Here is a 56,288-nt window from a genome sequence, read left to right as displayed (position 1 = left end):
GCGTCCATGCCGGTGGTCAGGATCGAGTCATCGTCGGGCGGCGAGATGCCGGCGTTGTTGAACACGACGTCCAGGCCGCCGAAGGTCTGCACGGCAGTGTCGAACATCCGGCGCACGTCGGACTCCGAGGTCACGTCGACGGGCACGAACAGGCCGCCCACCTCGTCGGCTGCCGCTTGACCCGACGTCGGGTCGACGTCTGCGCAGACGACCTTCGCGCCCTCGGTCGAGAAGCGTCGAACGGTGGCCAAGCCGATTCCGCTGCCCGCGCCGGTCACAACGGCGACCTTGCCGGCCAGCCGGCCGGACCCTTCTGGCATGTCCACGCTCCTTAACGCGTCAGGTGGTCGAGATGAAGACGTTCTTGGTCTCGGTGAAGGCCAACGGCGCGTCCGGGCCCAGCTCGCGACCGAGGCCGGAGGACTTGTAGCCGCCGAACGGCGTCCAGTAGCGCACCGACGAGTGCGAGTTGACCGACAGGTTGCCCGACTCGATACCGCGACTCACGCGGATCGCCTTGCCGACGTCGTTGGTCCAGATCGAGCCCGACAGCCCGAACTCGCTGTCGTTGGCGATCCGGATCGCGTCCGCCTCGTCGTCGAACGGTACGACGGCAACCACCGGCCCGAAGATCTCCTCGCGCATCACCCGGTCCCGCGGGTCGGTCGGCGTGAGCACTGTCGGCGGGTACCAGAAACCGGGACCCTCGGGCGCCGACCCGCGGAACGCGACCAGCGACTCGTCCGGAACGAACGACGCGACCGTCTCCCGATGCGCCGCTGTGATCAGCGGACCCATCTCGGCCTTCTCGTCGCTCGGGTCGGTCACGACGACTCCGCGCACCGCGACCTCGAAGTTCGCCATGAACGCGTCGTACGCGCTGCGCTCGACCAGGATCCGTGACCGCGCACAGCAGTCCTGACCGGCGTTGTCGAAGACGGCGTACGGCGCGGTCGCGGCCGCCCGCTCGAGGTCGGCGTCCGCAAAAACCACGTTCGCGCTCTTGCCGCCCAGCTCGAGGGTAACCGGCTTCACGTGCGCCGCGCATCCGACCATGACGGCCCGACCGACTTCGGTCGATCCGGTGAAGACCAGCTTCGCGACGTCCGGCGAGTCGATGAAGCGCTGACCGACGACACTGCCCTTGCCGGGCAGGACCTGGAAGACGCCCTCCGGGATCCCGGCCTCGAGCGCGAGCTCACCGAGCCGGATCGCGGTCAGCGGCGTGACCTCGGCCGGCTTCAGCACCACCGTGTTGCCGGCCGCGAGCGCGGGCGCGAATCCCCACGACGCGATCGGCATCGGGAAGTTCCACGGGACGATCACGCCGACGACACCGAGCGGCTCGTAGAAGGTGATGTCGATGCCGTCGGGCACCGGAATCTGCTGGCCGATCAGGCGCTCCGGTGTCGCCGAGTAGTACGCGATCACATCGCGCACGTTGCCCGCTTCCCACCGCGCGTTGCCGATCGTGTGGCCGGAGTTCGCAACCTCGAGCTCGGCCAGGTGCTCGCGGTCGGCGTCGACCGCTTCGGCGAACCGGCGCAGCAGCCTCGCGCGGTCCCCTGGGCTCATCCCCCGCCAGCGGTCGAACGCCTTGCGGCCCCTCGCGATCGCGGCATCGGTCGTCGCAGCGTCGGTCAGCTCGACCGTCGTGACGACTGCCTCGGTCGCGGGATTGATGACGTCGTACGTCGTGGTCACTGTTCGGCTCGTCCTTACATGCGCTCGAAGCTGCGGATCCGCTCCCAGTCGGTCACCGCCGCGTTGAACGCAGCGATCTCGACGTTGGCGGCGTTGGTGTAGTGGTCGACGACCACATCTCCCATCGCCTCACGGGCGATGTAGCTGGCCTCCAACAGCTTGGCCGCTTCCGCGAGCGAGGTCGGCACCCGGGGCGCGTCGGCGACGTAGGCGTTGCCGGCGAAGGCGGGCTCGAGCGCGAGCTCGTTCTCGACCCCGTGCAGGCCGGCGGCGATCATTGCCGCCACCGCGAGGTACGGGTTGACGTCGCCTCCGGGCACGCGGTTCTCGTACCGGAGGCTGGAGCCGTGGCCGACCAGGCGGATCGAGCAGGTTCGGTTGTCGAAACCCCACATGACCGCCGTCGGCGCGAACGTGCCGGCCTGGTAGCGCTTGTAGGAGTTGATGTTCGGCGCGAGGAAGTAGGCCATCTCGCGCAGCCCGGCAAGCTGGCCGGCGAGAAAGTGCTGGAACACCTCGGACACGCCGTGCTCTCGGTCGCCGGCGAAGACCGGCTCGCCGTCCACCGTCCGCAGCGACAGGTGGATGTGGCACGAGTTGCCTTCGCGCTCGTTGTACTTGGCCATGAAGGTGAGCGACGACCCCTGCTGCGAGGCGATCTCCTTCGCACCGGTCTTGTAGATCGAGTGGTTGTCGCACGTCTTGAGCGCATCCGCATAGCGGAATGCGATCTCGTGCTGGCCGGGGTTGCACTCGCCCTTCGCCGACTCGACCTCCATCCCCGCACCACGCATGCCCAGCCGGATCGCTCGCAGCAGCGGCTCGATCCGGCTCGTGCCGAGGATCGAGTAATCGACGTTGTACTGGTTCGACGGGATGAGGTCGACGTAGCGCTTGTCCCACGCCTGCTCGTAGCTGTCCTCGAACACGATGAACTCGAGCTCTGTCCCGACCATCGCCACCCAGCCGCGCTCGGCCAGCCGGTCGAGCTGGCGTTTGAGCACCTGCCGGGGTGACTCGAGCACCGGCTGGCCGTCCAGCCACTCGACGTCGGCGAGCACCATCGCCGTACCCGGCATCCACGGCACCCGGCGCAGCGTTGCGAAGTCTGGCGCCATGACAAGGTCGCCGTAGCCGCGCTCCCAGGACGACATCGCGTAGCCGTCGACGGTGTTCATCTCGACGTCGACGGCGAGCAGGTAGTTGCAACCTTCGGTGCCGTGTCCGGCCACTGCGTCGAGGAAGAACTCGGCGTCGCAGCGCTTGCCCTGCAACCGGCCTTGCATGTCGATGATGGCGACGATGACGGTGTCGATCGCCCCGCCCGCCACGTCCGCCCGCAACTCGTCCAGCGTCAGCGGTGCTACCGGCATCGCCGTCTCCCCTCCTGAAGGTCTGCTGACCGTACCTCTCCGCGACCGGAGTCGGTACGCCGCGATCCGATCGGGCTCAGCTCAGCAGGCCGCGCAGCAGCGCGGCGGTGCCGTCGACGTGCTCCTCCATCTCGGTCCGCGCCAGCTCCGGCTGACCGGCCAGGATGGCCGCCACGATCGCGGCGTGCTGCCGGTCGGAGTGCTGGATGTTTGCCGGAATGACCGGAATCGCGCGCAGCAGCTCGGTGAGGCGCATCTGAACGTCGGCCACCACGGCCGCGACCGAAGCGCTCTCGCCCGCCGCCGCGATCGCCATGTGCAGCCGGCTGTCCGCGAGCCGCCGCGCTTCCGGGCTGCACTCGGTCGACTCCCGAAGGCAACGGGCGAGGGTCGCGCGGTCCGCAGCGGACAAGGCCCGGCCGGCCGCCAGCGCGGCGGCTCCGGGCTCGACGATTCGGCGCAGCTCCAGGGTGTCGTTCAGCGCAGGCATGACCGAGGGATCGATCTGGTTGGTGCGCGCGGGCGACGCGGCGCGCGGGGCCACGACGAAGGTGCCGCCGCCACGCCCGCGCCGGGACTCGACCAGGTCCGCGGCCCGCAGCGCCTTGATCGCCTCCCGCAGGGTCACCCGGGACACCCCGAAGGTCTCTGCGAGCTCGCGCTCCGGTGGCAGCTGCTCCCCGCCGGCGAGCACACCGAGCCGGATCGACCGAGCCAGCCGCTCGACCGTCACCTCGAAGGCGTTGCGGACCGGCACCGGTGAGAAAACCGACCTGGCCCATAACCGCTCCACACTGCCGGACGTCACTCAGCCACCTCCGCATCCCGCCAGGCGGCGCTCGCTGCGACGAAGGCAGCAAACAGCGACTGCCCGTTGTAGACCTCCGGGTGCCACTGGACGCCGACCGCCCAGGTCGAGTCGCAGACGTCGAAGGCCTCGACCGTGCCGTCCTCTGCCCAGCCGCTCGCCACCACGCCGTCGGGCAACCGGTCCACCGCTTGATGGTGATAGGTAGCGACCTCGGCCACGGGTCCGACGATGCCGGCCAGCCGGCTTTCGGGGGCCAGCCGGACCTCGTGCCGCCCGTGGACGCCTGGCGTGTGCGCATGGTCCTCGTGACCGACCCGGTCGGGCAGGTGCTGCTCGAGCGTGCCGCCGAGGGCGACCGCGAGCACCTGCATACCGCGGCACACGCCGAGCAGCGGAAGATCGCGCCGGAGGGCAGCACCGACCAGCGCGATCTCCCAGGCGTCCCTGTCGTGGCGCGGCGGCCCGGTGCGCTCGTGCCGCTTTGCGGCGTACCGCTCGGGGTCGACGTCGGCACCGCCGGAGAGCACCAGGCCGTGTACGCCGTCGAGGACCGCCTCCGCGGCTGCGTCGACCTCGTCGTCGCAGATCGCCGGCGGCAAGAGGATCGGCAAGCCACCCGCGACCTCGATCGCGTCCGCATAGATCGCCGGCAACATGTCGGCGGTCTCGTCCCAGACCCCGAACACCGCGCGTTCGCGATACGTCGTCAGCCCGATTCGCGGGCGCGCCGTCATGACATCCCCCCGGTGGCCGAACCGGCGGTCGCCGGCGCCGCCGCAGCGAGAACCGGCTCTTTCACGACTGCGCCGGGGGCCCACCGGCCGAACAGGTCGACGGTCACCGTGGTGCCCGGGACGGCGTGCTCGACGCCGAGGTAGGCGTAGGCGATCGATCGGCGCACCGTGTATCCGTAACCTCCCGAGGTGACCCGCCCGGCGACCCGGCCGTCGATGGCGACCGGCTCGCTGCCCAGCACGACGTCGGCCGGGTCGTCCAGGACGATTGCACACAGCTTCCGCTCGAGACCGCGCGCCTTCGCCGCCACGAGCGCATCCCTGCCTTCGAAGCCGCCCTCCTTGTCGAGCTTCACGCAGAACCCGAGACCGGCTTCGTACGGCGTGGTCTCGGGCGTGATGTCCGTGCTCCACACCCGGTAGCCCTTCTCCAGCCGCATGCTCTCGATCGCGCGATAGCCGGCCGCCACCAGCCCGAAGTCTTGCCCCGCTTCCCAGACCTGCGACCAGAGCCGGGCGCCGTACTCGGAAGGCGCGTAGAGCTCCCAACCGTGCTCGCCGACGAAGGTCACCTGCAGGGCACGCACGGGTACGTCGGCGATGGTCAGCTCCTGCGAGGTCATGAAGCCGAACGCCTCGCGGCTGAGGTCGGCAGAGGTCAGCGCGCCGAGGATGCCTCGGGCGCTCGGCCCCCAGAGCGCGAAGCAGCTGTAGAGACCGGTGACGTCGGCGATGCGCACCGCGGCCAAACGGCGCCGCGCCTGCTTGCGCAGCCAGGCCAGATCGTGCGTGCCGTAGGCAGTTCCGGTGACGATGAGGAACACGTCCTGGGCGGTGCGGGTCACGGTGAAGTCCGCCTCTATCCCGCCGCGATGGTTCAGCGCCTGCGTATAGGTGACGGCACCGACCTCCCGGGCAACCCGGTTGTCGCACACCCAGTCGAGAAACGTCGCGGCCTCCGGCCCGCTCACTTCGAGCTTCGCGAAAGACGTTTCGTCGAACCAGCCGGCGCTCGCCCGGGTCGCGCGATGCTCGGCACCGATCGCGGAGGACCAGTAGCGACCCGCCCAACCGGGCGGCCGCTCGGTCTCGTCATCCGTCTCGTTCGACCGGTAGTAGTCGACCCGCTCCCAGCCGGACTTCTCGCCGAACTCGGCGTCATGTGCGCGGTGCCACTCGTACGCCGGGCTCGTGCGCAACGGCCGTCCGGCTTGACGCTGCAGGCCGGGGTACGGGATGTCGTAGTAGCGCTGGTAGCTCTCGACGGTTCGGGACAGGGTGTATCCGGGAGACCGCCACTGGCGGCCGAAGCGGTTGATGTCCATGTGCCAGACGTCGAGGCTCGGTTCCCCCTCGACGATCCACTCGGCCATGATCTTGCCGATGCCGCCGGCGCCGGCGATGCCATGGGCGCAGAAGCCGGCGGCGACGAAGAAACCGGCGACCTCGGTCTCGCCGAGGCAGAACTCGTTGTCCGGTGTGAACGCCTCCGGCCCGTTGATGATCCGGCGCACGCCGACCTCGGCCATGGCAGGGACGCGGCGCTGCGAGTTGGTCGCGATCTCCTCGAACCGCGGCCAGTCCTCCTTGAGCAGCTGTCCGTTGAAGTCGCCGGGGACCGCGTCGTACGCGATTGACGTTGCGGTGTAGGCCGCAGGGTCACGCTCGTACCCGCCCATGACCAGCCCGTCGACCTCCTGGCGGAAGTAGACCAGCAGGTCGGGGTCGCGCAGAGTCGGCAGCGGGCGCTCGCGACGCGGCAGGAACGCGTCGGTCACGAGGTACTGGTGGGACATCGGGACGAGCGGGATGCGGACCCCGGCGAGCCGGCCGATCTCGGCCGCGAAGATGCCGCCGCAGTTCACGACGACCTCGCACTCGACGTCACCGCGATCGGTCCGCACGCGCCGCACGCGGCCGTTGTCCACCTCGACGGCCGTTACCCGGGTGTGCGTGAAGGTCCGCACCCCGCCCGACCGCGCGCCGGCGGCAAGGGCGTAGGTCAGCTGCGACGGGTCGAGGTACCCGTCCGAGTCCAGGTACGCCGCACCCACGACCCCATCCGGGTCGATCAGTGGGAACAGCTCAGCCGCCTCGGCCACCGAGATCTCGTGCAGCGGCAGGTCGTAAGTGCGCGCCCAGCTGATCTGCCGGCGGATCTCGGCCAGCCGCTCCTGGCTGGAGGCCAGCTTGATCCCGCCCGACTCCGTCCACCCGGGGCTGTGCTCGCCGGCGGCGAGCTTGCGGTAGAGCTCGACCGAGTACATGTTCATGCGGGTGAGCGTCGGGTCGGCGCGCAGCTGGCCGACCAGGCCGGCGGAGTGGAAGGTCGATCCGCTCGTGAGCTCGGCGCGGTCGACCAGCACCACGTCATGCTCGCCGAGCTCGGCGAGGTGGTAGGCGACGCTCGTTCCACCGACGCCGCCGCCGATGATCACGACTCGCGCGGCTTGGGGCAGGTCACGCGGCGCGGTCACGCCGACATCATGTCCTCTCGGCTGCGCGAGGAAAAGGTCCGGGGTATAGACCTTCCGGCCGGTAGGCCCTAGCATCCCTCCAACCTCTGCCAAGCGCGCGCGACGGATGGGATCGGCGCCTTGTGCGAGCACGCGGACTAGGGAGGGTCGTGACCGCTGCGACGCGCTCCCTCATGACGACTGCCAGCCCGCCCGACTCGGAGCTCGACGACGCCGCGCGGCTGTCGGTCGCGGTGTCCCTGATCCCCGGTGTCGGCATGGAGCCGTTCACGGCCGACCTGCTCCCGGGCGGCCTCACCAATCGCAACTACAAGGTGACCACCGCCGGCGGCCGCCCGCTCGTCGTACGCCTGTCGTCATCGCAGTCCGCCGCGCTGACCATCGATCGCGACGCCGAGCACCACAACGCCGTCGCCGCGGCCTCGACCGGCGTCGCGCCGGCCGTGCTCGCCTACGCCCCCGAGGTCAGCGCGCTGGCCATCGAATGGATCGACGGGCACACCTTCGACGCCGCAGACCTGGACGACAGCGCGACGCTCGTCCGGGTCGCCGAGACCTGCCGGCGACTGCACGCCGGCCCGCGGTTCGCCACCGACTTCGACATGTTCGAGGTTCAGCGTCGCTATCTCGACGTGGTCCGCAGCCGCGGCTACCGGCTGCCTGATGACTACCTCGAGTTCATGCCGATCGTGTCGGTGATCCGAACCGCCCTCAGTGTGCGCGCCGAGCCGACCGTGCCGTGCCACAACGACCTGCTCGCGGCCAACCTCATGTCCAAGGGCAAGCGGCTGTGGTTCATCGACTACGAGTACTCCGGCAACGGCGACCCGTGCTTCGAGCTCGGCAACCTGTGCAGCGAGTCACACCTTTCGACCGATCGACTGGTCGAGCTGATCGCCGCCTACTACGGGACGGCGACACCGGGAAAGATCGCGCGGGCCCAGCTGCTCGGCCTGATGTCGAACTACGGCTGGACGCTCTGGGCATCGATCCAGGCCGCGACCAGCGATCTCGACTTCGACTTCTGGGCGTGGGGGATGGACAAGTACGAGCGCGCGCTCATGTTCTTCAAAGATCCTGACCTGCAAGACCTGATAACTGATGTCCAAGAACCGTGAGCTAGAGGGGAAGAGCGTCCGTGACGGATATCGCACAGCTCAGCGAGGACGAACGACGGCTCGCTGAGCTCGGCTACAAACAGGAGCTGAGCCGCACCTGGTCAGGCTTCTCGAACTTCGCGATCTCGTTCTCGATCATCTCGATCCTGGCGGGTTGCTTCACCACCTTCGGCGTGGGCTGGAACAACGGCGGCCCGGCCGCGATCTTCTGGAGCTGGCCGATCATCGGCGGCTTCATCCTGATCATCGGCTTCTGCATGTCCGAGCTGGTGTCCGCCTTCCCGACCTCGGGTGGCATCTACTGGTGGGCCTCGAAGCTCGGCGGCGCGAAGGCCGGCTACTACACCGGCTGGCTGAACCTGATCGGGCTGCTCGCGATCGTCGCGTCCGTTGCCTACGGCTGCGCGACCTTCTTCGACCTCACGATGTCGACGTTCAGCAGTTCGTGGGCGAGCCACTACTCGCTGAACCGCGTGTTCGTCGAGTTCATGGTGGTCCTCATCCTTGCCTCGCTCATCAACATCTTCTCCAGCCACCTACTCGCCATCCTGAACAATGTCTCTGTCTGGTGGCACGTGTTCGGCGCACTCACCGTCGTCGCGATCCTGATCTTTGTGCCGGGCCATCACGCGAGCCTGCACACGGTGGCAACCACCAGGGTGAATAACACCGGATTCTTCAGCGGGCGGGTCGGCGGAGCCGGATTCATCTTCTACGTCCTCCCGCTGGCCGCGATTCTCACCCAGTACACGATCACCGGCTACGACGCATCCGCCCACCTGTCCGAGGAAACCAAGAGCGCGGCCAACAGCGCTGCGAAAGGCCTCTGGCGCTCGATCTTCTACTCGGCGATCGGCGGCTGGATCCTGCTGCTGTCCTTCCTGTTCGCGGTTCAGGACGTCAGCAAGGTCACCGCAGCGGGTGGCGCGGTCAACGAGATCTTCACGGAGGCGCTCGGCACGAACTGGCACGGCACCGTGCTGCTCATCTCCACCGCCGGGCAGTTCTTCTGCACGGTTGCGTGCATGACCAGCACCACCCGGATGATGTTCGCGTTCAGTCGGGACGGCGCCGTGCCGGGTGGCAGGTACTGGCGAACGCTCAACGCCAACAAGGTCCCGGTTTACGCCGTGCTCGCTTCCGCGGTCATCAGCGTCATCCTGACCCTTCCTGCCCTTGCCAAGGTCGACATCGGGGGCGCGCCTGTCCCGGTCGCGTTCTTCGCAGTCGTCTCGATCGGCGTCATCGGGCTCTATGTCGCGTTTGCCATTCCGATCTACTACCGCTGGAAGGCAGGCGACAGCTTCCAGGGCGGCGACTGGACGCTCGGCTCGAAGTACAAGTGGATGTGCATCGTGGCGCTCGTCGAGATCACACTCACGTCGATCATCGCGCTGCTACCCACATCACTTGGCGGCGTACCAGGCGAAACCGGCTTCGCCATGAAGTACGTGAACTACACGATCCTTGTGGTGCCGGGTGCGCTGTTGATCCTGTGGGCGTGGTGGCACCTGTCGGTGAAGAACTGGTTCACCGGCCCGAAACACACGATCGACCTACCGGAGCAGCCGGCACCCGCCGACTGACCACCGACATCGTCGACCGCGACGGCGGCGTCCGGATCTCCCCTCGATTCGGCACCGCGGTCGCGGTCGACGCGCGTTCCGGGCATAACCCGCGCTCCACGGGGAACAAAACAAGTGTCGGCCATCGGATCGGCCGGCGTGAGGAGCAGACGGATGTCCACGCGAGTAACGCATGCTGCCACCACTCCCAGTCGGCTCGCGATGCCACGCAGCCGAGGCGGCTTCATCGGGTTCCTGCTGATCCTGCTGGGCGCCTGGGGCGCTTTGATCCCCTTCTTCGGCCACTCGTTCGGCTATGGCTTCACTCCGGACAACACCTGGACGTGGACCGCCGCTCGCGGTTGGCTCGAGGTACTCCCGGGCGGCGCTACCTTCCTCGGCGGGTTGATGCTTCTGGGCACCGCGCACCGCGGCATGGCGATGCTCGGCAGCTGGCTGGCCGCTGCCGCGGGCGCCTGGTTCGTGCTCGGCACGGTGATCGCGCCGTTGTGGAGCGCCGGGAACATCGGTACGCCGATCGGGTCGACCGATCACGCCGTGCTCGAGCGGATCGGAATGTTCACTGGTCTGGGCCTGGTGATCATCTTCCTGGCCGCGGCTGCGAGCGGGCGAGCGAGTGTCTCCGGAGTCGTGACAGCCGCGCCCGTCGCCGACCCGGACGTCGAGGTGGTCCAGCTGCCGGCGTACCCGGAGGGCACCACGGAGCCGCAGCCGGCAACCACCGGCGCCACCACGACCGGGCGGCGAGCGTCGTCGAGCTGGCGCAAGCCGACGGCGACGACGGAGACGATTCCGTCGGACCCCGCCTACAGCGCCAACACCACGACCAATACCACGACCCAGCCGTAGCGCCGGCCTGGGCCGGGTTGGGCTCGGCGGCTACCCGGCCCGGGCCGGCCACCGCAACCGGCAGGTCAGCCGGCCACGGTGATCGACAGCTTCCGCGTCGCGTCCGGAGCCTGCGCACTCTCACCGTCGTGGGCCATTCCTTAGCACCGCCTCGACACCGGCGACGGTCACCGTGAACGCATCGAACCCGGTTAGCAGCCAGGTCGCGCCCGCGTCCGCCCACGGGCGGGGATCGGCGCCGGGTCCGGCTCCGACGACCACGTCGAACCCCGCCGTACCCTCCGGCCGCTCGGCGCCGATGGTTGCAAGGACGGCCGGCAGGTGCTCGACGCCGAGGTCGATCACGTTGACTCCGTCGAACCGGGCCGCCCGTCGCATCGGTGCGCGGTTCGGCCACCGGGCGGCGATCCAGATCGGAATGCGGTCGCGGTACGGCGGCGGACGGAACTGCACATTGCTCGCGGCATAGTGCCGGCCCTCATGGTTCACCGGCTCGCCGGTGAGAAGGGCGCCGAGGACGGTCAGGGCCTCATCGAACATCTCTGCGCGGAGCCGGACATTGGTGGGTTCGCCGAACCGGCTGAACTCCTCACCGCTGGCGTCGAGGCCGAGACCGGCCCCGAAGATCACGCGGCCGCGGGCGAGCTGGTCGAGCGCGACCAGCTGGCGGGCCACGACCTGCGGTCTTCGACGGGCGAGCGGTGTGACCATCGGCCCGAGCAATACCCGCTCGGTGCGGGCCGCCATCGCCGCTAGAGCGATCCAGGGATCGGTGGCCGAGGTGATCGGAGGCCGGTACTGCAGGTGGTCCCAGACGAACACTCCGTCCCAGCCGGCCTGCTCAGCGACAGCGGCAAGCTCGGCGAGGACGACCGGGTCGGCGAGCCGGTCGAAGATCGGCAGCGAGACGCCGAAGCGCATCGCCACAACCTAACGGCCGTGCGGTGGCGACACAGGTGGGCGGACCAGGGCCAAGCCCATGGTCCGCCCATCTCGTGCGGGCCGGTCGGTGTGAAGGCGCGCCGGCCCGCGGTTGCGCTACGGCTGGAACCGCACGTGTCCCGCAACGTCGTCGTCGCCGTCGGTCGCGCCCGGAGGCTCCCGGTGGTGACCCGCGACGTCGTCGTCCTCGGTCGCGCCCGGGGGCTCCCGGTGGTGACCCGCAACATCGTCGTCCTCGGTGGCACCCGGGGGCTCCCGGTGGTGACCGGCGACGTCGTCGTTGTCGGTGGCGCTCGGAGCGAGGAACCGATGGCCGCTGGTCTCGTCCTCGCTGGTGTTGATGTCCTCAGTCATGTCGACTCCTCTGCCTCCCGGTTCCGATGACCGGACGCTTCACAGCGTGCCGGTCACACCCCCCGTTGTCCGTCGCGCCGATGACGCCCGCCCTGTCAAGTTGCCGACACCTCTTCGCCGGCAAAATTGGCGAGCGCGACCGGGTCCCGAAGCACGACCAAGCGACCGCGCAGGTAAATCCAACCGCGGCGTTCGAATCCGCGCAATGCCTGGTTGACGCTCTGCCGAGTCCCGGCTACCTGCTGCGACAGCTCGCTCTGGCTCAGCCCGAGATCCACGACGCCGTCGGCGTCGCGTGGCTGGTCCAACAGCTGCTTGGCCACCCGGCGCGGCAGGTCGAGGAACACCAGGTCCGCAACCGCGTCGGTCAGCCGCCGGAAGCCGGCCGCCACCGACCTGAGCATCGCCGCCGTCACCGCGGGATACCGCTGTTGGAGATCCGCGACGACGGCTGCAGGGACGAGCAGAACCTCGACCGCCTCGAGGACCTCTGCGTCCGCCGACCGACTGCCACCGTCGATCATGCTGAGCTCGCCGATCAAGCCTCCGGCGCCGACCACCGAGAGCGTGAGCACCCCTCCGTCGGCCGACCTGAGTAACACCTTGATCCGCCCCGACAACACGATGACGAGGGTGTCGCTGGGGTCGCCTGCGCTGAACATCACCTGGCCACGGGGGTAGCTGCGATGCCGCGACGCCGCGACCACCTGCTCGAGCACGTCACGCGGCAGCTCGGAGAGCATCGAGACCTCGGCCAGCTGATCGACCGGCACCTGCTCAGCCATCGGTCATCGGCTCGCTGTTCGACGCAATCGCGCGCAGGACGGTCTTCACGTCGTACGGCGTCAACTGCGGGTGCTTGCTGAGGATCCTGGCCACCAGACCCGTGATGTGCGGTGCAGCGAAGGAGTTGCCGGTGCTCACGATCGTGCGACCGCCGAGCCACGGCACCTCGAGATCGATGCCGGGTGCGCCGAAGTCGACCGGCGGGGAAGGATTTGCATCGAGCGAGAACGGATCCGTGCCGTCGTGCGCCGCGACCGAGACGACCGAGGAGAACTGGCTGGGATAGGTCGGAGCGGGGACGTTGTTGGTGGCACACACCAGCACGACGCCGGCGAACGCAGCGGCATCGGCGATCTCGTGGAACAATCCGAAGTAGTCCTCGCGCCCGGTGCTCAACGACAGGTTGACGACGCGAGCGCCATGGTCGATGGCCCAGCGCAGGCCGGCGGCAAAGACCAACCCCTTGCCGGTCAGTCGCTCGCCGAGTACTCGAACCGAGACCAGCCGAGCCTGCGGAGCGACCCGCCGGATGATCCCCGCACAGGCGGTGCCGTGGCCGTAGAGGTCGTCGTGCGGCCCGGGCGCGTACTGCACCTCCTCCTCGTCGCGGTCCCAGGTCAGGGCGACCGCGTCCTCGACCGAACCGACGGCCGGATGCGCAGCGTCGATCCCGCTGTCGACGACGGCAACGCTCACCCCGGCTCCGGTGGCATCACCCCACGCCCAGTCCTTCGTGATCGGCTGGTCGATCCGCAGCACCGGCCGCAGGACCTCCGGCGCGAACGCCTCGGACCAGGCCGGTCTCAGCGGGTCCGTGGGGACCGTCGCTCGGCGTAGGTCGCGATGCTGTGCATCACGTCGTGGGCGAGCCGGCGCTCCGCGGCTCCCCGCCGGGACAGGGTCGCGAAGGCGGCCGCGAGTCCAGCCAGGTCGGCATCGGCGCCGGTGAGCTCTGCGGCGCTCCTGTCGGCGGCACCGGCCAGATCGGTGCCGTCGCCCGCGGCCACCGCAACGCTCTGCAGCAGCACGCGGCCGAGGTCGCCGAACGCCAGCACGCTTTCCAGCGCGATCGCCGCCTGATCGGCGAACAGGCTCAGCAGCGTCATGTCGTGCTCGGCGCCCGGGCGGCGCGCATCCCGGTCCAGCAGGGTCAGCACGCCCAACGTGCGACGCGGCGAGTTGACGGGTACGGCGAGGATGGCCTGCGGCACGTATCCCGTTCGTTGGGCAGTCTGCAGCGAGAAACGCGGGTCGTTCGCGAGGTCGCCGATCGCGATCGGCTGGCCCGACTGCACAACCCAGCCCGCCACGCCTTCGCTCACCGGCATCCGCATCCCGGTGATGTCATCGGCGCCCTCCCCGGCGGCGGTCGTGTAGACCAACTCCGACTCGTCGTCGCTGAGCAGGGCGAGCGAGCACGCGGCAGCACCGAAGAGCTGACGGGCAGTGTCGGTCAAAGCACGCAGCAGGTCTTCGCTGCCGACCGGTCGCACGGCCGGCGCGAGATCGGTGGCAACCCGCCCCAACTCGGCGAGCAGGTCCTCGGGTGTCGTCATAGCGGGCTCATTATGTGCGTGCCGCACGCCGCTCGCCACCGATCCGTCTGCTCCGCCGATCTTGCGCACGCGGCGGGATCGGCCGCTAGAGTTCGAGAACCATTCCTCGCGAGGAGCAGACATGGCACCGGATCCCGCGGTCGTCGAGGCGCTCAGTTCGACCGACCTGTTCGGACAACTCAACCGCCGCGCGCTGAACCGAGTGGCCGAAGCCACGCGCACCGTTCATCACGACGCCGGCAAGCAGCTGACCACGGAGGGACAGGAGGGCGTGGCCTTCCATCTGATCCTCGAGGGCACAGCCACCGTGGACATCCGCGGCCAAGCCCGGGACAAGCTCGGCCCCGGTGACTACTTCGGCGAGATCTCGATGATCGACGGCCAGCCCCGGTCGGCGACGGTGACGGTCGACACCCCGATGACGACCGTTGCGCTCACGTCCTGGGACTTCCGGCCGCTGCTCGACGAGGAGCCTTCCATCGCTAAAGCGTTGCTGCTCGGTATGTGCGCGCGGTTCCGCCGCTCCGAGGCGGCAGCAAGCTCCTAGCTAGGGCGCGCCGCCCGGCGGCGTGGGAACGCGGCTACTGATTGAGGCACTCGCCTTGCCCTGCGGTCGCTCTGCTTGCGTCGGCGGCACACCTGACGGCGGCCGTGCCTATGACCGTGCTCGTTGTCAGCCCTGGGGTCGGGATGATCGACGCCAGGTAGCCCGCGTTCAGCGAGGCGTTTGGGGAGAAGGCAATGCCGTCGGTGCCACCGCCCGTTTTGATTGTCTTCTTCTTTCGGTTCTTCGACATGTCGATGACGGTCATGGTCTCTGACCCGTCTGCGGCGACGATGGCGAGATTGTGATGCCTTTCAATGGCTAGCGCCATCGGCTCTTTGCCGACCTTGAGGGTCTTGCGGACCCGGTTCGAGGCGGTGCTGACGATCGAAACGGTGTTCGACTGATAGTTCGCGACCAGCAGCTCCTTCCCATTCGGGGTGACCGCCAACTGAACGGGTTCCTTCCCCACGGAGATCGGTGACCCCGCCTTGTCTGTAACGGTGTTGATCGGTGTGACAGTGCCCGAGTCGAAGTTCGCGGCGTACACCTTCTTCCCGTTGGGGGTGGCCACGATTGCATCGGGATGACTGCCCACAGGGATTGGGGCGGCGGCCGTGTCATGGGCGAGGTCGAGGGGAGTGACGGTGTCGGCGATGAAGTTCGCGACATAGCCGGTCCGCCCGCCAGGTAGCACGGTGATGGCATCGGCTCCGGATCCGGTGGGAATCTCCGTCAACGGCCGGTGGGAGGACAAGCTGATCGGGGTCACACCGCCGGAGCCGCTGTCGACCACGTAGGCGCGTCTGGTCGCCTGCGAGATCGTGATCGCGGACGGCCCGGTGCCGACCGGGATCGGCTTACCCGCCTTATCGGTACCCGTGGCGATCGGGGTCACTGACGCTGACCCGGCGTTGGCGACCAGCGCCGTCTTGCCGTTGGCTGTGATCACGATTGCGTCCGGATCGCTTCCCACCGAAATCGCATGGCTCGCCTTGAACGAGCGCATGCTGATCGGAGTCACGGTGTCCGAAGCCTCGTTGACGACGTAAAGGTGCTTGCTGTTCGGCGTGAACGCCAGCGCCTGCGGGTCCTTGCCGACCTTGATCGTCACGACCGTGCGCGGATGCCTATGTCGGCCCGTCGCCGCAAATGAGGACGGAGCGATGGCGGCGACCGTGACCACAGCACAGCCGGCTGCCAACGCCACAACGCGAGGCCGACTGTCGATCATGCCCGAACGGTACGCCACGCCAACCAGCAGCGCAGGGGCATCCGGCGGAGAGCAGAGGCCTCGTGTAGATACCAGCCGTGACCGGCAGGAAGGTGGCCGACGCGAGACCGGTGGGCGCGTGCGGTCTCGACACGCGTCGGAGTTAGTTGTGGAGGCGCGCTCGGTCGAGGGCTTTGTCGACCTCACGCCGTGGACCGATCACCGCGATGCCCACAAGGTCGAGAGCTGTGGTGGCAACTGTCGCGACGGCGGCCCGGTTGCTCGGGTCGTCGCCGGTCTCGAACATCTCCTTGCTGAACACGGCGACCTGCAGATCCCGTGCCGTCGCTCGATCGAACGCGCGGCGCAATCCTGCAGCATCGGCTGCGAAGACTCGAAGTGGCATGACGAGCATTGGGGTGTATTCGCGACCGGATGCGTCTCGGTAGGGCGGTCCGATCAGCTCTGGACGCACGGTTCCGAGACCACTGGTGAGGAATCCGCAGACGTTGAGCTTCTGCCAGGTTTCGAGGTCGTCACGCACCACCACGGCAGCCTTTTCAGCGATCCAGATCGGCGCGTCGACCAGGTCGTTCATGGCTGAAGTGTGATTCGGCCGGGGGTCGCGGTCTTGTACGTTCGTGATCGTGGGTAGCTCACTTGAGCGAGTTGAAGCATGGCGTCCATCCCTCGCCGGCGTGACCGAGGTCTTCCACGCACACTTCGTCGACTACGCCTACCCGCCTCACACCCACGACGCGTGGACCGTGATTGTTCTGGACGAGGGTTCGATCAGGTACGACCTTGAGCACCGCCGTAGAAGTGGCTCCACCCGCACGGTTTCTGTGCTCCCGCCGCATACTGTGCACGACGGACGCGCGGCGACTGCGGCCGGCTTCACCAAGCGGGTGCTGTATCTCGACGAGACCGTCTTGTCCGCCGAGTTGACCGGACCCGCGGTCGACTGCTCGGAGATCTCCGACGTCGCACTCAAACAGGAGCTTGTTGCCTTGCACGACGCGATCCGCGGTCGCGACGAAGCGTTGGATGGCGAGGAGCGCCTCGATCGAGTCGCTCGAGGACTGCGTCGACACCTCGCTGCTGCTCCGAACGGACCTCGAAGCTCCTTCTCCACGAGCAAGGGAGACGCCGAGCGCCTCAGGGAGTTCTTGGACTCAAACGCGACGAGGGCAGTGACCCTCAACGAGGCAAGCAGTGCGCTCGGCCGGTCGATTGGCTACCTCTCACGCAGCTTCCGGGTTGCCTACGGTCTCTCGCCTCACGCCTATGTCATCGGCCGACGGGTCGATCACGCGAGAAGGCTGTTACTGGACGGGTGGACCACAGCGGCGGCCGCAACCGCCTCCGGCTTCTTCGACCAAGCCCATCTCCATCGCCACTTCGCCAAGTTCACCGGCACGACCCCCGGCCTGTTCGGCAGCCGGTCGTACTAGCCAAACGGCTCTCCTGAACCGCCCCGGCGATTCACCTAGGCGGACACTGGGTCGCGAGACAGGTGGCAACGATGTCTCGCGACACCACAATTGCGCGCTTGTGGACCTCCGGTTGATGCCTGACGTTCGTCAGTCGGTTGATCCTTGACACTCCGAATCTGAACTTATGTCGTCTTGCTGGCCTGGGCTCGTTTCTTGCGGACATCGCCGGTGCTGGTCCGAGCGACGGTCTTCAGGAGTTGGTTGTCGACCCAGAATTGCAGCACCCGGTCGGTGACCAGGACATCGCAGCGGGAGCCGGCCCAATGCTTGCCGACCGAGACCTGCTGCCAGGACACGCAGACCAGCCCGTTCGGTGCGACCTTGCGTGAGACCCACTGCTCACCGCCGCGGTCGGGGCGGTGCTCGACCGGGACCCGGGTCCCGCCCGGTGTCGCGCCGCCGGGGTGATGGAACCGGCTGGCTGGGGTGAGGTCACCGATCGAGGAATGACCACGTTCGGTGTTGTAGTAGTCCACCCACTCATCCAGTGCCTGCTGCGCGACCTTGAGCGTCGTGAACACCTGGGTGGTGTCGAACTCGACCCGCAGCGTGCGGTGGAACCGCTCCACCTTCCCGGTCGTGGTCGGTGATCTGGGTGCAGTCAGAAGATGCTCGACCCCGTTCTCCCGGCAGATCCGGTCGAAGAGCACCTCCACCGGCGGCGAGGCGAACCGGCCGGTAAACACCCTCCCGTTATCGGTCAGGATCTGCTCCGGCACCCCGTAGCTGCGCATCGCCGCCGCCAGCCCGTCACAGACCGCCTGCGTCCGCTCCTTGGGCATCAGCCGCGCCGACACGCAGAACCGTGAATGATCATCAATCCCGGTCAACGCCTTCGCGGTCGACCCATCAGCGAGCGCGAACCCACCCACGACATCCATCTGCCACAACTCGTTCGCCACGCCGCGCTCCCACCGCCGCCAATGCTCGCAGCGTTGATGACGGCGCACCGGTTCGATCACCCCCGCCCGCACCAACGCCCGATAGACCGCGGACTCCGACGGCACCGGATCCGCGAGCTTGCGCCGGGCAAGCTCGAGAGTGATCCGTCGCGCTCCCCAATACGGACGCGACCGGCGCAGCTCCAACACCGCCGCCTCCACCACCGCCGGCATCTGATGCGGACACGACACCGGCCGATGCGACCGGTCCGGCAACCCCTCCAACCCGGCCTGCTCATACCGCGCCAGCCAGCTGTGAACCGTCTGCCGGCTCACCCGCCACTGCGCCGCGACTTCCTTAATCGTGCGGCCCTCCGCGATCACCGCGAGAACCGCCTGATAGCGCTGCTCAGCCACGCTCATCTCCCTCATGCCGAGGGAGTGTCAAGAATCAACCGAAGTAGCTGTCAAGCATCAGCCGAAGACATGTAAAGCATCAGCCGAAGCCCAAACGTCAAGCGTCAGCCGAACCTTCACACCACAATTGCGCGCTCGGAGGGATTCGAACCCCCAACCTCTTGATCCGTAGTCAAGTGCTCTATCCGTTGAGCTACGAGCGCTGGGTTCCGGCGGACCCGCCACCGGCATCGAGCCAGCCTACCGGACCTGCTCGTCCTCGCGTCGAACGCAGATCGACGGCTAGTCTCTGCGAGCGCAAAGCCTTTGCGGCAAAAGAAAACATTGACCTTGCCGCGGTACACAACCAAACTGCCTCTACTGTCGTCTGACTAAGCGTCCACGTCCTTCCCCGTCCCGACGAACGAAAGTCGACATGCCGCGCAACGAGTTCGGTCGCTATCCGGCTGCCCGCAAGAACCGCCTCGATCTGACCCGTCGTGGTCTGCTCGGCGCCGCCGCGGTGATCACGGGCGCGGGCGTCGCCGACCTCCTGCACCGAGGTGGGTCAAAGGGGACACCGCGAGCCTCCGCAGCGTCAAAGACCGGGCTGAACACGCACGTGAGCGACGGTTCCGAACCACCTGTGAGCTCCGGCAGCCACCGCCCGTCGACCCACTCGAGCGTGCCGGCGCACCACGGATCCGGCGACGCGCCCCCGCCACATGCTCACACCGACAGCACAAAGCCTCGACATCACGTTGAGGTCCATGGTCATGAGTCCGGCGACGCGGCGCACGCGCACGTCGTCGACCAGGTCGTGCTCCCGCCGGCCAAGGTGCGGGTCCGCACCCGCCCCGTCTACTACGTCGACCAACTCGTCCACGACGCTCCGCCGCATGCGATCGCCCTCACCGTCGACGACGGGCCGGATCCGCTCTACACGCCGAAGGTGCTCCGGCTGCTCGACAAGTACCGGATGCAGGCGTCGTTCTGCATCGTCGGAGCCCATGCTGAGGCCTACCCGAAACTGATCCGGGACATCCACCGAGCCGGGCACGTCATCGTCAACCACACCTTCACGCACGTCCAGCCGTTCAACCGGCAGACCCAGCGCCGGATCGTGAACGAGATCACCCGCACCCAGCGCGCGATCGAACAGGCGACGAAGGTCACCCCGCGGTTGTTCCGTGCGCCGGGCGGGGCATGGTCACCGTTCATCTTCCGCGCGATCGCGTCGTACGAGCTCATCCCGCTCGACTGGGACATCGACCCGATGGACTGGGCCATGCCCGGCACCCGCCGGATCGAGCACCGGATGCTGCAGGGTCGCCCGAACGACATCGTGCTGTGCCACGACGGCGGGGGTAACCGGAGCGAAACGGTCCGGGCGCTGCGCAAAGTGCTGCCCGAGTGGAAGCACCGCGGCTACGTGACCATCCCGCTGGTCGTCCCTGCCGAGGCGCTGGTGCCGCCGGCTCGATCGATGCCGCCGCCGTCGGACTTGCCCTCCCCGTCGTCGGGGCCGTCCGAATCACCGACCTCGAGCGCAACTCCCTAGCCCCGCGGCCAGCCAGGCCGTCTCGGCCGTCCGGTGCGCGCGCAAAGGCTCGCACCAATGGCCCATGCGTGGGGCGATAACACTACCGATGGGCCACAGGTGTGGCCGAGCACCACCGATGGGCCACAGATGTGCATCCGGGCTAGCGCGCGGGCACGTCTGCGACAGCGGCCAGCAGCAGCGCCAGGTCGGGATCGGCGAGCAAGCCCGCTTGGTGCAACCGCTGGAGCAGGAAGACCGGACTATCCGATCGCGAGGCCGCACCGCTTCGGTGGGCGCTATAGGGCAGGGCGGTCTCAGAAACGCTGCGAACCAGGCTGCGAAGCTCGAGGGCGACCGCGATGTAGAGCGCGCCGGTGATGATCGCCCAGAAACCAAGCACTGTAATCGCCAGCCCCAGGCTGAAGGCCGGACGGCGCATCGCCCACATCCCGAGCAGTACCTCGATGATCCCGATCGCGAGGACCAGTCCCCAGTGCCGAATCTCGCGCCGCGCAACGACCGCGCCGACCGCGTTGAATACCCCGGACACCGTCAGCCACGCGCCGATGAAGATCGCCAACACCAGCAACGAGGGCCCCGGCCAGGCAAGCAGCCAGAAGCCGGCAATCACACCCGCGACGCCGGCGAGGACGCCGAGCCAGGTCGGCGCTCGACCCTCGGCTGCGTTAAGGCCGATCGCCACGCCCCGAAATATGAAAATGAACGCCGCGAACACGGCCAGTTGCGCCACCGTCCACGGCGTCGACAACACGATCAGCCCCGCGGCCACCGACACGATTCCGGCGATCAGCGGCACCAGCCAGCTGCGACGCATCGACCGCCTTGTCCAGCCAGTCCTATCGACCTGCTTCGAGCGCGTCACCTCACAGTCACCGCCTAATCCCGTACGTCGCGACTGCCTGACGGCGCGGTTGCGCCGAGCGTCATCCTGCTTCCGCCGGCGCCGTCGCGCATCCCTCGTATGGATGGTTTGGCAGCCCACCGTCGAGGACGAGATCCAGATCAGGCTAGGGCGTGCGCTGGTCCGTCACGTCGATCGTGAGCCCCCTGATGCTGACTGGGCTCTCAGCGCTGTCGAACTCCGTGACGCGACCGCTGCTGTACAGAACTCGGACACGACCGTCCACCCGGTTCACTCGGAACGTGCCGGCGAAATACCCCGCCTCGGCCATCGCGGCCGGCCACTCGACTATGAGCGTGAGCCGGTCGTCGGGGTGGATCCGCTCAAGGATTCGCTCGTCGTCGAGCGGCTCACCTGCCGGAAGGTCGAACATCGCGTGGAGCTCGTCGGACCACTTGAGTGTCCTGGTCGGTATGTGGCGGAGCCAGGTACCGATCGCGAGGGGTGCGTCAGCGATCAGCGGCTTCAGGTCTGAGATGTCGATGCCTAGGCCGTACAGCAAGTTCGCGTCCTCGTCGGCGACTGTGCTCCAGCGTGTCCACTTGAACGTGCCGTTACGGCAGAGGACGCGGACGTCATAGCCGAAGCGCGTGCCACCCGTGCTCATCAAGCGGTCGCCGTCCTCGACCATCGCATGTTGATCCTCGGGGTGCAGCAACTCCCAGTAAGGCACCGCCCGGAGCTCGTCCTCGGTCCAGCCCAGCGCGTCGGTGTAGGCCGCGTTTGTGGCGATGAGGAACCCATCGTAGGAGCCGACACCCATCATCGCGAGCGGCGTGGCCCAGAATCGGAGCCCGTGCGCCGCTCCCGACAGAATGTCTGAACTCACGATGACCTCCCGGGTGGCTCCAGACGACCTGATCTCCGGATCGGAATCCTCCAGGCTTACCCGCGCCGACGAGAAGGCGAACATTCGAGCTGCTACTCGAACTGGGGAAGTGACCGCCCCGTGCCGGACTCGTTCACTGACAACGAGGCGAGTAGCCCGGAGGCGAACGTAGTGGACGACGACCAAGTGAACGCGCGCCGACGATCGCGACCAGCGCGACGCATCGAGCGTTCGAGACCGGAGTCGACGGGGGGATCGGGACGATGCGTGTGGCTCTGATCGCACCGCCATGGGTGGCTGTCCCGCCGCCCGCATACGGGGGAACGGAGGCGGTCATCGACCGTCTCGTCCGTGGTCTCCTGGGCAGTGGCCATGAGGTGGTGCTCGCCGCTGCCAACAACAGCTCCTGCCCGGTCCCACGGGTGCCGGGCACCGAGCATGCTCCTGACCGGGCAAGTCTCTGCACCGACGTCGCGACCAAACTTCGCCACGTCCTCACCAGCTATGCGGCCCTCGACCACGAAGACGACATCGTGCACGGCACGACCACACACTCGCCAGGCCGTTGCTCGGGCGCCGGCCGGTGGGCGCCTCCGACGCGAGTGCCCATCGGCGAATTCCCTCTCAGGCGGAGTGAGCACGCGCCGAAGAACAATCACCGTCGGCCCGCCTCCGTGCGGGCAGTTGCCTCAATGGCAGCACGCAGTACCGGGTATTCGAACGCACCGTTATGGCGTACGCCGTTAATGAAAAAGGTCGGGGTGCCATTGACCCCGCTGCGGACACCGGTCAGGAAGTCGGCTCGGACTCGTGGCGCGTGCACCCTTTCCACCAAGTCCCGGGCAAACCTTCGCTCATCCAGCCCGAGAGCGCGCGCGGACGCGAGCAGGTCCTCGTCCTCGAGGGCGGGGCTGTTCGAGAACAGCAGGTCGTGCATCGGCCAGAACCGACCTTGCGCGTTTGCCGCCTCTGCCGCTTCTGCCGCGGGCTCGGCGCGCGGATGTACCGTCGTGAGCGGGAAGTGCCGGAAGACGTACCGGATCGGCGGCCGGTCTGCCTGCAGCAACGCTGCGACCATCGGGTGCGCCTGCACGCAGAACGGACACTGGTAGTCGCCGTACTCGACCAGCGTCACCGGGGCGTTGGCCGCGCCGGTGATGTGGTCGCGGGAAGGGTCGACCGGGTCGGTGAGGCCGCCCGTCACCTCCTCGTAGTCCGCCCACTGCGTCGTCATGCCATCACCTTCGCTCGCTGGGACAGCGACTCGAGCGCGCGCAGAACCCCGTCGGCGCCGGGGTTCACGCCGACCGGCGCGACGTAACTCCAGTCGACAACACCGTTACGGTCGAGTACGAACAGTGCGCGCGCGCTCGTCCCCTCGCTCTCCCGATATGCGCCGTACGCGCGCGACACCTCACCTTTCGGCTCGAAGTCCGCCAACAGCGGATAGGTCAGCTTCCGGTCCTTCGCAAACGCGAAATGGCACCACGCTCCATCGACCGAGATGCCGAGCAACTCGGCGTTGAACCGGCGGATCTCAGGAAGCACCTCCTGGAACAGGACCATCTCGTCGCCGCAGACCGGGCTCCAGTCGGCCGGATAGAACGCAAGCACAACCGGCTGACCACGGAAGTCGGAAAGGGTGACCTTCTGGTCAGGCGTGCTCGGCAGCGAGAAGTCGGGCGCCTGCGCGCCATTCGGCAGCACGCTGGTGGCCGAGGACAGTGCAACGCTGACCGCTTCCGCGCACACCACACGTATTGGTTGTTGCTGTATCCGGACCTACCAACCCGGGGGATGCGGACACGGGTCGATGTCCGCAGGGTGGGCGGTATGGCCAAAGCAGCAGGCATCGACCTCGGAACCACCAACTCGGTGATCGCCGCCGTCGAGAACGGCGAGGCAAGGGTGCTCCCGAACGCGGAGGGTTCACGGACAACGCCCTCCGTCGTCGCGTTCACCGAACGGGGTGACCGCCTCGTCGGACAACTCGCCCGCCGGCAAGCGATCCTCAACCCGAAGGGCACGATCTACTCGGCCAAACGCTTCATCGGGCGCAGGTACGACGAGGTCACGAGCGAGATGAACGCCGTGACTTTCGAGGTCGCGCAGGGGCCGGACGGGGCCGCGAGGTTCAAGATCCGCGACAAGCTGTATGCCCCCGAAGAGATCTCCGCCATGGTGCTGCGCAAGCTCGCGGACGACGCGTCGAAGCAGTTGGGTGAGAAGGTCACCGAGGTGGTCATTACGGTTCCGGCCTACTTCAACGACGCGCAACGGCAGGCCACGAAGGATGCCGGCCGGATCGCCGGGCTCGAGGTTCTCCGCATCATCAACGAACCGACCGCGGCAGCGCTGGCATACGGGCTGGACAAGCGTGAGCACGAGACCGTGCTCGTGTTCGACCTGGGTGGCGGAACGTTCGACGTGAGCATCCTCGACGTTGGTGACGGGGTTGTGGAGGTCCGGTCGACCTCAGGCGATACCCACCTCGGCGGGGACGACTTCGATCGGCGCATCGTCGACTACCTCGCCGATGAGTTCCAGAAGAGCAACGGCATCGACCTGCGCAAGGACCCACAGGGCTTGCAGCGGCTGTTCGAGGCGGCGGAGAAGGCGAAGGTCGAGCTGTCCTCCGTCACGCAGACCACGATCAACCTGCCATTCATCACAGCCGACGCGTCTGGGCCGCAGCACCTCAACACGACGCTAATGCGATCGACATTCGAGAAGATCACCTCGGACCTCGTCGAGCGCACGATGGAACCGGTCCGGCAGGCGATGGCCGACGCCAAGCTGACGGCCAACGACATCGACGAGGTCATCCTCGTCGGCGGGTCGACGCGCATCCCGGCGGTGCAGGACGTCGTACGCCGGCTCACCGGTGGCAAGGACCCAAACATGTCGGTCAACCCCGACGAGGTCGTCGCGATCGGTGCGGCGATCCAGGCGGGAGTGCTGAAGGGCGAGGTCAAGGACGTCGTACTCCTCGACGTCACGCCGCTGTCGCTCGGGATCGAGACGCTCGGCGGGGTCATGACGAAGGTAATCGAGCGGAACACGACCATCCCCGCTCGGCGCACCGAGACGTTCAGCACCGCGGAGGACAACCAGACGGCCGTCGATGTCGTCATCTTGCAGGGAGAGCGCGAGCGAGCTGCCGACAACCGCGTGCTCGGGAGGTTCCGGCTCGAGAACATCCGCCCGGCTCCACGCGGGGAACCTCAGATCGAGGTCACGTTCGACATCGACGCAAACGGCATCCTCCACGTCTCCGCTCGTGACAAGGACACTGGGGCTGAGCAGAGCATCACGGTCAGCGAGAGCAGCAATCTCGACAAGACCGAGGTCGAGCGGATGGTCCGCGACGCCGAGCAGCACCGCTCGGAGGATGAGCGGATCCGGCAGGAGGTCGACGCCCGCAACGCGCTGGATGCGGCGGCATACCAGGTGGAACGCCGACTAGGGGAGCTTGGGGATGCCGTCCCGACGAATGAGAAGGCGCGGGCGGAGATGTTGATCCAGGATGCCCGGCAGGCGGTGCAGGACGAAGCACCACTCGACCGGTTGCGCTCGCTCACCTCGGAGCTCCAGCAGGTGTACCAGAGCATCGGCGCATCCGGACGCGAGCCCTATCCCGACGAGGCGGACGGCGCGGGTCCTTCGGGCGGTGAGGCGCGGGCCGAGGACGACGACGTCATCGACGCCGAGTTCACCACCAGCTAGAGCCGATGACCGGCAACCAGCTACCGACCGAACAGCAGCCACCGAGCATCGAAGCCCAGACTGACCAGTCCAGCCCGGAGGTGGCTGAACTGCGAGCGCGCGTCGCCGACCTCGACGACAAGTGGCGACGCGCTCTCGCCGACCTCGACAACCTGCGAAGGCGAACTGCGCGCGACACCCAACGTGCCTTGGCCGAGGATCGTGCTCGGCTCACCGCGCAGTGGTTACCCGTGGTTGACAACCTCGAGCTCGCGTTGCAGCACGCTGACGCGGACCCGGCGGCGATCGTGCCGGGCGTCCAGGCCGTGCTCTCCCTCGCCGTCGACCTGCTTGAGCGGCTCGGCTACCCGCGCCGGGACGACGTCGGCCAGAGCTTCGACCCGACGCACCACGAGGCGGTGAGCACGGTGCCGACCGACGAGGTTCCGGAGGGCACGGTCGTGCACGTCGTCCGGCCCGGTTACGGCGACGACGCGCGACAGCTGCGGCCGGCTTCCGTGGTGGTGGCTTCGAGGCCGGGCTGATGGCCACTACGACCCGTGACTTCTACGACGTTCTCGGTGTCCCGCGCAACGCCGATGCGAAGCAGATCCAGCGGACGTACCGCAAACTCGCCCGGCAGTTCCACCCGGACGTCAACAAGGACCCAGCGGCGGAGGAACGGTTCAAGGAGATCTCTGAGGCCTACGACGTCCTGTCCGATCCGGACGCACGACGCAGGTACGACGCCTTCGGCCCCGACTTCCGCCGCGTACCCGAAGGAGTCGATCCCGACACCTGGGCGCGGGCGCAGCGTGGACCGCAGCCCGGAACGTCGCGGGGCGCAGCAGACGGTTTCGAGGACATTCGGTTCGGCGGCGACGTCGACATCGACGACCTCCTCAGCGGGATCTTCGGGCGCCGCGGCCGGCGCGGCTGGGGCACCGTCCGCGGGGCCGACCAAGAGACCGAGATCGAGGTCAGCGTGGAGGAGGCTTACCACGGGGGACGCCGGAAGCTGAGCATCAGCGGTCCCGAGGGCCCGCGAACCGTCGAGGTGACGATCCCCGCCGGCGTCACGGACGGCCAACGGATTCGGCTCGCCGGTCAGGGCGGCCAGGGCAGCGGCGGGGCCGCTGCTGGAGATCTTTACCTCGTGGTACGGCTGGCGCCGCATCCGCAGTACCGCGTCGAGGGACGCAACATCTACGTCGACGCGCCGCTGACGCCCTGGGAGGCCGCGTTGGGTACCTCCGTCGCAGTCGACACGCCCGGTGGCGAGGCGAAGGTCAAGGTGCCTTCGGGCACGTCGTGCGGGCGCCGGTTGCGACTACGCGGGCGAGGGCTGCCGAACCCACGCGGCGAACCTGGCGACCTCTATGCGGAGGCAAAGATCCTGGTTCCGAAGCGACTCTCGGCGGACGAGCGCCGGCTGTTCGAAGAGCTCGCCACCGCTTCGACCTTCGACCCGCGGAGTCGGCGATGACGACCTACGCATTGACCCGGCCGTTGCGACTCGACCTTGACGCGTTCGCTCGCGCCACCGGCTGCCACCCGGAGTTCGTCCTGCAGCTGGTGGACCTGGGCCTTCTCGACGCCGCGTCGTCGTCATCCGTCGACCTGTGGTTCACCCCCGAACAGGTCCTCGTCGCGGCGAGACTTCGCAGGTTGCGGGCCGGATTCTCGCTCAACTACGCCGCCCTCGGTCTCGTCGTCGACCTGCTCGACCGCATCGCCGAGCTCGAGGCGACTACCCGAGCCCGCCGAGTCCACCAGTCCCGCGGAGGCCCGTCATGGACATGAATCGACTCACGCAGAAGTCGCAGGAGGCGCTGCACGACGCGCAGACGAAAGCGCTGCGGTTCGGTCACACCGAGGTCGACGGCGAGCATCTGCTGCTGGCGTTGCTCGATCAGGCGAACGGGCTCGCGCCGCGGCTGCTCCTGCAGGCCGGGGCAGACGTCGAGCAGTTGCAGGCGGCGACCGAGGCGGAGCTGTCACGCCGGCCACGGGTGACCGGGCCCGGCGCGGCACCCGGCCACGTGTACGTGACCCAGCGCCTGAGCCGATTGCTCGACACGGCTGACCGCGAGGCGAAGCGACTCAAGGACGAGTACGTCTCAGTGGAGCACCTGCTGATCGCGCTGGTCGAAGAAGGAGCGGAAACCGGCGCCGGCCGCGCGCTGCGCGAACAGGGCGTGACCAGGGATCGGTTCCTGCAGGCTCTCACCTCGATCCGCGGGAACCAGCGGGTCACCTCGGCGATGCCCGAAGTGACCTACGAGGCGTTGGAGAAGTACGGACGCGACCTGGTCGCTGACGCGAGGGCCGGCAAGATCGATCCGGTCATCGGGCGGGACTCCGAGATCCGCCGGGTGGTGCAGATCCTCTCCCGCAAGACGAAGAACAACCCGGTCCTCGTCGGCGACCCCGGTGTCGGCAAGACCGCGATCGTCGAGGGCCTGGCGCAGCGGGTCGCGAACGGCGACGTGCCGGAGGGACTGCGCGACAGGACGATCTTCGCGCTGGACATGGGATCGCTGGTCGCAGGCGCGAAGTATCGCGGCGAGTTCGAGGAGCGGCTCAAGAGTGTGCTCAACGAGGTGAAGGCCGCCGACGGTCGGATCCTGCTGTTCGTTGACGAACTGCACACGGTCGTCGGTGCGGGCGGTGGGCCGGAAGGCGCGATGGACGCCGGCAACATGCTCAAGCCGATGCTCGCCCGCGGTGAGCTGCACATGATCGGTGCGACGACGGTCGATGAGTACCGCAAACACGTCGAAAAGGACGCCGCCCTCGAGCGCCGCTTCCAACCGGTCCTCGTCGACGAGCCGTCCGTGGAAGACGCAATCTCAATCCTGCGCGGGCTGCGGGAGCGGTTCGAGGTGTTCCACGGCGTAAAGATTCAGGACAGCGCGTTGGTCTCTTCAGTCGTGCTGAGCTATCGCTACATCTCCGACAGGTTCCTGCCCGACAAGGCGATCGACCTCGTCGACGAGGCCTGCGCCATGCTCCGAACCGAGATCGACTCCATGCCGGCAGACCTGGATGAGCTCACCCGACGCGTGATGCGGCTTGAGATCGAGGAGACCGCGCTGGCGAAGGAGACGGATGCCGCTAGCAAGGCTCGACTCGAGGAGCTGCGTAAGGAACTCGCCGACCTGCGGGCGGAGGCCGACGCGATGCGTGCACAGTGGGAGACCGAACGGCAGGCTCTGCGGCGGGTGCAGGAACTGCGTCAGGAGCTCGAAAGCGTTCGACAGGAGGCCGAGCGGGCAGAACGCAACTACGACCTCAACCAGGCGGCGGAGCTCCGGCACAGTCGCCTGCCCGAGCTCGAGCGGCAGCTGCAGGCGGAGGAGCGGCGGCTGGACGAACGCCTCGGCGGCAGGCGACTGCTCCGCGAGGTTGTCACCGAGGATGAGATCGCGGCAATCGTGTCGCGATGGACCGGGATCCCGGTGAGTCGGCTCCAGGAGGGTGAGCGCGAGAAGCTGCTGCGACTCGACCAGATCCTCCACGAGCGCGTCGTGGGCCAGGACGAGGCAGTGCAGCTCGTCGCGGACGCGATCATCCGGGCGCGTTCCGGTATCAAAGACCCGCGCCGACCCGTCGGGTCGTTCATCTTCCTCGGCCCAACCGGTGTCGGCAAGACCGAGCTCGCCAAGACACTTGCAGCGACGCTCTTCGACGCCGAGGACAACATGGTCCGCATCGACATGAGCGAATACCAGGAGCGGCACACCGTCAGCCGCCTCGTCGGCGCCCCGCCCGGTTACGTCGGGTACGACGAGGGCGGTCAGCTGACGGAGGCAGTGCGCCGGAAGCCTTACTCTGTGGTGCTCTTCGACGAGATCGAGAAGGCCCACACCGACGTCTTCAACACGTTGCTGCAGGTGCTCGACGACGGGCGTCTCACCGACTCGCAGGGCCGCACAGTCGACTTCCGCAACACCGTTATCATCATGACCTCGAACATCGGCTCGCAGTACCTCATCGAAGGCGTGTCCGCAGCCGGCGAGATCAAGCCGGACGTCCGCGACACCGTGATGGGTGCGATGCGAAACCACTTCCGTCCAGAGTTCCTCAATCGCGTCGACGAGATCGTGCTGTTCAAGCCGCTCACGCTGGGCGAGATCGAACGCATCGTCGACCTCATGTTCAACGACCTCCGAGCCAGGCTCGACGAGAGGCGAATGACACTCGAGGTCACGGAGGCCGCGCAGCGCTTCATCGCCAATCAAGGCTTCGATCCCGTCTTCGGCGCCAGGCCATTGCGGCGGTTCATCGCGCGCGAGGTCGAAACACGCATCGGTCGAGCCCTACTACAGGGCAACGTCCCCGACGGCTCGACGATTCGCGTCGAGCTCTCGAACGGCGAGCTCACGATCACGTTCGATGCCCCGGCTCCGGCCGCTGCGGCCTGACCCGAGGAGCGTGTCATGACCCCCGCCGCAAGCACGGCGACAGTGAGCGCCTCCCGGATCGTCCGCTGCGAGAACTGCGGCAAGAACAACCGGGTGCCGGCGGTCGCGGACGGTATCCCCCGATGCGGCCAGTGCCGTAGTCCGCTGCCCTGGATCGCAGATGCGGACGATGCCACCTTCGAAGCGACCGCGACACACGTCCGTGTGCCGGTCCTCGTCGACCTGTGGGCGCCATGGTGCGGCCCGTGTCGGGCCGTGAGTCCGGCGCTGGAGCAGGTCGCGCGCCGGCTCGCCGGGCGGCTCAAGCTGGTGAAGGTCAACGTCGATTCGTCGCCGTCGGTCGCACAGCGATTCGAGGTCCAGGCCGTCCCGACACTGCTCGTCCTGAAGGATGGCAACGCGGTGGGACGTCAGGCCGGCGCCGCATCGGCACAGGCGCTCGAGGCGTGGGTGGAACGCACGTTGGCCGGGTCGTGAGAGCACGGCTTGTCGCCGAGGCGCTCGTGCCGACCGGAACGCGAACGCAGCGCGCGTTCCCGTCCGGCTGGCTGGTGAGCTCGGCCAACGACCTGCGCGTTCTCGGGCCGAGGCTGGAGGCCGAGATCCTCGTCCGGCTGCCCGCTCCCTCCGTCGGTGTCCATGCGGTCAGCCATGACCGCGAGTTCATAGTCATCGCCCTGACGGATCGCATCTGCCGCCTGAGCAGGCAGGAAGAAATCATTTGGGAGGCGCGGCATCCGAGGCGAGCACACGGTGCGGCCGGCGCCTGCTGGATCCCCGTCGATGACGCGGTGGCGTGGGCGACGGTGCCGGACGAGGCCGGGGCCGAGAGTTGGCACGTGCTCGACGCGAAGGACGGTCGGCTCATCGATGTCTGTCCGCTCGGCCCCACCGCCGCGTCGGCCGATCTGACCCGACACCCTGACGGCAGGCGGGTGGGTCTGACCCTCGAGGAAGGTGACAGCGCGACACGCGTCTGGTGGGGTGGCTGGCAGAGCGGGTGCGCCACCGCCCAGCAGATTGGCGAGGCAACCGGGCGGCGCATGGTCGACATTCGTCCGAGCGGTCACCAGTTCCTCACCCTCGCGACGGACAAGGCGGACGTCGCTGTCCACGATGTGGCCGACGGGCGGGCCACCGCGGAGCAGCATCCGCCGCCGTCATGGGGAGAGGACATCAGCTTCGACGCCCTAGCGGGCTACGTCACCGACGACATCGTGCTGGCAGGCTCTCTCGCGATGGAATCGCAGCTCGTCCTGCAGGCGGACGACCTGCGGTTCACGGACCTGCTCGACTACCCCGATGCCACACCGCACGGACCGATCCGGACCGCAGGTGATGGAACCTGGCTCACCCAGGACGAGGGATCGGGAGCGGAGGCACTGCTGCAGCTGTGGCGGACGCACTGACCGTCCCTGCTAGTCATTCGTGGGATGTCCGCCGCAGTTGAATGCCGGACGCTGGTCATAAGGGCGCAATGCCGTATCGGCATCACGTCGAGAGGTCTATGAGGAGTTGACATGACGACAGCTACCAGCACCGACCATGGTGAGATGATGCGCTCCGACCCCATGACCGAGTTCGCTCGCCTCACGCAGCCGTTGACGGATCCTTTCGGTGAGCAGTGGCCAAACTTCTCGGCGGTGCTGAACCGCGATGGCTTCACCCCACTCGCCGACATCGAGGACAACGACGGCGCTTACGTCGTCGACGTCGAGCTGCCGGGGGCCAACAAGAGCGACATCAACGTGGAGGTGGTGGAGCAGCGGCTTATCGTCAGCGGGGAACGGCGGGAGGCCGACCGAAGCGGGCGGCTTCGTCACCGTGCCCGCGGCTGGGGACGGTTCTACTTCGAGGTACGCCTTCCGGAGCGCGTGCAGCCCGGGAACGTCAAAGCCACGCTGAAGGACGGTGTGTTGCATCTCGAGGTCCCGAAGAACCAGACCGAAGGTCCCCGGCGCGTCGAGATCCAGGACACTAAGGATGCGCAATGACCCAGACAACGGAGGTCCCACAGCAGGAGCTGACCGGCGATTACGACATTGACCCGGCGCACAGCCGGATCGGCTTCGTCGCGCGGCACGCGATGGTCAGCAAGGTCCGCGGGTACTTCAGGGACTACCAAGGACGGGCCCATCTCGACTTCACCGACCCGACCAAGTCATCCGCCGAGCTGACCGTCGACATCGCCAGCATCGACACCGGCAACACCGACCGCGATGCCCACCTACGAGCGAACGACTTCTTCGACGCGCAGAACCACCCGCAGATGACGTTCCGCAGCACGAAGATCGAGATTCAGGGCGACGACTGCTACCGGATGACCGGCGATCTCACTCTCAAGGGACTGAAACGTCCGGTGGCCATCGACTGGGAGTACCTCGGCTCGGCGGTCGATCCGTTCGGCAACACCCGCGTCGGCTTCAGCGGACGGTCCACCCTCAACCGCAGGGACTGGGGAGTCGAGTGGAACGCTCCCCTGGAAGCCGGTGGCGTGCTCGTTGGTGACAAGGTGCAGCTCGACCTGGACGTATCCGCCATCAAGGCATCATCGACGACGGATTGACGTGGGCCGGCAGCTGCGTGCATCGCCTGCGCCTATCATTCACCCCGGACGCGGTGACCTGCTCGACGTGGTCCTCATTGCGCTTGCTGTCGGGTACGCGTACGCCGGCTACCGGCGCGGCCTCGTCGCCGGCGCGCTGTCCTTCGGCGGATTCCTGCTCGGTGCCTACGTCGGCACGCTCGCCGCGCCAGACATCGCCCGACGCATCATGGGAGCCGGCGGGCCGAGCGCGATCAGACAACGGCTGGTGGCTCTTGCCGTGGTTGTCATCTTCGCCGCGATCGGCGAAAGGGTTGGCGCTATTGCCGGCGTACGACTGCGAAGGGTGCTGTCGTTCACGCCCGTCCGGTGGGCCGACTCGGCGGGCGGGGCCGTCCTCGGCGTGGTCGGCCTGCCACCATGCCGCCACCTGACGCGGGTGTTGTACCACCAGCCCTGCGGCGTGCGGGAGCGTCTTTGGTGAAGGTTTCAGGCATCGCGCCATCCTGCAGTCGCCAGCAGGAAGGATCGGGGTTTGTCTTTGCGCCTGACCATGTGATGACCAACGCTCACGTTGTGGCAGGCGTCCGTAACCCGCAGGTGGCGCTGCCGTCCCCAGGTGGCCGCGTCCTTCCGGCACGGGTCGTGCGCCAACCGGGGTCCAACCCCTCATGAAGCCGCGACTTGCTTAGCGCCGAACGGACTCCCAGCACCGCATCGTCCTTGGCCCGCTGGTTGGCGACATACTCGCGGTACGTCGTCCGGTAGACCTCGTTCCACTCGGCCCACGCCGCGTGGTCAAGCCAAGGATGGCCGCTGATCTCGGACGGGAAGACCTCGCGCTCATCGACGTAGCGGTAGGTCCAGTCGACCTTGCGTGCTAAGTCGAGCCAGTCGTCGCGTCGAAGCACCACGCGGCCATCTCCTCTCGCTCCGCCTCCTGCGCGTCAGGGCCGCCACTGTCGCTCAGCTCAAGCAGCTCGTCCGGGCTGAGGCAGTATGGGTTTTCCATCACCATCGTTCCGACGAGCACTCGCGGATGCGTCCGCAGCAGGTCGACGACGATGCCACCGCCGAACCGGGAGACGTCGTACAGGCAGATGATCACCTGCGGAAACAGGGGCAGGTAGCGGTTCATCTCGGATTCGAGAACGAGCAGCTCACGAGTATCCGGCACGACGTCGCGCAGCGACCAGACCTCGATCGCGCGCACGAGGTCATAACGCGCGTCGTACATCACCTCTGATATCGCCGACTTCCACGTGCTGATGACCTCAGGTGCGGAGAAGTCGCCCGAGCGCAGGTACATGTCCGCGGAGCGGATGATGTCGAGCTGCTTGTCGTCCCACGGTTGCAGTTCGTCGCCAGCACCGTCGTGGTCGCGCAGTGCCCTGGACACGTCCAACGGTTCCAGCCCGTCGACGACGCAGATGCACTTGTCGCCGTTGCGCAGGCCGGCCCGCAGGAAGGGGATCAGCACCTGATCACGCTGCGTCGTGTCGGCGTACAAGCCGCAGAGGTGGTCTCCTGGTTCCGCCTGGAGGGCGGTGATGCCGAGGTCGAACGGACTCGACACAAAAGCCCCCGTCCGCATTCGCTGGAAGGTCGGAGGCGGATGCCACCGGCCACGCGGGGCGCTGCTGTCCCGGGCGTAGCTGCCTGCTCACTCGCGACGACCATGTCAGACGGCCTGCGGCCGTCGCTCGGAAACATCATCCACGAACAGGTGCAGCCGCGAAAGTATCTCTGCGGACTCGTCGCTCAGTGCGCTGAACGAGAGCCGACCGTGACTTCCGCGCAGCCGCCGGGCGGCGATGACCAACGTGGCGAGACCCGCGGGGTCAGCGTCTTGGATCCCGCCGAGATCGAGGTCGATGCAGGTGACACCGGCGTCGATGAGATGGCCCAGGCGGCGTCGCACGGCCGACGCGTCGGTGCGGCACAGTGTTCCGCAGATCCGCACCTCCGCCAGGTCACCGGAGCGCCTGACGACGAACGATGCGTCCTCCGTCCAGTGGTCGCTCATTGCCCCGCCGCGGCGAGCCGATGCGACGAGGTCGGCTCGCGATCGGGCCCATGCTCGTTGGCCAGTCGGACGAGCTGCACGCGACTGCTGATCTCGAGCTTCCGGAACACCTGCCGAAGGTGGAACGCCACGGTGTGCGGGGACAGGTACAGCCTGGCTGCGGCCTGCCGGTTCGTGAGACCGTCCACAACGAGGCCCACCACCCGCAGCTCGGTGCCCGTCAGGCTGTCCCAGCCGAAGAGGGGCCGGTCCGCGCAGGACCAGTGCCTCGGCCGCGCGCCGAGCGCGCGCATCCGTGCGCGGACCCGGTCGAGGTCGTGCTCTGCCTCGACCTGCTGATACGCCGCGCGCGCGCCGTAGCTGCTCGAGCGCACCGTCGTCGTCACCGCGCTCGACGAGGGCTATGGCTGCATCCTCAGCGGCCGACCCGCGCGACCAGCAGTCCACGTACCGTAGCGAGGCGGCGATCAGCCGCTGCGGATCGCGGTCGAGGACCCCCCGCGCATGCTCGGTCGCCGTGGCCAAACAAGGCTCGTTCGGGCAGTCCGCGGCGAGCGCCGCCGACGCCGCCACCACGGCCTTGGCCCGCGCCCGATCGGACAGGGCGATGGCGGCTCGGACCAGCCATGCAGCCGACGTCGGGTCGCGGACGAGGCCACCGAGGTCGAACAGCACCGTGTCGAGCCGCTTCTCCAGGCAGCGCGTGTAGCCGTGAGCGTCGTTGCCGTCGCGCATCGTCATTCGGGCACCTCGCTCTCTCCTGGAGCATCCTGCCCACTGCGACCGAGGGGATACTTTGTCCGGACCCGACCAAATCGGGCGACTCGCCTGTCCGCCCAGGACAGGAGCTGATCAAAGATCGCGGATCTCCTGGAGCGTGCGCCAGGTGCGGGCAGCGATCTGGAGGTTGAACCGCACCTCCGGATCACGGAGATCACAGCCGGACAGCTCGCGGATCCGCTGCAGCCGGTACTTCAGCGTGCTCTGGTGCACCGACAGGGCAGTCGCGGCTCGCTCCTGGTGACCGCCGGAGTCGAGGTAGACGCTCAGCGTGAGTGTGAGATCGGTGCTCCGCTGCTGGTCGTAGTCGATCAATGCGCCGAGCCATTGCCGCACAATCCGCTCCGCCGCGGCCGTGTCGCCCGCACCGACCAGCCGGTAGAGGCCGAGCTCGTCGAAGACGGTGACGCCGCCGACGTCGGAGTCACGCTGAAGCCGCAACCCGAGCTGAGCCTCCCGGTAGGAGCGGGGCAGCTCCGGGATGCCCTCGCACGGGCCGCCGACACCGACGCGGCATCGGCCACCGGGCATCTTCGCGAGGGCTGCGTCGCGCAAGTCCCTCCACGGCTGCCCGGTGGAACACACCAGCACGACCAAGCCTTCGCGCTGGCCGACCAGGCAGGCGAGGTCGCAGTCCACCGCGGCCTGCCGCACCGCCTGGAAGAACGTCTCGTCGTCTCCTCGCCGCGTCCTGCCCTCGACGACAACCACGACCTGCAGCGCTGAAGGGTCGACGCCCACTGCCTCGACGCGGCTGCGGACGGCGGCCAGCGTGGTGCCGGTCACCAGGAGGTCGGCGAGGTCGCCGCCGAGACGCAACTCGGTCTCCGTGATGCTACGGGCTCGCATCAGCTCGATGCTGAGCACGGTTGCGGCATATTCCAGCGCCACCCGCTCGAAGTCGTCGACAGGCGACGCCGCACCGACCAACGTGATGACCCCCAGCGGTTCGGCGCGTGCGCGTGCCAACGCCGCGAGACCGCGGTCCACTGGGAGTGCCCCCGCGGCCCTCAGCAACCGGCTGATGTCACGTTCCCTCGTTCGCGTCTGCGTAGACGGATACGGATCCGGCTGCCCCGGGCCGATCCAAACGCCGAGACGACCGGCGAGATCTTCGATGATGACCGAATGCCCGGTGAGTTGGTTGAGCGCCTCCGCGACGCCACGATCGCCGGTGCCGCTGAGCGCAACCTGGGTGAGCGTGCGGTGCATGGCCATGTTCCTCGTCAGCGCGTCCAGCGACTGCTCGAGCTGCATGTTCGCCACCCGTAGCTGCTCGGCAACGGCCCGCTCCATCGCGTGTAACCGGGCTACCCCGATCGCGATCCCGGCTTCCTGCACAAGCGCGCGCAGCAGGAACTGTTCGTGCTCGTCCGGCGCCTTCGCGGCGGCCATGACGAAGAATCCAAAGGCGCCTTGCTGCCCGGTCAGCGGGTACGCCCATGCCCAGGAGTGGCGCGCGGCCGTCACGGCCCCGCCCGCGGCGGTGAGGCCCGCCACCTGACGGTCGAGTGCATGGCCGGGCTCATACGGGCTACCGCCCGGGGGCTCGAGCCGTCGGCCGTCGAGATAAACCGCCACCGTCTGGGCGTGGGCAAGCGAGACACTTGCCGTGGTAGCGAGCTCGATGATGTGGTTCTCGTCGAGTTCGGAGATGAGCACCAGCGACAGCGCGAGCAGGCCGCGCAATGAAGCCAGTTGCATTCGTGTGGGAGCGAACGCCGTATCACCTCCAGCGCAGACAGAATCAGCGCGGATGGCCTGGCTAGCGAGCATTCTCTGCTGGATCGAGTTGAGCCACTCTCTCGCCGGGTTCTCCCGACGAGACTCAGTATCTCCTTACGGTCCTGGCCTACCCGTCCCCAGGGCCCCTACGCGCGCCGCCGCATTCGGCCTCGAGGTCATGCCCACACGTTCGAGGGATGCGGACCCGACGCCCGCGCCCTACGCTGATGCGGGTATGGCCACGCCGTGCACCGGCCCTGCGGGTCGCGGACGAGAACGACGCGCAAGCGACCGTCGTCGGACACCCATCGTGACTACCGAAACGCCCCGGCAGCCACGGTCGGGCGGTCGCCAGGGCGACCTGCCGAGAAGCCACGTACCGCGGTCCGCGGTTGCATGGCGCCAACTCATGACTGCGGTAGCCGCCGGGGGCGGGGCCGCGCTCGTCGTCTGCCTAAGCACCGGACTCCAGCTGGCGTACGGCGTCATGGTCGGCTGGAACGTCGCCGCTACGACCTACTGCGTCGCCGTCTGGGTCACCAGTTGGCGGCTCACGCCTGAACTGACAGCTGAGGTCGCGGTGCACGAGGATCCATCCCGGTCAGCGACCGACGGTCTGCTGCTCGTCGCGGCCGTCGCCAGCATCGCCTCGGTGACGTTCGCGCTCGCGGACGCGGCGAGCTTCCACGGCTTCGGGCGGGCGTTCCGGATCGTGGCGGGAGTCGCCTCGATCGTCTGCTCCTGGTTCCTCGTGCACACGATCTTCACGCTCAAGTACGCCCGGCTCTACTACCTCGACGAGGACGGCGGCATTGAGTTCAACATGGAGCAGCCCCCGGCCTGGAGCGATTTCGCCTACTTGGCCTTCACAATCGGAATGACGTTCCAGGTATCCGACACCGATCTGCAGACCACGCTGCTGCGGCGGCTGGCACTGAAACACATGGTGCTTTCCTACCTGTTCGGCGCTGTCATCGTTGCCGTAGCGATCAATCTGCTCGCCGCCCACGTCGGGTGATCAGCACCGGAAACCCATCGGCGGCGATTCGTCGCCTCTGCTTTTTCGTTCGGCCCACGACACCACGACCTCATGAGTATCGGACTGCCGCCTGTCGCCACGGTGCCGCCGATCACGCTCGCGAGTTGCTTCTCGCTGGTAAAAGCGGAGGTCAGCAGCCTGCGGACGAGGCGTGTAGCCAAGTGTGGTGCAAGGCGTGGCCACGAGCGTGTTAGGCGAATGACACCGTCAACTGCAACCGCTGGATCAGAAGGTTGGGGTTCGAGTCGCTCCGACCACCTCCGATCGCGCCTCTGCGATCTCACGAGACATCTAGGACGCGGGCCCGTGCCTGGTGGCGTAGCCGATGCGGAGGTCGAGGTCCTGGGATCAGTACCGGGACAGGGGTTCCGGCATGGTCTCGACCGATGCCGACGTGGTGCAGGCGGCGGCTGCGTCGCAGGCTGACCGGCGACAGCAGACTGACCGACCTGACGGTGCGCCGACCCCAATGCTCGTGTTGTCGTCGAAGGGACCACTTGATTACCAGAGGAGGAATCGTGACGACCTACGCAGTGGACTCACCTATGCGCAAGCAGGTACTCGGCCACTACCGCAGCTACGAGCTCGCGCAAGCGGATGTCGACAAGCTGGCCGATCACAAGTTCCCGGTCGAGCACGTCGCCATCGTCGGCAGCGACCTGCGGCTGGTGGAGCTGGTGACCGGCCGCTGGACGGCGGCCAGGGCGACGCTCTACGGCGCGGCGGCCGGTGCGTGGTTCGGCGTCCTGGTCGGAATCGTATTCTGGATCGTCAGTCCATGGGCCGGCAGCGCGGTGCTTTCCGGCGCCATCCTGGGCCTCATCATGGGCGCGATCTACGGCGCCGTCAGTCACGCGCTGTCCGGCGACCGGCGCGACTTCGCGTCGACGTCCAGGATCGAAGCTTGCCGGTACGATGTCCTCGTCGACGAGCCTTACATCAACGATGCGATCACGGCCCTCAACGGCGGTCTCGACGGTCCACCGGCCCGATCCTCGACCGCGTCCCCCGGTCAGCGTGCCAAGTGACGCCTCTTGGAGCACTCGGATGGTCGCGGTCCGCGCAACCCTCGGAAGGACAGGGACTACACCGCCGCGCAGCAGAGCGGCGCCGGCTTGAGCGATAGGCCGCCCGCGCCGAAGGGTTGACGGTCTGAACTCCAACCCAGCTGCGTGCGCTTCGACCTGCCCGGCGGCGGCGCCGAAGGGTTGTCCGTCGCACCGGTGAGCACCAGTCCTTCCTCAACATCCTCGGGTGGCACGGCGTCTGCGGCACTGCTCCCGCATGGCAACCGCGCGCTCGAGTGGATCGAGCCTGACTGCGATTCCCTACGGCGACGGGCTTGTCGGTCTCGGGATCTACGGGCTGGCCGCCGACCCGTCGTGACTCATCGGCGGTCGGTGACGTGATCGCGCGGTGGGTCGGCCGCTTATCGAGTACGACGAGGAGCACGGGACGAATCTCGGCGAGACTCTCTCGCGGGCTACCTCGAACACGGCGCGACCTACGACGCGACGTCTAAAGCCCTGACCATCCACCGCAGCACCCTGCGCTACCGGCTCCCGCGGCTCCGGGAGATCTCGGGCCCGATCTGAACAGCTCAAACCCGCGCTTCAACCTCCACAGTTGGCGACTCGTGCGCTGTCGATTCTCGAGGAATAGCGGCGCTGTTCCTAACACACCGCCGACGTGACGGCCGGATGTCTACCCGGACAGGGGATGCCCGGTCGGCGCTACCAGGCGACAGTCGAGTCCGTAAGCAGAAATTCTCGAGGGAAGGAGTAGGCAGATGACTACTGCGGTCGAAGCGCGGGCCGACGAGCAGATCCAGAAAGACGTGATCGAGGAGCTCAAGTGGGATGCCCCCGTGCAGCCCAACGAGATCGGCGTGATCGTCAAGGACGGAGTCGTGTCGCTCACAGGATGGGTCGACAGCTACACCAAGAGGTGGGCGGCGGAGAAAGCCGCGCGCCGGGTGCGTGGCGTCGTGGCGGTCGCCAACGACATCGAGGTGAAGCTGCCACACAGCGCTGAGCGCACTGACGCCGAAATCGCCGCCGAGGCCGCGCGAGCGCTCGACTGGGACACCACGATCCCGGAGGGCAAGGTCCAGGTCACGGTTTCCAAGGGCTGGGCGACCCTGCGCGGCGAGGTTCCCTGGCACTTCCAGCGGCTCGATGCCGAGCGAGCAGTACGCCGACTCAAGGGGGTCAAGGGGGTCACCAACCTGATCTCCGTCAAGCCGCTCGTGAAGCCGTCACCGGCCACCTTGAAGAGCAAGGTCGAGGGCGCGCTCTTGCGCAGCGCGGAGACCGAAGCGCGAAACATCGACGTACAGGTCGACGGCGGCACCGTGACCCTGAGCGGCAAGGTGTCTTCCTGGGCGGAACGACGCGAGGCGGAGCGCGCGGCCTGGAGCGCCCCGGGTGTGGTCGAGGTGAACAACAAGATCAAGGTCCGGCCTTTCGGCAACTGACCGACTGCACCCGGCAGGGACCGAGAGCTCACCGGACCTGGCGGTCGCCGGCAGCCAGTCGCGCGGTGGCCCGTCCGGTGATCTCGGTCGGCTCGAGTGGCATGGGAGCAGCGGCGGCTGCCAGGGTAGCTCGAGTTCACTGTGGTGGATCCGCGGCCTGCTCCAGCAAACGCAGTGCGCGTCGGCTCCGGCCGGACAGCCACTCAGATCGATGCGGGCCGCACCCTGAAGCGAGGCACCCAACTGATCATCTCTGGGTCCCGAGTGGGTGCCCTGGATGATGGATGCCCTCGACGAGGCAGCCGCGACAGGCGACGTCTACTTGTGGTCGGACGACAATCTCTCCAACGACTACTTCTTGCAGTCTCTCTCGTCGGACGTTCGTCGCCGGGTGGCGGAGTAACCGGGCGACGGGCGAGTGTGTTGTTTCAAAGGTTTCGACGATGAGTCGTTCTCGTTCAACATCCAGGCGACCCTGGACCTGTTCGCCCGACAGTTCGACCTCTTCAGCCGGCTACTTGCCAAGGGCCTCGACCTGTACGCATACACGACCTTTACCAGCCCGACCGCGGACGGTGTGCCGACTGCGATGCGGACGTTTGTCGACCGACTTCAGCGGATCTCCGAGGCACTTCCGTTGCGGACTGTGCCACTGGAGATCAGCTTCCCGCACCGAATGACAAGGGTGAAACATGCAAAAGCCCAGGTCAGCAGCGGAGGCTCCGGGATTTGAACCCGGGATGGGGGTGAACCCAAACCGCATTAGCAGTGCCCCGTCAGCGCGTCCGTAGGAGTCCAGGGTCGGCCCCAGCGGTCCGCCGGATCTGCGTTGTCGCAGGTCAGTGCGCCGCACCGGACGTCGACGGTCTTGAGTGGACTCGTGCGGACGGCTCCGAGTAGCGATCGAACTGCAACTGAAACTGCAACTGGGCTGCGCGCGCCGAACCCCGACCTAGCCGTAGCGTCGTGCCGCCGGCGGTGCCCGAAGACTGTGAATTGCTCACAGGTGAGTTGGGGGCAATCGGCCATCTACTGAGTTCAGTCGCCGCCAGAGCGGCGGTGCGACTCGACGAAGGGGATGGACGTCATGGGCAACAAAAAGATGTTTCTGAGCTTGATTTCGTGGGCGGCGTTCACGATCCTGGCCGACCACGGTGGCACCGGCTTCGTGCCGGTGGCAGCGGCGATCGCAGGCCTGATCGCGCTCGCGATCACGATCTTCAACACCCGTGGTTCGAAGTTGAAGCTGATCGACGCGACTGGCGTGGTGACCTTCGCGGCGATGACCGCGATCGCGTTCGTCGGCGACGACGCGGTGCGTCGGCACATTGTCGACTACGGTCGCGGGGGCTGCGCTCTCGTGCTCGGTCTGGTAATGCTGGCTTCGCTCGCGTTCACGCCGTTCACTGAGCAGTACGCGCGAGAGGCGACGCCGCGGCAGTACTGGACCTCGCCGATCTTTCACGCCGTTAACCGCAAGCTCACCGCAGTGTGGGCCGCGGCGATCATTGTGATGTCCGGTGGGCACTTCCTCTCCGGTTATCTGCAGGCGGCTGGCGAGCTGCACCGCCGTACCAACCTGGCTCTCAACTGGGTGCTCCCGGTCGTGTTGGTCCTGTTCGCGCTCAAGCAGACCAGCCGCATCACCAGCAGCGACGACGCCCCCGCGGCGCCGACGGTCACCGCCTGAGCGGCGCGACAGGCCGACCGGAACAACCAAAGGGGCATGAGATGACCACCACAGCCGTAACCGCAGCTCCGACAAGGGAGCTCGACCTTTCCGAGGTTGGCAGCGCCGCAGCCGGCGCGATCAGCCGGAGCCAGATGAATATGGTGTTCGCCACGGTCATGGTCGCGATGCTGCTCTCTGCACTCGACCAGACGATCGTGTCGACTGCGCTGCCAACGATCGTCGGTGACCTCGGCGGTGGCCATCTGTCGTGGGTGGTATCGGCGTACCTGCTCGCCGACACGATCTCGACCGTCCTGACCGGGCGGCTCTCAGACCGGTTCGGCCGAAAGCTTGTGCTTCAACTCTCGGCCGGGATGTTCGTCGTGGCCTCGGCGATGTGCGGCTTCGCGCACAGCATGACCTGGCTGATCGCATGGCGAGGGATCCAGGGTCTCGGCGCAGGCGGGCTCGGCGTCACCGCCAGTGCAGTGATTGCGGACGTTATTCCGCTGAAGGAGCGTTCGAAGTACCAGGGCGCGCTGGGCGCGGTCTTCGGGGTGGCGCTGGTCCTCGGGCCGCTGCTGGGTGGGTTGTTCACCGATCACCTCAGCTGGCGTTGGGTGTTCCTTGTCAACTTGCCGATTGGCATCGTCCTGATGGCGCTCGCCGCCATCACCATCCCGAAGATCAACGTTACGAAGCGGGCGCCGATCGACTACGCCGGCATCATGTTGGTCTCGATCGGCGCTGCCGCCGTAACCCTCGCGCTGAGCTGGGGCGGTAACTCCTACGCCTGGGGCTCGAGCACGATCATCGGCCTGGTCGTCGGATCGGCGATCGCTTTCGCGCTGTTCGTCTGGGTCGAGTCCCGTGCCGCGGAGCCGATGCTTCCGCTGCACCTGTTCAGCAAGCCGGTGTTCAGCTTCTCCGTCGTCCTGACCTTCATCGTCGGGTTCGTGATGCTCGGCGCACTGACCTTCATGCCGACCTTCAGCCAGTACGTCCAGGGCATCTCACCAACCATGTCCGGCGTCCGCGGCATCCCGATGGTGGTGGCGCTATTCGCGACGTCAATGCTGGCCGGCACCGTGGTCAGCAAGACCGGCCGCTACAAGCTCTTCCCGATCACTGGCTTTCTGACGATGGCGGTTGGGCTGTACCTGTTCTCCCGGCTCACGCCAACCACCGGCTACCCGACCCTGTGCGCCTACATGATCGTGTTCGGCGCCGGCGTGGGCCTGTCGATGCAGATCCTCACCACCGTCGTCCAGAGCACCGTCGACTTCCGCGACCTCGGCGTCGCGACGTCGGGAGTCGGCTTCTTCCGCACTCTCGGCAGCTCGTTCGGTACGGCGATCTTCGGCACGATCTTCGCTAATGCGCTTGCGCCTCTGCTGGCCAAGGCGCTCGTCCACTCACCGGGTGTGAATCCGTCCGCCGTCAGTTCCCCAGAGACGCTGCACGCCTACCCGTCACACGAGATCACCCCGATCGTCGCCGCCTACTCACACGCGCTGCACCTGCTGTTCTTGGCCGGAGTGCCGGTCGCTCTGGTCGGTTTCGCGGTCTCGTTGTTCCTCAAGCAGCAACCGCTGCGGAGCACCGCACAGGCCGGCGCCAGCGATGTCGGCGACGGCTTCAACGCGCCGGTTGGCCCGGACCGAATGGTGCAGCTCGAGCAGGCGATCTCCCGGATGCTGCGCAGCGCCGGGCCGGACGATATCGCGACGATCCGGTCCACTGCCGACACCTCCCTGGACGGCGCCACCGGCTGGAGCGTCGGCGTCGTGACTGCACGGTCGCGGATGGGTCTACCGACCGACCTTCACTCGATCGCCGCGCGATTCGGCGTGCCGGCACCGGTGATGCGACCCGCCTTCGACACCGCGCGGACCCAGGGCTTCCTAAGCGGTGACGACGGTGCGCTTGCCGTCACCGACCGCGGCCGCGAGGAGCTCGAACACCTCGGTACGTCGATCCGCGACTGGTTGACCGAGCGGCTCGCGGACTGGAACGCCGAGGACGACCCGGCCTTCGACGACGCCCTTCGTCACGTCGCTCGCAGCCTGGTGGCATAGAGACCATTTGGATAAATTGCCCTCGCGGGACGGGCTGAGCCAACGAGTCCCGGAGAAGGGGCCGCGGCGGTGATCCGGTGGGGCGAGGAGGTGCTCGGCACCCTGGACGCTGCCGTCGCACGAGCGGCCGGCGGCACGCCGACAGTTCTGGTGGTCGAGGGCGCTGCCGGACTCGGCAAGTCGACGTTGCTGGACACAGTCGGTGAGCGGGCCGCTGGTTTCACCTGGCTCGCAACCGAGGCCCTCGAGACTTCGGCGGCACTTCCCTACGACGTCCTCGCCGGGCTCGGGGTCGACCCCACGGCGGCCACGGCGAGCGGCCAACTCACCACGGTGCTCGCGGCGCAGCGGCTGCGGGCCCGGATCGACGACGAGCTGTCCGGCGACAACCCGCTGCTGGTCACGATCGACGACCTGCAGTGGGCGGACAGTGAGTCGGTCGAGGCGCTGCTCGCGGTCGTCAGCCGCTCCGCAGGCGACCGAGTGCTAATCGCGCTCGCTAGCCGCGCGCTCGACGCCGGCCAGCATCCCGGGTGGCGGCGATGGTCAGCCCGGCCCGGCCGGGTCGAGCGGATCGAGCTGGCCGGGCTGTCGGAGACGCTCGCGGTCGAACTGGTCTGCGAGCGACGGCCGGACATCGACCGCGTCACCGCCGCCCGGCTCTGGGAGCACACTGCTGGAAATCCGCTCTATCTATTCGGTTTGGTCAACGAGTACGCGGCGGGTGACCTCGCACAGATGCGGGAGCTGCCGGCGCCGGCCGAGTTCAGCCAGTGGGTGACCGACCACGTCGCCGGGCTGCCCGAGCCGGCCCGGCGCCTCGCTGCCGCATTGTCGGTGCTGGGCGGCGACTGGTGGCCACTGCGCGACGCGGCGACCGTGGCCGGTCTGTCCGAGCCGACCGCGTCAGTCACCGCCCTGGTCGACGCCGGTCTTGCGGAGAGCCGGCCGACCGCGACCGGAGAGCAGATGCGCCTGGCGCACAGCCTGATCCGTGCCGCGACGTACCGGTCCCTGACTGCTTCCGATCGGCAGACGCTGCACAGCCGCGCTTCGGCCGTCGTCAGCGGCACCAGCGCCGCCCTCGAGCACCGGGCCGCTGCGATCACCGGGTACGACGAGGACCTCGCCGCCGAACTCGACAGCCACGCGGTGTCGCTGCGCAACCAGCTCTCTTATCGGCTGGCAGCGCACTTCCACCGGTTGGCCAGCGCGGTCACGGGCGACCCGGCCCAGCGCGAGCGGCTTCGGCTCGAGTCGCTGCTCGACACCCTCAGCAACGGCGACCGGGCAACGGTGCGCGACCAGCTCGACGAACTGGACCAGTTGCCGGCGACCCCACTACGCGACCTCGTGCTCGCCCAGTTGGCGCAATGGGAACGCCGGGCCCGCGACGCGGTCACGCTGCTCACCCCGCGTTCCAGCCCACAGCCGGTCGCAGCCGACGCTGCCTGGACCCAGCACCGGATCGAAGCCCTTCTGGCTTGGTCCCGGCTGTCTGCCGGTGAACCGGAGAAGCTGATCGAGCAGGCGCTGACGCGAATGCGGTGCTACGACAGTTACGACCCGACCTTCACGCGCCTCGCCATCCTCACCGGCGCTCAGCTCAGCGCACGGCACGCGAGCACCCCGGACCAGGTTGCTGGACTCACGGAGTTGCCGAACAGCCCGGGTGCGGTGCCGGCAGACCAGACGCTGACGCTCGGCTGGCGTGGCTTGGTCCGCTCCAACACCGGACAGTTTGCCCTCGCGGTCGCAGACCTGACCGAAATGACCGACCGGATGCAACACGGACTGGCCGACTTCGGAGGCGGGACGTATCACGCGGCGCTGGCCCGGGCGCAGTGGTTCGCCGGCGACTGGGCGATGTCACGAGTCAACATGCGGCTTGCCCTCGAACTCGGCGGTGACTGGCCGGCGCCGCTACTGCTGGTCAGCGCTGCGCTCCCAGCCATCGGAGTCGGCGACTTCGACGCGGCCGACGAGGCGATCGCCACCGGCCGGGACATAACCGCCCGCTCGCCATGGCTGGAAGCTGTCGACCAGCTGTGGGTGGTCGAGGTGATCCGGCAGCACGCGTCCGGCACGATCGACGCCGGGCTCCACTCGCAGGTCCGCGAACCGCTGGAGAAGGTTCGCCGCGGGGAGCTCACCAAGAATCTGGTCTGGCACGTCCACGCCGGACTGGCCGCGGTGTGGGCCAGGGCGCTCGACGACGCGGCCTTGTGTGCCCAACGGTTGTCCGCTGCTGCCGGCCGCACCGACTGGTCCGAAGCGGCGAGTGCCTGGGTCCGCGGACTGGCAGCGGAGGCCAACGGCGGCGGCAAGACCGCGCTCGCGGCTCTGCGCGCGGCCACCGCGCAACCACTTCAATCCATGCCGCTGTACGGCGCGCACATCCACGTGGATCACGCCCGGGTCGCGCATCTGATGAACGACTCGTCAGCCGCAGCCCGGTCACTCGAACTTGCGTCCACCACCTACCAACAGCTCGGCGCCGCGTCCTACCTCCGACACGTCGATGAGATACGGAAAACAACCGCCGCGATCAAGACCGCGACACTCTCACTGTCCGACCGTGAGCGAGACGTGCTCGCCTTGGTGACCTCGGGCATGAGCTACGCGCAGATCGCCCGCAATCTGTTCATCACACAAAGCACCGTCGGCTACCACCTCGGCAACATCTACGCCAAAGCCGACGTGTCGTCCCGACACGAGCTCACCGAGCTGGCGCGTCAGAGCCCGGGGTTGTTCGGTCTGCCCGCGACGGCGTGAGCGCGATTGCAACTAAAAATGCGGGTAGGAGATAGTCCTCTAGCGGATAGAAGCAGCAGAAAGTGCAACACCGCAGGTCAGCAGCGGAGGCTCGGGGATTTGAACCCCGGATGGGCGATGAACCCAAACCGTATTAGCAGTGCTCCGTGAGCGTGCCCGTAGGTGTTCGCCCGTGGCCGCAGTCGTCCGGGGGGCGAACGTTTGTGCACGTCAGTCCCTTGCGCCGGATGGCTGCGGACGCGGCTGGACCCGGATGGACGACGCGGAGTGGCGTTCGAACTGCAACTGAAACTGCAACTGGCAGGACGGGCAAACGGCGGCACCCGTTGCGCCGGTGCGGCCTGCAGCGACCGGTGCCCAGGCCATGCGTTGATCCAGATCCGCCCGGAGGGTTCACGGTCTGACGGGTTTGGCGGGAAGGGTGCGCACGTAGCCAATTGCCACGTCGAGCCATCGCTGCAGCGCTCGCTCTTTGAGGCCGAGGGGAGCGACGTAGACCATGCCCTTCATTGGTCGGCCGGTGAAGTCCATCGGGCGGGTATGCGGTTCATGGAGAGCGGCGGCTGCGAGCTGCGCGTTGAGCCGGAGCATGAGCGAGTCGCCGACGATGCCGCAGGTCATGTTGCCCGAAAGCGTGAAGCATAGGCCGCCGAACATCTTTCGCTCGTCCAGGTCCGGTTCATTGGCGAGAATGTCTCGGACCCGGGCGGCGAGCGCTTCGTCGTACATCGTTGTCGCGTTTCGGCAGACTCAGCGGGCGTCTGCCGCTGGGGTAGGCCCTTCACTGCGCGCTTTCAACCCGCCGAGAAACGCGATGACGCCGGCGTTGAAGCCGCGGCGGAGCATCGCGGCGTCGAGGAGCCTTCCGGCCCACCCGAATTTCGGTGTGTACTCCATTACCTGCGTGACGACCGTCGATCCGTTCTGGTGCGCGAAGGTATAGGTGTGCTGCAACCGAGCGATCGGGAAGTTGCAGGCTGTCAACTCATACGTGAGGCTCGCGTCTGGCTCCAAGGCGGCCAATCGTTCTTCGAACCAGTGCTTCCCGTCGCGCATGGTCACGCGGCGAGTGGCCCCCTGGCCTGCTCGCGCACCGCACGTGACCTCGACGGCCTTGACGGTCGGGTCGTAGTCGGCGAGAGCGCCCAGGTCCGCGACGATCGCCCAGACTGTTCCGGGCGACGCATCGATGGATATCACGTTGGTGAGGCGGGTCATGAGTCGCAGCCTAGAGAGATAGGTTTTCTTTTGCAACCTTGCTAGGCTTCGAGCCATGGCAGCCGCTCGTCGTTCGGATTGCCCGATCGGTTTTGCTCTCGACTGCTTCGGCGACCGTTGGACGCTTCTCGTGATCCGCGACCTATTGTTCAAGGGGAAGCGACGATTCCAGGACTTTCGTCGAAGCGAGGAGCGGATCGCGTCGAACATCTTGGCGGAGCGCCTTCGCGCGCTTGAGTCTGCGGGCATCGTCGATCGGCACGTCGCGGCCCGCAATGAGGGCGGCGTGACCTACTGCCTGACCACAAAGGGCATCGACCTGGCTCCGGTCCTCGTCGAGATGATCATCTGGAGCGCTCAGTACGACGCGCGGACGGCCGCCGACCCGGAGTTCGTCGCCGCAGCGAGAGCGGACCGCAACGCGCTACTGGACGCGATCGCCGCTACGTATCGAGCCGATCAAGGTCGGGACTTCGCCACGTCTTGAGGCCCTACACAAGTACCCAAGTGTCATAGCGAGTCGATCCAGCGCTCTAACCGTCGGCCTTCGGCGGTTAGTACTGATGGATCGCGGGTGGTGTGGGTCAGAACAGCTGTTCCCTGGTAGCTCGCGAGGAAGGTGAGCGCCAGTTGGCGCGCGTCGCGGTGACCCAGGGTACGGAACTGGTCCTCCAGCCATGCGAGCGGCAGGTTCATCAGACGGGCGACGTCGTGGTTCTGTTCGCTCTTGTCGAGTTCCGAGCACAGTGTGCCGTGCGGGCAGCCGTACTTAGCGATGAGATCCGCGCGAGCCGCAAGCGTCCGTGTGAGGGCCTTCAGCCGCGCTTTCGGCGTGCGGTGTTGACCGAGGGACTCAATGGTGTCGAGTACGCCGCGAACATGCGCCTCGACGACGGCTGCGACCAGCGCGTCTTTCGTCTTGAAGTAGTAGTAGATGTTGCCGAGCGGAACGTCGGCTACCTCGGCGATGTCAGCGAGCGTGGTCTTTTCAACCCCTTGTCGGTGGACGAGCTCAGTCGCCGCGTGAACCAGTCGTTCCCGTTTGCCTGGCACAGGCCCGGTCGTGACCATGCCCGTCTCCTTAGTTAGCCGTCTGACTTGCATTGTAGACATCAAGGCCGCATGATATGAGTTAGAAGTCCAACTAAGTCTGTAGAGGGAGCAGTGCTATGGCCACTTCCACCGTCGCGGCCGGCGGCAGCTCGTTCCTGGCCTCGCGGCGGGGGAAACTGACACTTCTGTTGCTCTGTTTGGTGGCGTTCCTCGATTACGTCGACGCCTCGATCGTCAATGTGGCGCTGCCCTCGATACACGACGACCTGCATGTGTCGGTGCAGAACGTGCAATGGGTGATCAGCGGGTACCTGCTGACCTACGGCGGTTTCATGCTGCTCGGTGGTCGGGCGGCGGATCTGCTCGGACGGCGCCGCCTGCTGGTGGCCGGCACGGTCGTGTTCGCACTCGCATCGCTGGGCGCCGGCCTCGCGAACGAATCGGGCGTACTGGTCGCTGCTCGGCTGGTCCAGGGCCTGGGTGCCGCCATGATGCTGCCGGCGGCACTGTCGCTGGTCACCACGAGCTTCAGTTCCGGTACTGATCGCACGAAGGCCCTCGGCGCGTGGGGCGCGATGGCAGGAGTTGCGTCGGCAGCCGGCGTGCTGCTCGGCGGTGTCCTTACTCAAGGACCGGGATGGCGCTGGGTGTTCTTCGTCAACCCGCTGGCCTGCGTCGGAATTCTTGCCGGCACGCTTCTCCTGATCGATCGTGACCGCCCCCGTGCTGGCGTCGCGCGATTTGACTTGCTCGGTGCCCTGCTGTCCACGGCCGGGATGCTGCTGCTGGTCTACGGGATCGTGCGCGCGCCGATCGTCGGGTGGGGCGCGACATCAACCGTGTGCTGCCTGATCGCCGCGGCGATCATTCTGGCCGGCTTCGTCGTGAATGAACGCCGAGTGGACCGACCCCTGCTGCCGCTATCCGTATTCAGGATCGACGGACTCGCCGCCGCCGACGCAACCCAGCTGATCGCGATCGCCGGATTTCTGTCGACCTTCTTCTTCCTGACCCTGTATATGCAAGACGTCCTCGGGTACTCGCCGATCCGCACGGGCCTGTCGTATCTGCCGGTGACCGGCGGAGTCATCGTAGCGGCCGGTGTGTGCTCCAAGCTGTTCCCCCGCACCGGCACGCGACCGGTGCTCGTCATTGGTGCTCTCGCCGCCGCGGGCGGCGTGGGTTATCTGTCCCGGCTGCCGCTTCACGGCACCTACCCAACCGATCTGCTGCCAGGACTGATCGTCATGTCGCTCGGGCTTGGCGCGGTGTTCGTCGGTGCGACCACCGCCGCCAACGCCGGCGTACCAGCAGATCAGGCCGGGCTCGCCGCCGCACTGATCAATGCCTCCCAACAACTCGGCGGGGCGCTCGGTATCGCGATCTTCACCGCGATCGCCACCTCCCACACGAATCGGCTTCTCGCAACGCACATCGCCCAACCGTCGGCTCTTGCCTCTGGGTTCCACCGGGCGCTGATCGCCGCGGCAGTCTTCCTGGTCGCCGCGGCCCTGATAGCGGTCCGGGCCACCAACACCCGAGGCGAACCGACCACCCTCGAGCCTGTCCCCGTCGCGCCCCTCGCCGCGTAGCCAGCGCCAAGAAGGAGACCATTGCCATGAATGTCACGTCGCAGGTCACGATCGCCCGATCGCGACACGAGGTTTTCGACTTTCTTGCCCACGCGGAGCTTCTTCCCATCTACGCCACTGACTTCGACTGGGTCCAGCGAACCGAAGGCTCCGCACCCGGCCCCGACGCTGTCTACACCTACCGCATGACGCGGGGTGCGCAGGGCACGTTCCGGCACGTCGTCTTCGAGCCCAATGTGAAACTCGCCTGGCAAGGTCCGCCCGCGAGGTCTGGCCCCGGCACTGTCGCACCGGCCGGCAACTGGATCCTGAATGACGCCGACGGTGGCACGATCGTCACGCTCACGATGTCCCCGGAACTGCGCGGGCTCCTTCGCCTCATGGCACCGTTTCTGACCGCCAGCATCCGCAAGACCCTCCCCGAGTCGTTACAGCGACTGAAGGCTCATCTTGAGGCGTCCGCTGATCCCGCCCGCGAGGAGCAGGTGACCCGATGACGATCACTGCCTCCTGGAAGGGAGTCACAATCGCTGAAAGCGAGGACACCGTGCTCGTCGAAGGCAACCACTACTTCCCGCCGCACCATGTCCATCAGAATTACCTGGAACTGAGCAGCACGGTTACGCACTGCACCTGGAAAGGCGACGCCGCCTACTCCCACGTCGCCGTCGACGGGGACCGCCTCGTCGATGCCGCCTGGTACTACCCCGCGCCGTACGAAGCGGCTGCCGACGTTGCCGGCTACATCGCGTTCTGGAATGGAGTCGAGATCTGCGGCATGAATCCCGGCGAGCAGGAGATCTCACCACCACCGCGCGCGGCCGCGGGTCACCACTGACCGCATAGCGGCGACCGGCTCACCATCCTCGGGCGTCTCACAACTGCAACTGAAAAAATGCGGCTCGGTCAATTTCTGTAGCGACTCGCACCACTTAGACACGTGAAGGCCCAGGTCAGAGCCGGGTCAGCAGCGGAGGCTCCGGGATTTGAACCCGGGATGGGGGTGAACCCAAACCGCATTAGCAGTGCGGCGCCATAGACCGGACTAGGCGAAGCCTCCCCGCGGCGGAAGCCGCCGCGGCAACGAGGGTAGCGCAGCGTGGTCGACCCGGTTCGGGGCTTTCCCCGCCGACACCGGGTGTCCCGCCGGATTCCACGAGTCGACGGCACCCTCGTTCGTGGTGAAGACGATGCCACCGGCGGGGTTCGCCGTCATCGTCTCGGCCTGGACGAACCCGTCGAGCCTCGCGGTCGGCTTCGGGTGGTGCTTCTCGAGCGCCGCCGGCGAGTAGTACACGAGGTACGGGTCGTAATGCCGAGGGTTTCGGCTGCGGGTAGCGATGTAGACACCGTCGCTCGGGTCGCCGATGACGGCGCCGACCTCGAGCGACAGCGGCAAAGTGAGGGTCGCCCGATCGCTGATGGCCGGGAAGTACGACGCCCGCCGGCCGGTCACGATCCAGATCCCGTACGACGGCGCCGGAGCGACCAACGTGGGGGTGCCGCCGATCACGACGCTGTTCCCGCTCGGCAGCTCGCGCATCAGGCCGCTTCGGCCCGCGACCAGGACCGAGCTCGGTCCGAGTGGTACGACGAAACGCGCGCCGCTGACCGATGACACCGCCTGCGCGCCGAGCACGCCGTCGCGCATCGTCATGACCTGGTTGGCGCGCGGCTCGGTCAGCCAGACGAAGCGGTCGGTGAAGGTCACCTCATCGATGGCGATCGACGGCGTCGAGCGCTCGACGTCCACGCCACCCGCACCGTCCACCGTCGCAATCGCGGTCGAGGGGTAGTCGTTGTCGTCGTGCCAGGCCCAGGCCTTGCCGAAGCCGTAGGCGATGTGATCGTCAGGCCGCGGGACGCGGTAGCGACCGACGACCTGCCCGTTGACCGGGTTGCGTTTCACGACGTAGGACAGCGACCCGGCCCGGGTCGGGCGGGTCTCGATGGTCCAGATGTAGCCGCCGCCTGCGGTCACGTCGCTCGCGAAGTCGGTCGGGCCCTGCGGGTAGTGCACCGCGCTGGCGAGCACCACCGCAGCGGCCGCCTTGCCGCCTCCGTGCCGTGCCGAACCGGGTCCGATCGACGACGCGATCACCGCACCCGCAATCACGACGACCACAGCAACCGCAGCGCCCTGGCGCTGACGAGTACGCCGGACCGCGCGCATGATGCTCGCGAGAGCGGCGTCGACCGACATCGGGTCGCCGGCGGCGTCGACGCCGTCCCGATCCGTGCCGGCCGGCGACACGTCCATGACGAGGTATCCGTCCGGATCGGTTCGCTGCCGGTCGGACCGACCGGCTGGGTCTCGAAGAAGGAGGCGGTGCAACTCAGAGTCCGGGTCGTCATGCACGCGACGCCAGCGCAACCCGAGCCTGGTCAGGCTCCTGACCAGAACGCGTTCGGCCCGCTGGCGATCTGCAGTCGTGTCGCCGTACTCGGCGCTGACCTGGTCAACCAGCGCCGGCCAGTGCTCGCGCACGTAGTCGGCAAACCGTTGCTCCACGACATCCTCCGCGCCCGGCGCCGCCCGCAGCGCGGCCGGTCCCTCACCGGATGGATCGTCCGGCGCGCCGGGTCGGTTCATTGGTAGCGCCGATCCGGCTGGACCGCCAACCGGCTACGCCTGACTCACAACGTCGTGACGTCGAGATCGCCATCGGCGTATGCCCGGCGAAGCACCTTCTTGTCGAACTTGCCAACGCTGGTCTTCGGGACAGCCTCGATCACCGCCCACCGCTCGGGCAGCCACCACTTCGCCACCCGCTCCGCCAGCCACGTACGAAGCTCGTCCGGGTCCAGCGACTGACCCTCGAGCGGAACGACGCACGCCAGGGGTCGCTCCTGCCAGCGCTCGTCCGGTACGCCGACAACCGCAGCCTCGAGCACCGCGGGATGGGCCATCAGCTCGACTTCGAGCTCGACCGACGAGATCCACTCGCCACCGGACTTGATCACGTCCTTGGACCGGTCGGTGAGCGTGATGTAGCCCTGTGGGTCGATCGTGCCGACGTCGCCCGTGCGCAGCCAGCCCTCGTCGAAGCGCTGCCGGTCGTCGTCCTTGTAGTACGCCGCGGTCACCCACGGCCCGCGAACCTCCAGCTCGCCGACCGCCTTGCCGTCGCGCGGCTGCACGTCACCGGCGTCGTCGACGATGCGGCCCTCCACACCGAACAGGAGCCGCCCGGCCTTCGCCTGGTAGTCCCAGGACGCTTCTCCCGTCAGGCCGGTGGGCGCTTTCGCAACCGCCGCGACCGGAGAGGTCTCGGTCATGCCCCAGCCCTGGATGATGTGGATCCCGAACTCCGCCTCGAACGCCGCGATCAACGACCGAGGGACCGCCGAGCCGCCGCACAGCACGTTGCGCAGGGTCGAAAGATCGTGACCCGGGTTTGCCCGCAGGTACTGGAGGATGTCGTTCCAGATCGTCGGGACCGCGGCCGAGATGGTGACCCGCTCGGCTTCGATCAACCCGACGAGCGGCGCGGCCTGCAGGAACCGGTCCGGCAGGATCAGGTCGGCGCCCGACATGAAAGCCGCGTACGGCGTCCCCCACGCGTTCGCGTGGAACATCGGGACGATCGGCATCGTGCGGTCGTCGGCGCCGAGGCCGTTGTTGTTCGCGGTCGTTGCGGACAACGAGTGCAACCAGCACGAGCGATGCGAGTAGACCACGCCTTTCGGGTTGCCGGTGGTGCCGCTCGTGTAGCACATCGCCGCCGCGGAGCGCTCGTCGATGTCGTCCGGCCACTCGAAGGTCGGCGACGCCTCACCGACCACCTCCTCGTAGGAGAGGATCTCCTTACCGGAGGACTCGAGCGCGCTGCGATCTCCCTCGCCGCAGACGAGGACGGTGTGGACCGTGGGCATGTCGCCCAGCACGTTGGCCAGCACCGGCACGAGCGAGCAGTTCGCGATGATCACGCTGTCCTCGGCGTGGTTCGCGATGTAGGTGACCTGGTCGGGGAACAGCCGGATGTTCAACGTGTGCAGCACCGCGCCCATCGACGGAACCGCGAGGTAGGTCTCGAAGTGCTCGGCGTTGTTCCACATGAAGGTGGCAACCCGCTGGTCGCCGTCGATGCCTAGCCACCTAAGAACGTTGGCGAGCCGCGCGGCACGCTCCGCGGTCTCCGCGAAGGACCGCCGCCGACGCTCGCCGCCGTCGCACAGCGTCACGACCTCGCTGTCGCCGAAGACCTCGGCACCGAAGCGCATGATCGAGCCGATGGTCAGCGGAAAGTCCTGCATCGTGCTGCGCACTCGGTCTCCCACGGATCGCAGGTCGCGGCGGCCGGGCGGTCCGCGCTCCTGACATTGTGCGCGGGGCAACCGCGGACGGCTAGCCCCGGCTGGAGTCGCGCGGAGTCTGGCCGGAGTCGACCAGTGCGGGCCGACTCACCGCGACGCGGCTAGCCGACGACGAGGCGCAGCGTGCGCGAGTGGCCCGAGCCGTGCCGGACGGTCGCAGCCACCACGATCCGGTAGACGTCGACGGTCTTCAGGGTCGGCCGGAAGGCGAACGAGTAATGGCCGTGCCGACCGATTCGCGACCGCTGCCAGACGTGCCAGCCGCCGTCGAAGTAGCCCTCACGAAGCACCCGCTGGCCGGCCGAGAACGGCGATGCCGAGCCGCGGATCGTCACCCGGGTCCCTGACCGGACGGCTGAGGCCGACAGACTTGCCCGCACGCCGGGCCGGACCACGTAGTTCTTGAACGCCGAGGACCTCGCGATGTTCGCCGTACCCGGGAAGACCGCCTCGAGCTCGGCATTGCGCTTGGGTCGCAGGACGGTCGAGACCCCGCCGTCGGAGTTCGTCCGCAGCTTGCGAACCTGCACCCACCGGTCCGAAGGCGCCTCTCGGCGGAAGACCAGGACACGCCGGTTCGGCAGCGCCGCGTGGGTGTCCGCGCGCTGCAGCGTCGCGGTCAATGGGATGGCGCCGCCGATCGCAGTGGAGGACTTCACCGACGTCGCCAACGTCGTCGGGATGGTCGGCATCACCGGGTGCGTCGGAGCGGTCGCCGCACCGGTCCCGACCGCGTTGGTCGCGGT

57 protein-coding genes and 2 tRNA genes are annotated in these 56,288 nt (G+C 67.5%); 28 read left to right on the top strand and 31 right to left on the bottom strand.

Annotation, left to right across the window (positions count from 1 at the left end; translation table 11 throughout):
- The 6 genes from VME70_11455 to VME70_11430 all read right to left on the bottom strand — a co-directional run.
- Positions 1 to 320 (bottom strand): SDR family NAD(P)-dependent oxidoreductase (locus VME70_11455; protein ID HTW20813.1); only part of this gene is annotated, 320 nt, incomplete at its 3' end.
- 19 nt (positions 321 to 339) lie between these two features.
- Positions 340 to 1,704: an aldehyde dehydrogenase family protein gene (locus VME70_11450; protein HTW20812.1), complete on the bottom strand. Its 1,365-nt coding sequence runs from the start codon at positions 1,702 to 1,704 to the stop codon at positions 340 to 342.
- Positions 1,705 to 1,718: 14 nt separating this feature from the next.
- On the bottom strand, positions 1,719 to 3,077 hold the full coding sequence (locus VME70_11445) for a glutamine synthetase family protein (GenBank protein ID HTW20811.1): 1,359 nt from the start codon (positions 3,075 to 3,077) through the stop codon (positions 1,719 to 1,721).
- 76 nt (positions 3,078 to 3,153) lie between these two features.
- Entirely contained in the window at positions 3,154 to 3,885 is a 732-nt protein-coding gene (locus VME70_11440) for a GntR family transcriptional regulator (protein HTW20810.1), read from the bottom strand.
- Positions 3,882 to 4,622 carry a gamma-glutamyl-gamma-aminobutyrate hydrolase family protein gene (locus VME70_11435; protein ID HTW20809.1) on the bottom strand — a complete coding sequence of 247 codons (741 nt, stop codon included), beginning with the start codon at positions 4,620 to 4,622 and terminating at the stop codon, positions 3,882 to 3,884. Before VME70_11435 ends, VME70_11440 begins: the two co-directional genes overlap by 4 nt.
- Complete coding sequence (locus VME70_11430) at positions 4,619 to 7,099, bottom strand: FAD-dependent oxidoreductase (GenBank protein ID HTW20808.1); 2,481 nt, start codon at positions 7,097 to 7,099, stop codon at positions 4,619 to 4,621. Before VME70_11430 ends, VME70_11435 begins: the two co-directional genes overlap by 4 nt.
- 149 nt (positions 7,100 to 7,248) lie before the next feature.
- Here VME70_11430 and VME70_11425 point away from each other — a divergent pair, with 149 nt between their 5' ends.
- The 3 genes from VME70_11425 to VME70_11415 all read left to right on the top strand — a co-directional run bounded on the left by VME70_11425 (position 7,249) and on the right by VME70_11415 (position 10,652).
- Complete coding sequence (locus VME70_11425) at positions 7,249 to 8,217, top strand: phosphotransferase (protein HTW20807.1); 969 nt, start codon at positions 7,249 to 7,251, stop codon at positions 8,215 to 8,217.
- A gap of 20 nt (positions 8,218 to 8,237) precedes the next feature.
- Complete coding sequence (locus VME70_11420; GenBank protein HTW20806.1) at positions 8,238 to 9,803, top strand: amino acid permease; 1,566 nt, start codon at positions 8,238 to 8,240, stop codon at positions 9,801 to 9,803.
- A gap of 153 nt (positions 9,804 to 9,956) precedes the next feature.
- Positions 9,957 to 10,652, top strand: coding sequence for a hypothetical protein (locus VME70_11415; protein HTW20805.1), 696 nt, complete (start codon positions 9,957 to 9,959; stop codon positions 10,650 to 10,652).
- A gap of 120 nt (positions 10,653 to 10,772) precedes the next feature.
- Here the strand turns inward: VME70_11415 and VME70_11410 are convergent, their stop codons facing one another.
- The 5 genes from VME70_11410 to VME70_11390 form a co-directional block, all read right to left on the bottom strand.
- Positions 10,773 to 11,573 carry an LLM class flavin-dependent oxidoreductase gene (locus VME70_11410; protein HTW20804.1) on the bottom strand — a complete coding sequence of 267 codons (801 nt, stop codon included), beginning with the start codon at positions 11,571 to 11,573 and terminating at the stop codon, positions 10,773 to 10,775.
- 117 nt (positions 11,574 to 11,690) lie between these two features.
- Complete coding sequence (locus VME70_11405; GenBank protein ID HTW20803.1) at positions 11,691 to 11,948, bottom strand: hypothetical protein; 258 nt, start codon at positions 11,946 to 11,948, stop codon at positions 11,691 to 11,693.
- Positions 11,949 to 12,043: 95 nt separating this feature from the next.
- Positions 12,044 to 12,733 (bottom strand): Crp/Fnr family transcriptional regulator, encoded by a 690-nt coding sequence (locus tag VME70_11400; GenBank protein HTW20802.1) that lies wholly within the window; start codon positions 12,731 to 12,733, stop codon positions 12,044 to 12,046.
- Positions 12,726 to 13,493 (bottom strand): S8 family serine peptidase, encoded by a 768-nt coding sequence (locus VME70_11395; GenBank protein ID HTW20801.1) that lies wholly within the window; start codon positions 13,491 to 13,493, stop codon positions 12,726 to 12,728. The genes VME70_11400 and VME70_11395 overlap by 8 nt, the downstream gene beginning before the upstream one ends.
- A gap of 44 nt (positions 13,494 to 13,537) precedes the next feature.
- Positions 13,538 to 14,290: a GAF domain-containing protein gene (locus tag VME70_11390; protein HTW20800.1), complete on the bottom strand. Its 753-nt coding sequence runs from the start codon at positions 14,288 to 14,290 to the stop codon at positions 13,538 to 13,540.
- Between the two features lie 121 nt (positions 14,291 to 14,411).
- Here VME70_11390 and VME70_11385 point away from each other — a divergent pair, with 121 nt between their 5' ends.
- Positions 14,412 to 14,837 (top strand): cyclic nucleotide-binding domain-containing protein, encoded by a 426-nt coding sequence (locus VME70_11385; protein HTW20799.1) that lies wholly within the window; start codon positions 14,412 to 14,414, stop codon positions 14,835 to 14,837.
- 34 nt (positions 14,838 to 14,871) lie between these two features.
- On the opposite strand, the gene VME70_11380 is transcribed toward VME70_11385, so the two are convergent.
- Both VME70_11380 and VME70_11375 read right to left on the bottom strand, forming a co-directional pair.
- Entirely contained in the window at positions 14,872 to 16,068 is a 1,197-nt protein-coding gene (locus VME70_11380) for a YncE family protein (protein ID HTW20798.1), read from the bottom strand.
- 142 nt (positions 16,069 to 16,210) lie between these two features.
- Positions 16,211 to 16,645 carry a DUF2000 domain-containing protein gene (locus VME70_11375; GenBank protein HTW20797.1) on the bottom strand — a complete coding sequence of 145 codons (435 nt, stop codon included), beginning with the start codon at positions 16,643 to 16,645 and terminating at the stop codon, positions 16,211 to 16,213.
- Between the two features lie 100 nt (positions 16,646 to 16,745).
- On the opposite strand from VME70_11375, the gene VME70_11370 reads away from it, so the two are divergent.
- The gene (locus tag VME70_11370) at positions 16,746 to 17,501 is read left to right on the top strand and encodes an AraC family transcriptional regulator (GenBank protein ID HTW20796.1); all 756 of its coding nucleotides are present in this window, start codon (positions 16,746 to 16,748) and stop codon (positions 17,499 to 17,501) included.
- Between the two features lie 164 nt (positions 17,502 to 17,665).
- Here VME70_11370 and VME70_11365 read toward each other — a convergent pair whose 3' ends face one another.
- Both VME70_11365 and VME70_11360 read right to left on the bottom strand, forming a co-directional pair.
- Positions 17,666 to 18,856 (bottom strand): IS481 family transposase, encoded by a 1,191-nt coding sequence (locus tag VME70_11365; protein ID HTW20795.1) that lies wholly within the window; start codon positions 18,854 to 18,856, stop codon positions 17,666 to 17,668.
- 115 nt (positions 18,857 to 18,971) lie between these two features.
- A tRNA-Arg gene (locus VME70_11360) sits at positions 18,972 to 19,044 on the bottom strand.
- A gap of 212 nt (positions 19,045 to 19,256) precedes the next feature.
- On the opposite strand from VME70_11360, the gene VME70_11355 reads away from it, so the two are divergent.
- On the top strand, positions 19,257 to 20,381 hold the full coding sequence (locus tag VME70_11355) for a polysaccharide deacetylase family protein (protein HTW20794.1): 1,125 nt from the start codon (positions 19,257 to 19,259) through the stop codon (positions 20,379 to 20,381).
- A gap of 142 nt (positions 20,382 to 20,523) precedes the next feature.
- On the opposite strand, the gene VME70_11350 is transcribed toward VME70_11355, so the two are convergent.
- The 4 genes from VME70_11350 to VME70_11335 form a co-directional block, all read right to left on the bottom strand.
- Positions 20,524 to 21,198 carry a DUF308 domain-containing protein gene (locus VME70_11350; protein HTW20793.1) on the bottom strand — a complete coding sequence of 225 codons (675 nt, stop codon included), beginning with the start codon at positions 21,196 to 21,198 and terminating at the stop codon, positions 20,524 to 20,526.
- 193 nt (positions 21,199 to 21,391) lie between these two features.
- On the bottom strand, positions 21,392 to 22,198 hold the full coding sequence (locus VME70_11345) for a PAS domain-containing protein (GenBank protein HTW20792.1): 807 nt from the start codon (positions 22,196 to 22,198) through the stop codon (positions 21,392 to 21,394).
- Between the two features lie 571 nt (positions 22,199 to 22,769).
- The gene (locus tag VME70_11340) at positions 22,770 to 23,348 is read right to left on the bottom strand and encodes a DsbA family protein (GenBank protein ID HTW20791.1); all 579 of its coding nucleotides are present in this window, start codon (positions 23,346 to 23,348) and stop codon (positions 22,770 to 22,772) included.
- Positions 23,345 to 23,866 carry a redoxin domain-containing protein gene (locus tag VME70_11335; protein ID HTW20790.1) on the bottom strand — a complete coding sequence of 174 codons (522 nt, stop codon included), beginning with the start codon at positions 23,864 to 23,866 and terminating at the stop codon, positions 23,345 to 23,347. The genes VME70_11340 and VME70_11335 overlap by 4 nt, the downstream gene beginning before the upstream one ends.
- Before the next feature lie 81 nt (positions 23,867 to 23,947).
- On the opposite strand from VME70_11335, the gene dnaK reads away from it, so the two are divergent.
- The 10 genes from dnaK (at position 23,948) to VME70_11285 (ending at position 33,275) form a co-directional block, all read left to right on the top strand.
- Positions 23,948 to 25,840 (top strand): molecular chaperone DnaK, encoded by a 1,893-nt coding sequence (gene dnaK, locus VME70_11330; GenBank protein HTW20789.1) that lies wholly within the window; start codon positions 23,948 to 23,950, stop codon positions 25,838 to 25,840.
- Positions 25,841 to 25,845: 5 nt separating this feature from the next.
- Complete coding sequence (locus VME70_11325; GenBank protein ID HTW20788.1) at positions 25,846 to 26,364, top strand: nucleotide exchange factor GrpE; 519 nt, start codon at positions 25,846 to 25,848, stop codon at positions 26,362 to 26,364.
- On the top strand, positions 26,364 to 27,305 hold the full coding sequence (locus tag VME70_11320; GenBank protein ID HTW20787.1) for a DnaJ C-terminal domain-containing protein: 942 nt from the start codon (positions 26,364 to 26,366) through the stop codon (positions 27,303 to 27,305). Before VME70_11325 ends, VME70_11320 begins: the two co-directional genes overlap by 1 nt.
- On the top strand, positions 27,302 to 27,622 hold the full coding sequence (locus VME70_11315) for a chaperone modulator CbpM (protein ID HTW20786.1): 321 nt from the start codon (positions 27,302 to 27,304) through the stop codon (positions 27,620 to 27,622). Before VME70_11320 ends, VME70_11315 begins: the two co-directional genes overlap by 4 nt.
- A complete protein-coding gene (clpB, locus tag VME70_11310) occupies positions 27,613 to 30,246 on the top strand; it encodes an ATP-dependent chaperone ClpB (protein ID HTW20785.1) in 2,634 nt (877 codons plus the stop codon). Before VME70_11315 ends, clpB begins: the two co-directional genes overlap by 10 nt.
- Before the next feature lie 15 nt (positions 30,247 to 30,261).
- Positions 30,262 to 30,723, top strand: coding sequence for a thioredoxin (gene trxA, locus VME70_11305; GenBank protein ID HTW20784.1), 462 nt, complete (start codon positions 30,262 to 30,264; stop codon positions 30,721 to 30,723).
- Complete coding sequence (locus tag VME70_11300; protein ID HTW20783.1) at positions 30,720 to 31,655, top strand: hypothetical protein; 936 nt, start codon at positions 30,720 to 30,722, stop codon at positions 31,653 to 31,655. Before trxA ends, VME70_11300 begins: the two co-directional genes overlap by 4 nt.
- Positions 31,656 to 31,766: 111 nt before the next feature.
- A complete protein-coding gene (locus VME70_11295) occupies positions 31,767 to 32,240 on the top strand; it encodes an Hsp20/alpha crystallin family protein (protein HTW20782.1) in 474 nt (157 codons plus the stop codon).
- On the top strand, positions 32,237 to 32,812 hold the full coding sequence (locus VME70_11290) for a YceI family protein (GenBank protein HTW20781.1): 576 nt from the start codon (positions 32,237 to 32,239) through the stop codon (positions 32,810 to 32,812). Before VME70_11295 ends, VME70_11290 begins: the two co-directional genes overlap by 4 nt.
- A 67-nt stretch (positions 32,813 to 32,879) precedes the next feature.
- Positions 32,880 to 33,275, top strand: a complete 396-nt coding sequence (locus tag VME70_11285; GenBank protein ID HTW20780.1) for a CvpA family protein — start codon at positions 32,880 to 32,882, stop codon at positions 33,273 to 33,275.
- 85 nt (positions 33,276 to 33,360) lie between these two features.
- Here the strand turns inward: VME70_11285 and VME70_11280 are convergent, their stop codons facing one another.
- The 5 genes from VME70_11280 to VME70_11260 form a co-directional block, all read right to left on the bottom strand.
- A complete protein-coding gene (locus tag VME70_11280; GenBank protein ID HTW20779.1) occupies positions 33,361 to 33,705 on the bottom strand; it encodes a hypothetical protein in 345 nt (114 codons plus the stop codon).
- Complete coding sequence (locus VME70_11275; protein HTW20778.1) at positions 33,672 to 34,367, bottom strand: MEDS domain-containing protein; 696 nt, start codon at positions 34,365 to 34,367, stop codon at positions 33,672 to 33,674. Before VME70_11275 ends, VME70_11280 begins: the two co-directional genes overlap by 34 nt.
- A gap of 105 nt (positions 34,368 to 34,472) precedes the next feature.
- Positions 34,473 to 34,817: an STAS domain-containing protein gene (locus tag VME70_11270; protein ID HTW20777.1), complete on the bottom strand. Its 345-nt coding sequence runs from the start codon at positions 34,815 to 34,817 to the stop codon at positions 34,473 to 34,475.
- Positions 34,814 to 35,203, bottom strand: a complete 390-nt coding sequence (locus VME70_11265) for a helix-turn-helix transcriptional regulator (GenBank protein HTW20776.1) — start codon at positions 35,201 to 35,203, stop codon at positions 34,814 to 34,816. The genes VME70_11270 and VME70_11265 overlap by 4 nt, the downstream gene beginning before the upstream one ends.
- A 466-nt stretch (positions 35,204 to 35,669) precedes the next feature.
- Entirely contained in the window at positions 35,670 to 37,301 is a 1,632-nt protein-coding gene (locus tag VME70_11260) for a helix-turn-helix domain-containing protein (protein ID HTW20775.1), read from the bottom strand.
- A 430-nt stretch (positions 37,302 to 37,731) separates the two neighbouring features.
- Here VME70_11260 and VME70_11255 point away from each other — a divergent pair, with 430 nt between their 5' ends.
- The 8 genes from VME70_11255 to VME70_11220 all read left to right on the top strand — a co-directional run bounded on the left by VME70_11255 (position 37,732) and on the right by VME70_11220 (position 47,362).
- Positions 37,732 to 38,340: a DUF1345 domain-containing protein gene (locus VME70_11255; protein ID HTW20774.1), complete on the top strand. Its 609-nt coding sequence runs from the start codon at positions 37,732 to 37,734 to the stop codon at positions 38,338 to 38,340.
- A gap of 539 nt (positions 38,341 to 38,879) precedes the next feature.
- Entirely contained in the window at positions 38,880 to 39,389 is a 510-nt protein-coding gene (locus VME70_11250) for a general stress protein (GenBank protein HTW20773.1), read from the top strand.
- A gap of 226 nt (positions 39,390 to 39,615) precedes the next feature.
- Positions 39,616 to 39,747, top strand: a complete 132-nt coding sequence (locus VME70_11245) for a hypothetical protein (GenBank protein HTW20772.1) — start codon at positions 39,616 to 39,618, stop codon at positions 39,745 to 39,747.
- A gap of 403 nt (positions 39,748 to 40,150) precedes the next feature.
- A complete protein-coding gene (locus VME70_11240; GenBank protein HTW20771.1) occupies positions 40,151 to 40,837 on the top strand; it encodes a BON domain-containing protein in 687 nt (228 codons plus the stop codon).
- Between the two features lie 418 nt (positions 40,838 to 41,255).
- On the top strand, positions 41,256 to 41,570 hold the full coding sequence (locus VME70_11235; GenBank protein ID HTW20770.1) for a hypothetical protein: 315 nt from the start codon (positions 41,256 to 41,258) through the stop codon (positions 41,568 to 41,570).
- 354 nt (positions 41,571 to 41,924) lie between these two features.
- Entirely contained in the window at positions 41,925 to 42,527 is a 603-nt protein-coding gene (locus VME70_11230; protein ID HTW20769.1) for a hypothetical protein, read from the top strand.
- A gap of 41 nt (positions 42,528 to 42,568) precedes the next feature.
- Positions 42,569 to 44,587 (top strand): MDR family MFS transporter, encoded by a 2,019-nt coding sequence (locus VME70_11225; GenBank protein ID HTW20768.1) that lies wholly within the window; start codon positions 42,569 to 42,571, stop codon positions 44,585 to 44,587.
- A 69-nt stretch (positions 44,588 to 44,656) separates the two neighbouring features.
- Positions 44,657 to 47,362, top strand: a complete 2,706-nt coding sequence (locus VME70_11220) for a LuxR C-terminal-related transcriptional regulator (GenBank protein ID HTW20767.1) — start codon at positions 44,657 to 44,659, stop codon at positions 47,360 to 47,362.
- 393 nt (positions 47,363 to 47,755) lie between these two features.
- On the opposite strand, the gene VME70_11215 is transcribed toward VME70_11220, so the two are convergent.
- Both VME70_11215 and VME70_11210 read right to left on the bottom strand, forming a co-directional pair.
- Positions 47,756 to 48,091, bottom strand: coding sequence for a TfoX/Sxy family protein (locus VME70_11215; GenBank protein HTW20766.1), 336 nt, complete (start codon positions 48,089 to 48,091; stop codon positions 47,756 to 47,758).
- Between the two features lie 21 nt (positions 48,092 to 48,112).
- A complete protein-coding gene (locus VME70_11210) occupies positions 48,113 to 48,580 on the bottom strand; it encodes an SRPBCC family protein (protein ID HTW20765.1) in 468 nt (155 codons plus the stop codon).
- A gap of 55 nt (positions 48,581 to 48,635) precedes the next feature.
- Between VME70_11210 and VME70_11205 the strand changes: the two genes are divergently transcribed.
- Positions 48,636 to 49,067 (top strand): helix-turn-helix domain-containing protein, encoded by a 432-nt coding sequence (locus VME70_11205; protein HTW20764.1) that lies wholly within the window; start codon positions 48,636 to 48,638, stop codon positions 49,065 to 49,067.
- 23 nt (positions 49,068 to 49,090) lie between these two features.
- Here VME70_11205 and VME70_11200 read toward each other — a convergent pair whose 3' ends face one another.
- On the bottom strand, positions 49,091 to 49,651 hold the full coding sequence (locus VME70_11200; protein ID HTW20763.1) for a TetR/AcrR family transcriptional regulator: 561 nt from the start codon (positions 49,649 to 49,651) through the stop codon (positions 49,091 to 49,093).
- Between the two features lie 98 nt (positions 49,652 to 49,749).
- On the opposite strand from VME70_11200, the gene VME70_11195 reads away from it, so the two are divergent.
- From VME70_11195 to VME70_11185, 3 genes are read left to right on the top strand one after another with little or no spacing between them, the layout of a single operon-like run.
- Positions 49,750 to 51,225 (top strand): MFS transporter, encoded by a 1,476-nt coding sequence (locus tag VME70_11195; GenBank protein ID HTW20762.1) that lies wholly within the window; start codon positions 49,750 to 49,752, stop codon positions 51,223 to 51,225.
- Positions 51,226 to 51,251: 26 nt separating this feature from the next.
- Positions 51,252 to 51,722, top strand: coding sequence for an SRPBCC family protein (locus VME70_11190; protein HTW20761.1), 471 nt, complete (start codon positions 51,252 to 51,254; stop codon positions 51,720 to 51,722).
- Positions 51,719 to 52,063, top strand: coding sequence for a DUF427 domain-containing protein (locus tag VME70_11185; GenBank protein ID HTW20760.1), 345 nt, complete (start codon positions 51,719 to 51,721; stop codon positions 52,061 to 52,063). The genes VME70_11190 and VME70_11185 overlap by 4 nt, the downstream gene beginning before the upstream one ends.
- 133 nt (positions 52,064 to 52,196) lie before the next feature.
- Here VME70_11185 and VME70_11180 read toward each other — a convergent pair.
- The 4 genes from VME70_11180 to VME70_11165 all read right to left on the bottom strand — a co-directional run.
- A tRNA-Ser gene (locus tag VME70_11180) sits at positions 52,197 to 52,285 on the bottom strand.
- Positions 52,271 to 53,818 (bottom strand): hypothetical protein, encoded by a 1,548-nt coding sequence (locus VME70_11175; GenBank protein ID HTW20759.1) that lies wholly within the window; start codon positions 53,816 to 53,818, stop codon positions 52,271 to 52,273. The genes VME70_11180 and VME70_11175 overlap by 15 nt, the downstream gene beginning before the upstream one ends.
- Before the next feature lie 44 nt (positions 53,819 to 53,862).
- Positions 53,863 to 55,494, bottom strand: a complete 1,632-nt coding sequence (locus VME70_11170) for a long-chain fatty acid--CoA ligase (protein ID HTW20758.1) — start codon at positions 55,492 to 55,494, stop codon at positions 53,863 to 53,865.
- Between the two features lie 149 nt (positions 55,495 to 55,643).
- A partial coding sequence (locus VME70_11165; protein ID HTW20757.1) for a hypothetical protein occupies positions 55,644 to 56,288 on the bottom strand: 645 nt, incomplete at its 5' end.

The organism is Mycobacteriales bacterium, assembly GCA_035504215.1.
In the GTDB taxonomy this organism is placed as follows: domain Bacteria; phylum Actinomycetota; class Actinomycetes; order JAFAQI01; family JAFAQI01; genus DATAUK01.
Note: the sequence above shows the minus strand (reverse complement) of the source record. Positions and strands in the feature narration are given on the sequence as shown.

What these genes read in the sequence shown, in the direction of transcription:
- trxA (HTW20784.1), top strand. Translation starts at nt 30,262, where the DNA reads ATGACCCCCGCCGCAAGCACGGCGACAGTGAGCGCCTCCCGGATCGTC.
- VME70_11205 (HTW20764.1), top strand. Translation starts at nt 48,636, where the DNA reads ATGGCAGCCGCTCGTCGTTCGGATTGCCCGATCGGTTTTGCTCTCGAC.
- VME70_11195 (HTW20762.1), top strand. Translation starts at nt 49,750, where the DNA reads ATGGCCACTTCCACCGTCGCGGCCGGCGGCAGCTCGTTCCTGGCCTCG.
- VME70_11415 (HTW20805.1), top strand. Translation starts at nt 9,957, where the DNA reads ATGTCCACGCGAGTAACGCATGCTGCCACCACTCCCAGTCGGCTCGCG.
- dnaK (HTW20789.1), top strand. Translation starts at nt 23,948, where the DNA reads ATGGCCAAAGCAGCAGGCATCGACCTCGGAACCACCAACTCGGTGATC.
- VME70_11315 (HTW20786.1), top strand. Translation starts at nt 27,302, where the DNA reads ATGACGACCTACGCATTGACCCGGCCGTTGCGACTCGACCTTGACGCG.
- VME70_11320 (HTW20787.1), top strand. Translation starts at nt 26,364, where the DNA reads ATGGCCACTACGACCCGTGACTTCTACGACGTTCTCGGTGTCCCGCGC.
- clpB (HTW20785.1), top strand. Translation starts at nt 27,613, where the DNA reads ATGGACATGAATCGACTCACGCAGAAGTCGCAGGAGGCGCTGCACGAC.
- VME70_11405 (HTW20803.1), bottom strand. Translation starts at nt 11,948, where the DNA reads ATGACTGAGGACATCAACACCAGCGAGGACGAGACCAGCGGCCATCGG.
- VME70_11260 (HTW20775.1), bottom strand. Translation starts at nt 37,301, where the DNA reads ATGCAACTGGCTTCATTGCGCGGCCTGCTCGCGCTGTCGCTGGTGCTC.
- VME70_11445 (HTW20811.1), bottom strand. Translation starts at nt 3,077, where the DNA reads ATGCCGGTAGCACCGCTGACGCTGGACGAGTTGCGGGCGGACGTGGCG.
- VME70_11270 (HTW20777.1), bottom strand. Translation starts at nt 34,817, where the DNA reads ATGAGCGACCACTGGACGGAGGACGCATCGTTCGTCGTCAGGCGCTCC.
- VME70_11210 (HTW20765.1), bottom strand. Translation starts at nt 48,580, where the DNA reads ATGACCCGCCTCACCAACGTGATATCCATCGATGCGTCGCCCGGAACA.
- VME70_11410 (HTW20804.1), bottom strand. Translation starts at nt 11,573, where the DNA reads ATGCGCTTCGGCGTCTCGCTGCCGATCTTCGACCGGCTCGCCGACCCG.
- VME70_11200 (HTW20763.1), bottom strand. Translation starts at nt 49,651, where the DNA reads ATGGTCACGACCGGGCCTGTGCCAGGCAAACGGGAACGACTGGTTCAC.
- VME70_11255 (HTW20774.1), top strand. Translation starts at nt 37,732, where the DNA reads ATGACTGCGGTAGCCGCCGGGGGCGGGGCCGCGCTCGTCGTCTGCCTA.
- VME70_11185 (HTW20760.1), top strand. Translation starts at nt 51,719, where the DNA reads ATGACGATCACTGCCTCCTGGAAGGGAGTCACAATCGCTGAAAGCGAG.
- VME70_11375 (HTW20797.1), bottom strand. Translation starts at nt 16,645, where the DNA reads ATGAACGACCTGGTCGACGCGCCGATCTGGATCGCTGAAAAGGCTGCC.
- VME70_11435 (HTW20809.1), bottom strand. Translation starts at nt 4,622, where the DNA reads ATGACGGCGCGCCCGCGAATCGGGCTGACGACGTATCGCGAACGCGCG.
- VME70_11225 (HTW20768.1), top strand. Translation starts at nt 42,569, where the DNA reads ATGACCACCACAGCCGTAACCGCAGCTCCGACAAGGGAGCTCGACCTT.
- VME70_11340 (HTW20791.1), bottom strand. Translation starts at nt 23,348, where the DNA reads ATGACGACGCAGTGGGCGGACTACGAGGAGGTGACGGGCGGCCTCACC.
- VME70_11390 (HTW20800.1), bottom strand. Translation starts at nt 14,290, where the DNA reads ATGACGACACCCGAGGACCTGCTCGCCGAGTTGGGGCGGGTTGCCACC.
- VME70_11240 (HTW20771.1), top strand. Translation starts at nt 40,151, where the DNA reads ATGACTACTGCGGTCGAAGCGCGGGCCGACGAGCAGATCCAGAAAGAC.
- VME70_11345 (HTW20792.1), bottom strand. Translation starts at nt 22,198, where the DNA reads ATGTTCGCCTTCTCGTCGGCGCGGGTAAGCCTGGAGGATTCCGATCCG.
- VME70_11400 (HTW20802.1), bottom strand. Translation starts at nt 12,733, where the DNA reads ATGGCTGAGCAGGTGCCGGTCGATCAGCTGGCCGAGGTCTCGATGCTC.
- VME70_11325 (HTW20788.1), top strand. Translation starts at nt 25,846, where the DNA reads ATGACCGGCAACCAGCTACCGACCGAACAGCAGCCACCGAGCATCGAA.
- VME70_11385 (HTW20799.1), top strand. Translation starts at nt 14,412, where the DNA reads ATGGCACCGGATCCCGCGGTCGTCGAGGCGCTCAGTTCGACCGACCTG.
- VME70_11290 (HTW20781.1), top strand. Translation starts at nt 32,237, where the DNA reads ATGACCCAGACAACGGAGGTCCCACAGCAGGAGCTGACCGGCGATTAC.
- VME70_11190 (HTW20761.1), top strand. Translation starts at nt 51,252, where the DNA reads ATGAATGTCACGTCGCAGGTCACGATCGCCCGATCGCGACACGAGGTT.
- VME70_11380 (HTW20798.1), bottom strand. Translation starts at nt 16,068, where the DNA reads ATGATCGACAGTCGGCCTCGCGTTGTGGCGTTGGCAGCCGGCTGTGCT.
- VME70_11175 (HTW20759.1), bottom strand. Translation starts at nt 53,818, where the DNA reads ATGAACCGACCCGGCGCGCCGGACGATCCATCCGGTGAGGGACCGGCC.
- VME70_11350 (HTW20793.1), bottom strand. Translation starts at nt 21,198, where the DNA reads ATGCGTCGCAGCTGGCTGGTGCCGCTGATCGCCGGAATCGTGTCGGTG.
- VME70_11295 (HTW20782.1), top strand. Translation starts at nt 31,767, where the DNA reads ATGACGACAGCTACCAGCACCGACCATGGTGAGATGATGCGCTCCGAC.
- VME70_11355 (HTW20794.1), top strand. Translation starts at nt 19,257, where the DNA reads ATGCCGCGCAACGAGTTCGGTCGCTATCCGGCTGCCCGCAAGAACCGC.
- VME70_11365 (HTW20795.1), bottom strand. Translation starts at nt 18,856, where the DNA reads ATGAGGGAGATGAGCGTGGCTGAGCAGCGCTATCAGGCGGTTCTCGCG.
- VME70_11230 (HTW20769.1), top strand. Translation starts at nt 41,925, where the DNA reads ATGGGCAACAAAAAGATGTTTCTGAGCTTGATTTCGTGGGCGGCGTTC.
- VME70_11215 (HTW20766.1), bottom strand. Translation starts at nt 48,091, where the DNA reads ATGTACGACGAAGCGCTCGCCGCCCGGGTCCGAGACATTCTCGCCAAT.